This is a genomic window from Streptomyces sp. NPDC087901, from assembly GCF_044742205.1.
Lineage (GTDB): Bacteria > Actinomycetota > Actinomycetes > Streptomycetales > Streptomycetaceae > Streptomyces.
The window spans coordinates 1-57,671 of record NZ_JBIUUC010000025.1 but is presented as its reverse complement, the minus strand read 5'-3'; the positions used below and the strand labels follow the sequence as shown (position 1 = coordinate 57,671).

The following is a 57,671-nucleotide window of genomic DNA, read 5'->3' as shown; positions in this document are numbered from 1 at the left end:
CGGTCGGGGGGCGGGCCGGGCCACATCTGTGCGGCCGTGGGCGCGCTCGACACCTTCTGAGGACCGTGGCGTGAGGGGGGCTGTGCGGGTTGGATGTTGATGTGACGCAATACCTTGGTCGCACGGCCATGTCCCATCCTGTCTTCACCGGCCTTCAGCCCCGTCGACTCGGTGCGCTGGTCGGCGAGTTGGCTCATGCGTGGATGGCCTCTGAGGAGGGCCGACTACACAACCGCAGGGGTCGCGGCCGTCTGCGGGCAGCCGGGGCCGGCCCGAACCATCAGTTGGTGTTCACCGACCGGATCATCGTCACCCTGGTCGTCCTGCGGTTACAGCTTCCTCATGCAGCTCTGGCTGTGCTCTACGGCGTGGACCGCTCCACGATCACCCGCGCCGTCCATGAGATCCGTCCGCTGTTGGCTGCCCGGGGCTTCGCTGTGCCGGGACGCCTCGACCTGCGGCTTCGCACGTTGGAGGACGTCTTCGCCTACGCGGCGGCCGAAGGCGTGGAACTGAGGTTGGACGGTACCGAGGTCCGGGTGCGCCGCCCCGGGGCGAACAGACCAGGACGGCGAGCGTTCGTCTCGGGGAAGATGCGGCAGAACACCAAGAAGGCCACCGTCGTCACCGACGAGCAGGGCCGCACCCTTTGGGCTGGCGCGTTCCGGCCCGGCCGCGTGCACGACCAGACAGCAGTGAAGACCGCGGGCATCTGCGACCTGTTCGAGCGATACCTGGCGGTCAGGGCTAAAGTCGATGCCGGCTACCAGGGACTGGCCAAGCAGTTCCCCGACCAGGTCCAGGCCCCGCCCCTGAAGCCGAAGAAGCACGCCCCGCCGGGGCCCTCGCGGCGTGGGATGCCGCCCGCCGCCAGCAGTCATCAGAACGAATCTGCGTCGAGCACGCCAACGCCGAGCACAAGCAGTGGCGGACACTCCAGCGGCACCTCGGACGCCGCGAGTTCTTCGACGAAAGCTACTTGGCGGTGGCCGGCCTGGTCTCCGATCGCACCGCCAAGAGGTGATCACCCACCCGACACCTGCCAGGCCAACATGCCCCGACCTCAATCGCGCACAGCGCCGTTAGGACGCCGCAGATGGGTCATCGAGCGGACCATGTCCTGGCTGACGGGCTACCGCCAACTCGACCACCGATACGAACGCCAACCCCGCAACTACCTGGCCTTTCTCGGCCTCGCAGCCGCCCTCTGCTGCTACAAACGACTCCACCGACTCACCACATAGGACACCGTCTTAGAAGTCATCTCATTTGGGCGCCCCGGTAATCTGTGAGTCATGGTGGGGATCGTTGAGCGGCTGGTGCCGGATGAGTTGTGGGAGTTGTTCCAGCGGGTGGTGCCGGAGGCGCCGTCGCGGCCTCAGGGCGGTGGTCGGCGTCGGCACGGCGACCGGGAAGTTCTGGCCGCGATCGTGTTCGTGGCCACGTCAGGTTGTACCTGGCAGCAGTTGCCTTCAGCGTCGTTCGGCCCGTCCGGAGCGACCGCCCACCGGCGGTTCTCGGAGTGGTCGAAGGCCAGGGTGTGGGCCAAGCTCCACCGCCTGGTCCTCGACGAACTCGGTGCCCGCGGCGAACTGGACTGGACGCGGTGCGCGATCGACTCGGTGAACATGCGGGCCCTGAAAAGGGGGACCTAACAGGTCCGAATCCTATCGATCGGGGCAAGTACGGGTCGAAGATCCATTTGATCACCGAGCGAACCGGTCTGCCCCTGTCCGTCGGAATCTCGGGGGCGAACCTGCACGACAGCCAGGCCCTGATCCCGCTCGTGCAGGGGATACCGCCGCAAGCCAGCAAAGCTCCACGCGGACAAGGGCTACGACTACTCCCACCTGCGGCAATGGTTACGCCAGCGTGGCATCCAGCAACGCATCGCACGCAAGGGAATCGAGTCATCGCAGCGAGTGGGACGCCACCGGTGGACCGTCGAACGCACCATGTCGTGGCTCGCCGGCTGCCGCCGCCTCCACCGTCGCTACGAACGCAAAGCCGAGCACTTCCTCGCCTTCACTAGCATCGCCTGCACCCTCATCTGCTACCGCAGACTCGCCAAATGAGATGACTTCTTAGCTGGGCGTTTCGTCCGCGGTCGAACGTGGCGTCGAACTTGGTGACGCTGTCCGCTGAGAGCCTGACGTGAGAGCGGCCTTCGCCTGATCCTGTGCTCCGTCACAGAGGCACTTGACCAGCACGAAGGCCGGAGCAATGAGTCTGCTGCAGCGGGATGCATGGTGCGTTGTACGGCGGGCTGAACCGCGGGCTTCTGGGTGGGGCACGGCTGCGCCGGGCGCTGGCGGGTCTGCCGCTTCCCCGGACGGCGGAGGGGCGGTTGGTCCTGGCGGTCGATGTCAGCGACTGGTTGCGGCCTGATGCGAATACCAGCCCGGATCGGCTGTTCTGCCACACGTACGGTCGGGGCAGGGGCTCGGCCCAGATGATTCCCGGGTGGCCCTATTCCTTCGTTGCTGCTCTGGAGCAGGGGCGGACTTCGTGGACTGCCATGTTGGACGTGGTCCGGCTGTGTCCGTGGGACGACGCAATCGCCGTCACCGCCGCCCAGGTCCGGGACGTGTTCCAGCGGCTGTATGTGACAGGCCAGTGGCAGATCGGTGACCTGCCCGTCCTGGTCGTCGTCGATGCCGGCTATGACGTGACCCGTCTGGCTTTCCTGCTCGCGGACCTCCCCGTGGAACAGCTGGGCCGGATGCGTTCGGACCGCGTCCTGTACTTCCCGCCCCCACCGCAGCTGGCGGGCAAACACGGGCGCAAGCCCAAGCGCGGGGCGGAGTTCGCGTTCGAGGTTGCGGCCTCGAAACCCAGCACCGCAGGCCCCGGCCGGCCAATCGGGATGAAGAACAAGCAACGCGCACGCGAGCACCCCGTCGGGAAACAGGAAAACCAAACCCTGCGGAAGCCATCGCAAGCACCAAAGCTACAAAAAACGCCAAGCTTAAGCACGTCTCCGTCCAGGCAGCACCAGCATTTGCCCATCACCGTCAGCTTGTCATCGTCGGCCTCTCGATCATGCATCTTCATCGCCGCCATAGAAATCGATTTTTCCGTTCGAATGCAGCAGCGCTATCCGGATGCCCAGTTCTCGGGCTGCCACGGCGGCCAGGACTCGGACCATCCAATCCCTGACGGTCTCCGCTTTGTCGTCTGCGTACGTTGGGTCGATGAGCAGGAGCCGGAACCGGTGGACGAGACCCAGGTCGACGTCCGTGATTGACAACTCGTGTCCGGACAGGGCGGCCTGCACCTGCTGCCCTGGCGAGAGCGGCACACCAGCATCGAGCAGCAAGTTCAGCGGCACCACGGCCCCACCATCCACGGACGGAAGCGTGTGGGCGAAAATATCAGCCTCTGTGACGCGCAAGGAGAGCCAAAGGGACAGCGCTTCGACTGTATCGGCCTCAGCCGCCACGAGGACCTCAAGCGCCGCCGGCGCCACGTGAGAAAGGGCGGACAGCAACGAGCCGGTGAACTCCCTGCCTGTCTGCGGGTGCTCGTTCAAAGCCAGCGTCAGTACCGCGCCGTCTAGTTCGGCCGTGTATGGCTCGGAGCGGTGGTAGACGTGGGGTGGCGACGAGACTGTGGCGAAATGCGACTCAGATTCCACCTGGTCGATGTTGGCGTACTGCCCGGCAGGCCGGGTGAAGCGTAGGGCTGATGCGGTGGGCGCGGCTCCGAAGGGCATAGTGTCGCCCCTTCCAGGGAGGGAGGGGGGTGGGAGGAAGTGTGGGCGGTACGGAAGCACGGGCTTCCACAACTTGAGCAGAGCCTGTCCGGGGGCGGCGGTCGCGTGCACATGAGAGATACCGGCTTCGTCGGCGTCGGTCACGGTAAGACCATCGGGGCTGTCGTAGTGGATTACGCGTCGGCCGGTTCGGTCCGCGATTGCGTGGGCCAGGGCCACCCGTCCACCAGGATCGCCTGAGACCAGAAGCACGGCGGTCGCCGGCAGGTCGGGGAGATCGGGGTCCGCTGCCACAAGCTCGGCGACTTGGTCGAACGTCGCCCGGTGCGGGGCCCCGTTCGGCACGGCCATGTCGACATAGCCTGGACCGACCTCGGCAATCACAAAATAGCGGCCTTCTGTCCCCGTGTCTGACGGCAGTTGCAGTTCATTGATCGGCCTGCCGGTGAAGTTGCGGCCCCAGGCGTTGTCGGAAGTGCCTACGGTAGCGGTGGCGAAGGTGAGAAGTTGGGTGGTGGATTCCAGATGGTGGGCGGCCCAGGCGGCGGGTCCAGTTCCGGTGCGGCCGGCTGCGATCGCGTGTGCCACCAGAACCCGGACGGTGTCTTGTCGTTCCTGGGTGACTGGTTGGGTTTGGTCCAGGTGGAGCACCTGTCGCACGAGGTCCTCCGTGAGCCCGCCCCAGGCGTCGATCACAACATGTGCCTCTACCAGTGACCAGAAGGCCAGGGCGCGCCGGTCTTCCTCGGCGACTGGTTCTATCACGGGGCCATTCACCGACTTGGCGGAGTTCACGTTGCGAAGAACGGCATCCGTCGCCGCGGCGCCGGAGCGAGTCCATATCTGACGGAGGCCTTGCACCGTGGGAAGGGGCAGGTGAGCGGTGAGCCCGAAGGTAGTGAAGTCGTGGGCGGATGCCTGGCCCCACTGCCAGGCATGTGCGAGCAATGCGCGGTGAGCGTTGGCGCCGGCGTACGCGTCGGCCGCGGGGGTGGGCTGGCCAGTGCTCAGATGGAGTTGCTGCGCGGCGTGCTTGAAGAAAGCGAGGGTGAAGGGGCCGGTTCCGTCAAAAGCAGGGTCGGCTTGGCGGAGTCGTTCCAGGGCACCAATACCGGCCACAAGGCGCGGGTCGTGCTCAGCAGTGGGGCCAAACACCTGCCGAAGGGCCCGTACCAGGCGGGCAGCCTGGCCGACAATGTGTTGCGGAATCGGGCCGGGCCCAGTTGTGAGGCCCATGGCGCGTGCCAACTGATCTAGCGCCGCGCCCTCCGGTTCTGGCCGGAACTCCTTCCACCTGCCGAACCCGCCCCGGCTGCTGGCGGGGAGGAGCAGCTTGGGGCTGGCCTTGGGGCCTATTAGGGCCGCCTCTACGGTGGGTGCGTAGACGGGTTGGCTGGCTACGGTGGCCAGCATCTGGGCGGATTCGCCTGTGGTCAGCGGGTTTACGGCTCCTTGCGGCACGGATGCCGCATAGCACCGTGAGACAAGGATGGGCACGGGGCGGCCTGCGGCTTGCTGGCGCAATCTAGCCAAGCTGGGGCGTCGTGTGAGATAGCCGCCTGCGGACCGCGCGGGCCCCCACAGCTCCCTGACCTCCCCGTCAATCCGCGCCCGCCACCAGAAGCGACCGTGGGCGTCGCTGTGACCGTCGAAGACGTACATCCGCAGGGCCGCGTCCGCGTCCGCCCACGGCACGGGCCTCGTCCCCACAGGGGCAAAAGTCGCAAAACTCGGATCCGTGTGATAAGTGAAGCGCGCAGAGCGCAGCAATGAATGGTAGTTGAGGCGCTCGGCATGACTCTGTTCAATGTCGCTGAGGGTGGAGCGGCCGATGGACTCATGAGTTTCGGAGTCGATGAGGGCATGGGTGATCAGGTTTCGGTCAGGTACCCAAAAACGTTCGTCGCCCGCGTCGTTGTAGAGCCACTGGCCGCTGGCCCCCAGTTCCATCTCTGGCGGGGGCAGCAAGTCGGGCGGGCTGACCACCCACTGCCCTACCGGCTCTATGCCCGGATGCTTGTCGATCCGGACTGGGAAGGTCGTACCGGTCTGGTTGTCGTTCCACGTCCCCACATGGCCGGTAGACGTCCACACGGCTTCGCCGATGGTGTTGGCCGCACTCCGTGCCAACTCTAGTGCCAGGTCCAATCGGTACCGAGTGAGCAGGAGGACTGGAGTGCCGGGCGGCCGGGCCGGGTCGTTAGCGATCAGCTCGGCAACCACGTCCTCGGTAACCGGTCGGACGCCTTGGGCGGTGCGGATTTGGAACCGACGCGCTTGCAGGTCAGTCGTCTCCCCACCTTCATCCCTGGCGAGTATGTAGAGAAAAGTATTGGCAGGCCACGGGGCGTCGACGAAACCGTCATCGACAAATACGACGCGACCGTCGTCCCCTACCTCCACTAGGCCGACCGTGCTCAGGTTCAGGTTTCCTGGTACCTCGGCGTTCCAGTCACGGCCCAGATTCCGACCCTCGGGGCTCGTGAGCAGCCATGGGTCGTTGTAGACCCCCTCGGCCTGGAGGTGGTGGGCTTCCAGGGCTGCCAGGCTGCGGGCCCGTCCCTCGCGCCGTGCCGCCAACACGGCTTCGACGGCCTGGCAGCGCCGGTCAGCCGGGTCAGGCACGTGCCGCAGGTGCAGCATCTTGACGGCGAACGTGTCCAGCTCCGCCAGTGTCAGGGGGACCAGGCCCAGGTTGCTGGGAAGAATCCCGGCCAGAGTCTCGAACGCCGCATGCAAGTCTTCATTGCTGAGACGACCGGTACCGACCAACAAGCGCCACAGCTCCGGAAGCGCAGGAGTGTCATCGCCGAAGATGACACTCTCATCGTCCGGGGTGAAGTCGGAGTCGTCGTCCATCACGTCGGGGTCTGCGTGGGCCTCCTCCTCGACGCGCGAGTTCTGCGGGTGCGGGGCAGCCCAGTCCGGACTTTGGACATTGTGCAAATGAGAGCTGAACCCTGGCGGTTCCCCGAGATCCGTTGCGTTCCAGTCTTGGGGTGCGGGGTGCTGCGCGGCGGGCACAGGGCCCGAGACCGGCGTGGGTTCGTGTTCCGGTACGGCGGCGGAGTTGCCGTCGGGGTGGTAAACGTGCCAGAGGGTGCGTTGTCCTTCAACGTCTTCTCTGAGATGGAGCAAGGGCGTCGAGTCGTCTGTGCCAAGGGTCAATGCGCTCTGCCCATGTGCCCTGTAGACGTCGAGCCCCGACTGTGCGGCGATCGCCCGGTCCTGCGCTTCGCGCCGGGCGGTCGAGGCTGCGCCGCCCTTAGACAGGTCGTAGGCACAGTCCAGCATCGTGATGCTTGTGAACCCCGCAGTCGCAAGAAGTCGCAGCGCATGGGCTGCTTCTCCAGGATTGGTTGCCTTGTCGGAACCGTCGACTGTGGCGAGGCGGAGCCCGTCTATAGATCCATGCCCGGCAAAGTAGAAAGTGCCGGTGGCTGAGGTGACAGGCAGGGCCCTGCGCGTTCCGACCAGGTTGCCCTGCTTGTCCCTGCTCCACCCGACGTACTCGCTGACCTGGTCCAGCTGCCGGTAGGCGTCATCACGGCGTCGCCAGTCGGCAGCGTCGAAGCTTGCCTGACCGATGAACCTGCCACCAGCCGCATGCACATCGCGCACGAGAACATCGGAAGGCCAGTGGGTGAAACGGCGGCCATCCAAGTAACCTCGCACATCGGTCACGGAGTTGGCATCTACCAAGCTCAGCGCGGAGGCCAGGGTCATCCGGACGGCCACCCGCCTGGGAAGCGTGAACTGTGCGTCGTTCCGGCTGGCCGGGAGGCCGATGCGCCGCCCGGTGCGATTGAGTGTCGAGATAAGCCGCAGGTTTACCTCGAAGGACACCAGGACGCTCAGGCTCTTCCGGGTGGCGTTTGAGCGTTGGGTGCTCACTGCCGACGCGCCGCTCTGCGTGTTTTCGCCGAGGCTCATGCTGGTGCCCCCGCCGTAGTCGTGGACGTCGTGTTCCCGGCCTCTTATCCAGCCGGTGTTCCCGGACCAGGCTGCGGTCTCGGAGTCACTCGATCCACTGCTGTGGCCCTGGGAGCCGAGCCGGGGCGGGCCAGAAGCGGTGTCGTCGTAGTCGAACACCAGGCGTTCGCTGGAGTAGTCAAGAATCTGGCCGTCCGTAAGCCTGGCGTACAGGGATGTATCAAGGTCCTGTCCACCGCGCGCACCGGATGCGTATATGCCGGGCAACGGAGCGCCAGTCTTCGCGAGCGCGGGCAGTGACGCTGTCAGCCACTCGGTGGTCACTGAATCGCCGCTGACATGGGACTGGGCGGTGCCGGCCGTTGTGAAGTCGCTGTAGGCGTGCATCTCGTTCGCCATGGCTGCAAGCGTGCGCCGGACCAGCGGTGCTCCTTCGACGCTGAGGACCTGGGCCTCCGGCGGGAGGTCGACGCCATGGCTGAGCCAGTCCTTCAGGGAATCCGACTGGAAGGATGTGTGGCGGACCGTGGTCGTGTGCTCTTGTTGGCGTACGAGAGCGGCCATGGCGCGGACGTCCGATTTCAGGACGCGGTAGAGGAGATAGCGGTCGTCCTCCCCGGTCTTTGGTGCGTTGAGCTCCACGGACAGCATGGGTTCGCCGGTGGCGTCGCTGCCTGGCGCGTAGAGGTCGAGCCTGCCGGTCGTTATGGGGATGCGTAGGCGAACGACGTCGGCGTCCGGCAGGGCGACGGTGTCGACGTTCGCCCCGCGGCTGCGGCTCATAGTGTCCTCTGCGGTGTTGGCGAGTCCCAGTGCGCCGGATGCCACGCCGGGAACTACGCCCTTCGTCTCGCTTATGGATCCCACGGGCATGGCGGTCGCGCTGAGGCGCAGATTGTTTGTCTTGGACTTCGTTTCCTCCTCGTCGAACGACGCGCTGGTACTGAACACCATGTGCCGGCGGTCCTTCGGGCGGTCCTCGAAGGTTCCCGTGCCTCGGCCGACGACGAACCGGACGACGTGGGCGTCCTGCGACCCGTTGCGGAACAGCTCGATAGGGACACCGCCATCGAGGGCGCTGCCGAGCAGCCCCGCCGCACCGATCGGATCGAGTACGGCTGCGAGACGCTGGGTGTTGCGCTTGGTGTCCCGCAAGAGTTGGTTGGGCAGAAGTTGCTCCGCGAGTTCCGGAAGATGCATCTCCAGTGCCGTGCGGAGGCCAGGCAGGAGACGGCCGAAGTCTGGCACTTTGTCGAAGTTACCTGGGCCGAGCGGGCCAGTACCAGGCAGTTCGAGGTGGGCGTCCTGGCCGATGAACCGGTGTGTGTCCGATGTGGTCTTCTGCGACTCACCGACGGGGGCGACGGTCGCGTGTGCAGACGAGATGCCCGTACTACGGGATTGCTTCGCCAATTGTGTGTCGATCTGTGGGCCGAGCCCAAGGTCAAGTGCCTGGCGCTCGGTAAGCCAGGCCATAACAGAACCGTCCAGCGCCAACCCTTCCGATTCCACTCGCGGGTCTCCGTCGCGCGTGGAGGCCTCGGCAACCATCAGCACCTCAAGGTTGGCCTGGACCAGCACGATCCGGTCGCCGATGTGACTCATCGACGTCCGGATGATTGAGCCGGAGTTACTCATCCGCTGTGCGGATGCCCAGCTCGTACTGTACGAGGCTGCGACTCCGGAGAGCATCCAGAGTTTTGGAGCGGCGTCTCCGGCTCCGGAAACGCCGAAACTGATGTCCGCGGCCACCGCGCTCTGTTTGCTTCCGCCAGCCGTGTACCCACCACCGGTCGAGCTATTGACTCTTGGTCCTACCGCTACGTGAACCACGGTCGGGTTGATCGCATTCAGTCGTGCGCCGACGGCTGCCGCGACGCCGTTCCACCGCCGGTTGTAGCGCAATCCGTCCACGATCCAGGCGCCCTTGAGGGCGCGCGGGAACCCGGCCTCAATGGACTCGGCGCTCATGCGCTCCTCGATGGCCAGCGCCGGGCCGAGACCGGGCGTGGATAGGGCCTTGTCGTCTCCCGTGGCCTTCGCTATCAATCGGTGGGCGAGTGCCTGGATCGGCTCGGGGTCTCCTACCGCCTCCAACAAGAGCCATTCGCTCAATCGGCGCTGTCCCTCCATTGGAGGAGCCCACTCGGGGTCGAGGAGCGTGCCGATGCCGAGGACCTGTGGCACAGAGATCGAACGCGGTGGGAGAGCGGCGTGGTGGGCCTTCGGCAGTGGTGCGCGCAGTGTCATGGCGGTGTCAGCAGTGAGTTGTACTGGCAGTTGCGGTACCTGCAGCAGCTCGATGTCACGACTGGCTGGCTGGGTGCTGACAAGCGTGTGTATTTCGGGCGCGTGCCGGCCCGGAAGCCCTGGTGTCACCGAGCGCCGCCATGCCCGTTGCACGTGTACAGAGGTGACAGTCACTTCGAGGACGAGCTTCCCCCTGAACGCGCTCGCCTCGTCCGTGCCTTCGCTGAGGACGGTCTTCGAGGTTTTCGGGCCGGCCTGGGCGCTGTGAGTGGTGCCTATACCGACGTTCCCTGAACCGGTCAGGTATAGATGTCCGGGTATGACCTTGGCCGAGAATCCGAGGCGCACCATCGCGCCCTGTTCTGCCTCGGCCCCGCTCTGGCTGCCGGAGCTGAGCCCGCGGGCGGTCTCGATGCCCCAGCTGGGGACGTCCCCCTGGTACTCGGCCTCGTCGTCGATCAGCGTGGCCTTGACGCGGACGAGTACGGATTCATCGACGTGCCAGTGCTTGCGCCGCAGCCGGATGGGGATGCCTGTGGTGAGCAGCATGCCCTTGCGCGTGCGGAATCCGCTCGGGGAGAGCGCCTGGGTCAGCGTGCGGTGGTTGTTCCGTTGCCTGGCCCTATCGGCCTCGGTCTCGAAGCGGCCCGGCTCCGCAGCTTTTGGCCCGAACTTCGGCAGGAACCCAGCCAGTCGCTCGTCGGTCTCGAATAGCTCCTCGATTCGCTTAACCAGCGGGTCGGTGTCTACTGCGCCAAAGCTGACTCCGGCTCCCCTGGCACCGAGCGGCAGGTACCGATGGAAGCCGGGGTGGCGGAAGAGCGGGTGCTGAGTTGGCCGGGGCACGGCAAGTGCACCAAACGCATACCCGGCGGGGGCGAGCATCCGGTCGGGTTCTGCGCTGGGCGGGAGGGGCAGGTCCAGGGCCTTCGCCTGGTCGAGCCGCAGGGTCAGCCACACGGTGAGATCGTTTTTATGAGGCCGCGCCCCGAACGCGCGAGCCTTCGGCGACAGCGGGACTGTGCCCTCTACTGTGAGCCTCACGCGGGCCTTGTAGAGCACCTTGATGCCCTTGATCTTTGTGCTCTGTTTCGCTTCTACCCCGGTGGATTGCGAGACTGTCCGGCTGCGGCTCAGCCCCAGACCGGGCTGGAAGTAGAACCGAACATTCGGGCCGCCTGGCGCCGGCTCCACCGAAACGATGGGTCCGACCACTACCTGACCGCCGTATGAGTTGCCGACCTGTGTAGCGCTCGTCTGGCTGTATTTGTGGTGCGTCGGTGCTTCGGTGGCCTCGACCAAAGACACTGGGGCGAGTGTGGTGATCCGCGCGTTCATCCGATAGGCGCCCTGAACACCGTCGCGACTGGTGAGGTCGGGCGAATTCGTCCATCCCTCGAGGGCTGTTGGAAGGTCTTTCAGAACGCCGTCGACTGAGGTCTTCGCCATGGCGGTGGAGCGACCAGGAGATCCGGGGGCCGTAAGCGATGGGTGCAGGGCCGAGCTGACGGCGCGGAAGTAGCCGTTCTCGTGCCCGCCCTCGTGCATCGGGGGGTATGCGGCAACGAGAGACAGCGACTCGGCCAGGGCGATCGCGCGGGCCTTCGCGGAATCGATGCTTTCGGGTCCGCCCGCAGTCGGCCACTCCTCTTCTTTCACTAGGGGCTGGACGCTTTTGACAAGGTGCTCGATAGGCACCCGGACCGTTGTGGCGCCCTCACCTCTGAACGCCCGGCCTCGGGCGACGCCGCCCTTCTGGGCGGTAACTACCCACTGCACCTTCCGGGCGATCTCAACCGTGCCGGACTCGTACGTGTCGATGCGGGTGTCGGTGAGGCCCTGGCTGATTGTCGTGCTGACCGTCTGCTGACCGAATGCGACGTTCACCGTGCCCACGACTCCCGCCAGCACACCTGGGGTGGGGGTCGGAGCCAGCACCATGCCGCCGCCCCTGACGGCATAACCCGTGGTGAACGCGGCTGACTGGGAGGTGGCGACGCTCGATTCGTTGGCTGCCCTCAAATTCGGGGCCTCTTCAGAGACGCCGATGGAAGTGATAAGCGGCCGCTTCTCGTTCGGATGATGGACCATTGCGACGCTCACGTCGTACCAGCCGTCGCTGCCGCGCATATGGAACGCTTTGCCCGCGCCGACGAAGCGTCCGGGCCACTCGCGCAGTTCCCGGACGATCGATTCGTTGTGGCTGCCGGTTAGCGTGTGGATCGTCTCTGCGACCCACGGGATGCCTTCCAGGCTGTGGAACGTGGCCGGACCCGCTGCCCACATCCGCTCCAGGTAGGTGGGCAGCCGCCAGCGCCCTTCCGGCGCCGAGGCTGCCCTACCGCTGCCGAAGACGCTGCCAGAAGCAGCATTGATGCCCCGGGTCACGGGGGCCTGTCCGGAATCACCGTCGCTCGGACCACGCGTTCCGGGGCTGCCCGTGCCGGAGCTGTCGGCACCGGAAGGGGCCGAGCCGGAGGGGGCTACGCCGTTCGGGCCAACCCCGCCGCTTCCAGGGGTGTTGCTACCAGGGCCGTCCTTGCCGGGCCCCTCGTGGCCAGGGCGGCCTGCCTCACGAATCAGGAGGTGTTCGTAGCGCAGTCCGGTCAGCTCGTCCTGACGTACCTCACGGCGCAGGACCTCCAGGACCAGGTCATCCGCGTAACGCGCTTGCCCCGTGCTTGGGGCGTCAGAGAAGGCGGAGATGTCCCTGGCCGAAGAGTCGATCACTTCGACGAGCACGGGGTGGCGAGTGTCGGGCTGCTCACCTAGTAGGGCGGCCATCGTGTCCAGCACCGCGCGCGGGTCGAGCGACGTGGGATGGAAACGGGGGACGCTGATCGCGTCCGGGGCGGTCGCTTCGGTGTCCAGTGGGCCGGGTGCCCAGGTGCTCCACCAGACACGGGCAGCCACCGGCCGAAGTCTGCGCAGCGCCGTGGCCGCCACCGCCAAGTCTGTGGGCAGCCGGTCGAGGAGAGTGTCCACGAGTTCCCCGGCCCTCTCCAGGAGTTCCAGGAGGAGGGTGATGCCGGCTTCCGTCTCTGCGGAAGCGCCGCCCTCGGCGGATAGAGCCGCCGCGAGCCGCTGAGTTAGGTCCTGGAATCTTGGATCTCGCGTCAGGAGCGAGGGGAACGGCCTGCCGCCCGGGGCGGTAGCGCTCAGGACGGCGGCGCGGACCTCGTCGGCCAGCAGCTTCTTACCCCGCGCGCCGTTCGTGAATCTCGCGTCGAGCAGCTGGGCGTCCGTACCGGCAAGCAGACGTAGGGCGGACGCCTCGCGGGCCGGTAGCCCGTGGCTGTGGGTGACGTCCATTGCCCACCGGTCAGCGATCTCCAGGTGAGGCGGTGTCAGCCGGTCGAGCAGGTCCCCCGCGTTCAGCTTGCGGGGGGTGTAGACCCGGTCCGCCCACTCGTACAGGTGCGCCGCGTCGGCGGTGAGAGCTGCCGACGCCCCGGTTACGTGGTCGCCGTCGAACACGTTGCCGGCGGCGTCCATCACCGCGAACAGCGATTCGCTATTACCCGGCAGCAGCCATGCGATGACCGTGCGCACGAAAGCCGCCCTACCGCTGACGGGGGCGTGCTGAAGGCGCTGCTCGTAGGCAGCAAAGAGGGAGCGGGAGAGCCGGTTCGCTTCGAATATCAGCGTGAAGCCGCGCTCGTCCTGGAGTTCTTTGGCGACGTCGGGCTTCAGTGGTTTGGGATCGCTGCGCAGGACCGGGGTCTTCCCAAGAAGTCCGTGGGACAACGCGGTCATCAGCTCGTGCAGCGTCGCACCCGAGTTCTCGTCCAGCAGGCGGTCGAAAGCGGCCGGATAGTCGAACGTGTCCGATTGGTCGGGGGCGAAGAACTTCCTACTGGTCTCGTGTCGGCTCAACGTGTTCCGGTGGGCGTCAAAGGTCCAGCGGATTACCTTCCTGGCGTCTTCAAGCGTGCGCGGGTCGGCGGCGAGCACTCGGCCGAACGCGTCCTCGTACCGCTGAGCAAGGTCCGGCCAGGCCGTGGTGGTGTACACCCCGGCCCACGCCGACTGGTCTGCTGGGCCTGTGGGCGTCTGATGGGCGGTCGCGACCTGCTCTCCAGGGCGGCGGGCCTGCCATGTCGGTTTGGGCTCATACGGGCTGTGGCGCAGCCCCACACGGAGGCGCCCATGCACGCTGGGCATTTCCAGTCCGCCGGGTGATCCAAAGGTTACGTGGCCAGTGCGGTCGGCTATCGCCTGGATGCCCTGTCCGCTGCCCACATCGCACGACTGAAGCACCAGCTCCGTCCCAGGCGGCACCTGCTGATCGCGTAGCACGTTGCCGAGGTAGGAGCCCACCTGGTCGGCGGTGGCGTTTCGCCGACCCGTGGGCGAGACGGTGACGAGGTGCGTGCGGTAGCCGTGGGCGGCGAAGTAGCGGACGTCCTTGCCCCACGGAACCGTCTCGGCCGGGTCGCTGCTGTAGTCAGATCCACCGCCGGGCCGGGGCGAAAAGGTGGTGTAGGTCCGAGTGCTGGGGAGACTCGGGAGCAGAGGACCGAAGTAATGCCATTCCCGTTCGGTGAAGCTGGCCTCACCGATGCGCCGGCCGTCGCTGACGATGGGCCGGGTGATGATTTCCCGCTGCCACAGCTGCCGGCGGAGCGGGGCGGCGACCTCACGGACCTTTACGTAGGTATACGGCTGCCCGCTCGCATCCAGACGCTCCTCCCGCGCCAGGATCTCGAAGGTCACCGGCTCGGCATAGCGGACGGTGCCCTCGCCTGGAATGCGGGAGAATGGGGAGATGTCGCGGCCTGTGGCACGCTCCGCCTCCCACACCACCAGGTGGCCGTCCGCGCCCTGCCCCAGCGACTGGGCGCGCGCGGTCTGGAAACGGGTCGTCGCCCAGTGAAAGCGCGGTAGCGGCAGGTGTGCGCCCTTGGCCGGGATATCCGACTCTTGGCTGGTCCAGTAGACGGTAGCCGCGACAGGCGGCAGCATGCCGAGCGCCTCGGCCGCCATCTCCCGATGCTCGTCCGACTCTTCCGAAAGAGTTTCCGCCAGCTGCTCGGCGCGTTCCGTCAGAGCCCGCCGGAGCTCTGACAGCGGCGTCCGCGTCGGGGCTGGCGTCGCCTGATCAAGAAGGTCCTGGACCTCCCGGGCCAATGCCCGGAACGGCTCGTCGCGCAGAAATAGCAGCGGCAGCGAGGCCCAGAAGTCTGTCTCAGATGGTCGATCAGCCGCTGAGAAGGCATCCTCGACCGCCTCGCGCGCCCGCTCCCGCAACAGCCTGGCGCTCTCCTCGGCGTCGCCGAACCGCTCGTCGAGCAGTCGCGCGTCGGAGCCGCTGACCAAGTACAACGCGGGGACGTGGGCCGCTTTGGTGTTTTCCAGAAGCTGGTAACCGTCGTGGCGGAGCATCCAGTCGTGCAGCGCCTCGCGTCTTTTGCGCCAGACAGGGTGGAACCGCGGCGACACCGGCCCGCGGGAATCGTTGGCACCGGGCTTGCGGATCGTCCGGTCAATGGCGTCCGTCCCCATGCCTTCCCCGGTGACCTCTGCGGACAACCACGCCGCCCTGTTCCAATACATCCGCTGGTGCGGGGGGGTAAGCAACTCCTCCTGAAGAGAACCCATTTCATCAACCGTGATCCGCTTCCGGACGTCTGCGTTGCGCAGCAGTACGCGTGGGTCTAGGTTCCCGTCCGCCCAGCCGTGCAGGCCCGGGGCGTCCATCCGGGAGAGGTCCGGTTCGGACGTATCTTGCATCCCCGACTGGTGCGACGCCTCGAGGATGTCGAACAGGGAGTGTTGCCCCAAAGGCAGCAGCCAGCCCATCAGCGCCTGACGAAACAGCCGCTGATCGCTGCCTGGCGCGCTCAACCACTGGTTCACTTGGAGCAGCCACGCAGCTCGCTCCGCCGTGGTCTGTCCAACTAGCAGGCCGCGTCCCTCTCGCATTTCCGCGAGCCAGTCGGCGGCTCGAGGCCGCTCAGGCGATGGGCGGGGCGGGAGTGTAGACCGGCTGGCAGACCATCCGCGGGTGAGCGGGTGCATTGAGGACCACCATCGGTGCATGGTTGACGGCAGCGCCGTGACGTACCTGATCATCCGCCGCCATCGCGACCGCGGCTGACTCTCGCGTGCGCTCAGCAGACTGCTCAGCGTGTAGTCACCTGACGGGTTGGCGTACGCAGCGTTGGCGAACGCTGTCATGAGCTCAGACAACTTCGTGTCTGAGTCCCTGCGTAGATTCCACATCGCCCTCCAGGTGTGGGACGCGCCCTGAAGCTCAGGGAAGAACGCCTGGCGGGCCTTGGTGTGCCCGTGGTGCGAGGCCAAATAACCATACAGGCGGGTGACGGCAGCACGGGCGTGCTCGATGACCAACGGGTCCTCGGCCAGGACCTGGCCGATCGCCTTCTCGTACTCCAGGCTGGACTGCTGCCATTGCGGCATACCGTAATACGCGACGAATCGCGGGACGAACTCTTGCTCCGCGAGGCTCGTGCGCTTTGGTCCGGCATCGGACGGGCTCGGGGGTGCTGGGGCAGTCCCCGGTGCTGTGCCGTTCTCAACTGATGGTGGCTGGTGCGCAGCCGGCTCCTCGCGCAGGCTCAGCGGCCTGCCGAGCATCCTATTGTCGGCAGGCCGACCCTCGAACATATCCGACCATCCCGATACATCTTCTCCTTCCAATACCCTGGAGCCGATTTCGGATTGCTGGGGCTGCTTGTTCTGCTCTGAGGGGACGGCCTGGGCGCTGGAGAACACGACGCGCAGGGCCTGAAGCACTTGGTCATTGCGCGGGTCCTGCGCCTGCGCAGCGAGTCCTTGGAAGTAGGTATTGAGTGCCGTCCCCTCGGTCCTCGACTCCCTGACCGCAGACGCGATCATCTCTGTTTGCTCCGGCTGCGGAGCGACCGAGTAGCTGCCCATCGCCTCCTTTACGACAGCCTCCTGCTCGGCGCGGTAGGAGGCGACCGCGTCCTGCAAAAGGGTCACCTGTTCGGTGGTGACGATGGCTTCCGCGGGGTCTCGCATTTGGCGCTTCATTTGCCGCATGTCATTGGGGTCGTAATCCACCATCCGCTGGATGGTTTCGTCGTCGTCGAGAATGTCAGTGATCTGTTCCTTCGGCAGGACGTCGGTCAGCCGTGACATCTCGTCCTGCGTCAGGAGTCGGCCGCCATTCTGGGCGGGGAGCGAGTTCATCACCGACTGAGCGGTCTCGGCCGCCTGGAGTTCCTCCCAACCCGGGGCGTCCTGCAACTGGGCGCCCCACTCGCTCTCGCGGACGATGGCGTCGGTGACGTCCTGAAGCCGGTCGGCTGCGTCGGGGTCAAGGCGGTCGTAGGGCGTGTGGTGGGTGAGCACGGAGAAGAAGGGCCGGCCTATGAGCTGTGCCAGGTTGCTGGTGTTGGCACCCTCCAGTACGGCCGGGAGGGTGCCGAGCTGGTACACCTGCCGGAAAACGTCCTGCGGCAGTCGTCCACCGTTCACGACCAGCACCTGATCCTGGCGGAGAACAGCGATCCGCTCGGCAAGATCTCCGTCTGCGAGGTCGGCGTGGGCCAGCCAGTCCGCGGTGTGGCTGGGAGCAAAGGACACGGTGGCGTTGCCGAGAGTCAGCACCACCGATGGCTTGCTCAGCTTTGCCGAGTGCACCCCGCTGGCCAGGACGCCCACGGCGGAGGCACGGCCGGGAACGGCAACATTGTGCAACCCGTAGACCGGCATCAGATCAACCCTGCCGCCGCGTATCGCGCCAGCCAGGACCCGCAGACCATCGCCTCGGACACCGCCGACCTGCGTGGTGATCAGGGTGTCCAGTTCGGATCCGGACAGGTCCGGCACGCGGAAGCGGTACAGGGCGTTGCTGGGTATCGGCGGGCTGTCCGTGCCGTCGTTCTCCAAGTCCTGCACTGTTACCGGGGTTTCCGGTCCGGAACGGGTGTACAGCAGGCGGTGGGACTCGCCCCAGGCATACGGCTTGAGTACGACTGCCCGGTCGGCCCCGAGGAGGTCGAGGAAGTCCTTGGCCGTGTCCGGGTCGGAGTCGAGGCGGTCGCTCGCGGCCACCAGGACCAGAGAGTTCGGCTTGTGCGCGGCGTCATCCGCGGTTCCACTCTGTGTCTCCCCCTCGCCGAACGTGCCAGTCCGCCAGTCGATCCGCGCTCTCATGGCAGCCGATACAAGTAGCTGCAGCCGATCGAGCACGCTTTCCGGAGCAATGAGGGTGAAACGTCCTGTGTAGCCCAGCTCGTTAAGTGAGTCCATCAGCATGGTGGCCGCTGCTTGGTGACCAAAATTCGCGGCGTCATCCACGACGACCGTCACCCCAGGCAGTGAGGAGAGCTGAACGCGCACCATCCGCCGCACCTCGGTCTCCGGTGGCGACGCAGCCCCGACAAGGTGCCTCGCGCTCTCGTCGAGCAGCGCGTTGTGATCCTTGGGCGAGTCGGCCGGTGCGCCGAACGGCAGCCGCGGCAATTCGTGCTCGACGTTCTGCGTGTCCTTGGTGGTGTGCGGGACAGCGTGCATCGTGCGATCGGCGGTCTGACTGTTCACGCCGCCGACAGGGGACTCCTCGGGGTCAGGCGTCTCACCGAGGAGCACGCTAGCGACCGCGTCAGCGATGGTAGGCGGCTTCGATGTGGCGGACGGGTTCGGGGCGTCAGAGTGAGGGTCATACGGGGCCGGCACAGTGCCTGTGACGACCGACTGACTCTCGCTTGCCTGCACCAACCGCGTCTTCGGTGCCCGCCGGTCAGGGGCCGATCCTGGGTTGGGCTCCTGGTCCAACGACTTCGTGTGGTTCTCGGACCAGACTTCCAGGGCGTGCTCGTCGGGGAACTTGCCGTCGCGCGCGACGCGCTCCCGCAGTTCGTCCTCGTTCAGCGGGTGGATGTTCCGGTACCGGTACAGGTCATCGACATAGTCGAGGGCCGGATCATGGTCAGGCAGTTCATCCAGGGCGAGCTGCGCACCCATCATCATCTCGTGGAGGGTGTGGTCCCCACCTCGGGCCACCTCGGTCTCGTGCCGGAAGGGCGCGGGCAGCATGCTGCTCAGCGCCCCAAGCCTTACCAGCCCGAGATCCAGATTCAACCCCCATTGCTCATTCATCAGAGCAGCGATGCGCATCCACCGGTAGGTGGTGCCCGATATCCCCGTCGCGATCAAACCACCCGTGTCCTCGGATGCCAGGTGCAGTGGAGCCCAGAGCGGCATGTTGATGTGGCTGGTCCCATAGACCCACGGCAAGATCTGCTCGTCGCCAATGTGCTCCCGCTCCGCATCACTCAGCGGAGGCAGCACGTCGTCCACCGGAATCCCAGTGCCCAACCCTTCGGCAGCCTGCAAATAAGCCGCTTCCAACGCCGGCGGGATCTGATCCGACCGACCACTTTCCACGGCACGCATTGCCGCCAGGTACCGCCCTTCTACCTCCAGAAAGCGGACCCTAACTTCAGGCTTTCCGTTCCTGGGGTCTCCCCGAAGCTGATTCTGATCCGCGATCTCCCGCGGATCTACGAGCGGGTCCCCGAGAAGTCCGGGGATCAGTCCGGCAGCGACACCCTGGTAAATAAAGGAAGTTCGCTCGCGCAGACTCCCGGACTCGGCCACACGTCGGAGCTTGTCCCGGTCGGCGCCGACCGCACCGGGGCCTGTCTCGGCATTGCCGAACAGGGTCGCGTCCGCGCCAGAGCTCGCCGCGTGCTGCCACAAGGCACGCGTCATCTTGCCGAACTCCTCATTGACCTCCCCCATCCGGATCAGATGAGCGGCCAGATTGTCCTCGAAGAACTCCGCCTCCTCCAGATAGCGGCTTCGGGAGAGAATCCAGCCCGGAGCATCAACGGCCACGCCCAACGGCGACACCACAGCCGAGGAACCATGACGCAAGACGCTAGCGGAATCGTCAGCCATACCCGCGGACTCGTCCCCGTCCTGTGCCGGGGCAGAGTTCCACCCCACCGTGGGGAACCGAGCCACGGTCTCCTGTACGGCAGTGGAACCGATCACCCTTCCCGTCTTTGGCTCTTCGTTCAAGGCCTCCGTGTCACTCTCGGGCCACGCCGCTAGGGCGTGTTCATCGGGAAACTCACCCCCGCGTGCGACGTTCACCCGCAGTTCGGTCTCGCTCAGGGGGTGGATGTTCCGGTACCGGTACAGGTCATCGATATAGTCCAGCGCCTGGTTGTGACCAGGCAGCTCGTCCAGGGCGAGCTGCGCGCCCTTCATCACCTCGTGGAAGGTGTGATGTCCCCCTCGGGCCACCTCTCGCTCGTGAACAAAGGGGGAGGGGAGCATCCCACTGAGCACCCCAAGCCTGACCAGGCCGAGATCCAGATTTAGCCCCCATTGCTTATTCATCCGGATCGCGTGGTGCATAAACCGATAGCTGGAGCCCGAAATTCCGGTTTTGACCAAGCCGCCAGTGCTCTGGGATGCCAGGTGCAGTGGAGCCCAGAGCGGCATGCTGATGTCGCTGGTCGCGTAAACCCACGGCAGGGTTTCGCTATCGCCGATGTACTCCCGCTCCGCATCGCTCAGCGAAGGCAACACATCGCCCGTCGGGATCCCGGTTCCCATCCCCTCGGCAGCCCGCATGTACGCCGCTTCCAGCGCGGACAGATTCGGGATGAGATCCTGTCGACCACCTTGCACGGCCCGCCATGCCGCTCTGTACCGCGCTTCGGCCTTCAGAAAGCTCACCATAACGTCAGGCTTTCTGGTTCTCGGGTGCTGCCGGATCTCATACTGCTCCACAAGCTTCTGTGGCGTCCGTTCCGGGCCACCAAGAAGCTCTGGGATCAGCTGGGTGCTCAGGCCGTTGAACATGAAAGCCATCCGCTCGCGCAGGTTTCCCTCCTCGGCCACATGAGCAAGCCTGTACGGGTCTATGCCGACGGCGCCAGGCTGTTGCACGCTCTCAGTTCCAAACAGCGTCAGGTCCTCGCCCGCGTCCACTGCGTGCCGCCATGCGGCACGCGTCATCTTGCCGAACTCCTCATTGACCTCCCCCATCCGGATCAGGTGAGCGGCCAGCTTTTCCTCGAAGAACTCCGCCTCTTCCAGATAGCGGATCCTGGAGAGAATCCAGCCGGGAGCATCAACGGCCATGCCCAACGGCGACACCACAGCCGAGGAATCATGACTCAGTACGCCAGCGGAATCGTCCGCCATACCCGCAGACGCATCCCCGCCCCCGGCGGAGGCAGGGATCCACCCCTCCTTGGAAAACAAGGGCGCGGGCGACGCGTCCTGGCCCTCCACCGCTTCCGTCCCGCCGGTCTCGGCCATGCGGACGTGCTCGTACCACTGCCCTGTCTCGCGGTCGTACCGCACCTGACGGTCCAGCACCTGGAACTCCGTAGGACGCGGGAACCTCACTGTTCCCGCGTCTGGGTCCGGCTGGAAGAGGGAGACGTCCCGGGCGGAGGAGCCCACCGCCTCGAACAGCACCAGGTGGCCGGCGTCGCGGCCCCGCATGAGCTCGGACCACATGGCCCCCCGTGCGGCATCGGGGTACAGGGTGGCACGATGGAATTCGGAGACAGTGGTCCCGTCGAACCCGTCCTCCGGTGACCTCCCGGCGGCCCGCGGCAGCACGCCCGGCACCCACATGTGCCAGAACACCGGGGACTTCACGGGCGGCAGCGCTCGCAGTGCGGCGGCCGCCATGCCGCGGCTGGCAGCGATGTGCCCTGGCAGCTGGTCGGCGAGTTCTGTTCCCCGCTTGATCAGTTGTCGACGGATGTCGCGCAGGAGGGGGTCGTTCACCTGACTACTGGCCTGCACCGCTCTGGCGTGTCCCACCAGGGCATGGAAGTGCGGGTCGGCCAGCAGAGCCAGCGGGAACGCGCTGTTGAGTTCTCCTGACCGGAACGCGTCCCGTACCAGAGACCTGACCTGATCGCTCAGTGGCGCTGCGGAGGCACCGGTAACCGTCGCGCCGGGGTCGAGTAGCGGGGCGTCGGGGCCGCCGAACAGGTAGAGGGCCGTGATCTGCTCCGCCGTGACCCGATCGAGCGGGGAGCCGCCGTGGCGGACCATCCAGCTGTGCAGGGCGCGCTGCCTGGCGGACCAGGACAGTGCACGCCCCGGTGCGTCCGAGTTATGGGGGGCGGGCGGAAGAGCGCGACCGGCACTGATCGAGTCCACTCCGGTGGCGAGCGCCTCGACGACGCTCGTCGGAATGGCTCCGTCGCCGGTCAACGCCGGAGTCAGCCAGCGTGTGCTCTCGGCGTACATGACCTGATGCACGGCGACCAGCCGGTCACGCAGCTCGGCCGGGGCCTGGTCATTCGGTCTGAAGCGCTGGTCGGCCCACTCGTACAGCTGGGCCGCGTCGCCCTGAAACAGGGCTCTCTCGACCTCAGAGCCAATCCCTGTCGCGTCCAGCACCTCCACTATTTCGAACAGAGTGGTGTGGTTGCCGGGCAGCAGCCAGGCGAGAACCGGTGAGACGACCTCACGTGCGTCTGCCTCCGTCACACCCGGCACCCGCTTGTAGCGGGACAGGACCGCAGCGGCGAGCGCGGCTCTGTCGTTGACGAGCAGGAAACCCCGGCCGTGCAGCACCTTGTACCGCTCGCTGCCCCTGTCCACCGGGCTCGATGTGATGGGCGGGCCGCCGCGCAGGATCCCTTCGCCGAAGGCGGTCATCAGCTCCCGCAGTCCGGCGCCGGAGCGGTCGTCGAGGAGCCGGTCCATGGCCGCATCGGCGTCGACTACGCCCGGGTCGTCCTTCCGGAAGAACCGCTGGTTGACAGTGGCCGGGTGAGCATTGACAAGGAAGTCGCGTAGTTTGCCGACGGCACGCCTGGCTGAGTCCACCACCTTGCGGTCGACGGCGAGCGCCTGCCCGAAGGCGTCCTCGTAACTTTGGGTCAGCTCCTCCCACCGCGGTTCGCCGTAGAAGCCCTCGAATCGGCTGGTGTACGCGAAGAAGTCCCGGAGGGCCTCTCGGGACGCCGCCCTGCCGGCAGCGTCGCCGGGCTCGACGGTTACCCAGGCGACATCATCGCCGCCCCCTTCGTCGAAAACCGCCGGGTCGGGCTGAGACAGACCGGGCAGCGACCAGTCGCCGCTCATGACCGTGGGGGCGTACCTCACCATCGTGGCGTGCTCGGCAACCCGCTGGGCCAGTGGCGCGGTGCCGGCGAAGCTCTTGCCCGTGTAGCAGGAGTGCAGCACGATTCGGGTGTTGTGTGGCAGGTGCAAGTCGTCGAGTAGCTGCGGCAGGTGGCGGCCGAGGTGCTCGCCGCTGATGGCCTTGACTCCATAGCGGGACGGCACGCGGACGAGCTTGCCGTCACTGTGGGCGCCGAAGTAGAAGACGCTGCTGCCACTCCACGGCAGAGAGTGCGGACCTCGTACGTAGCGTTCCGTTGCTTTTTCGACGACGAAGAAGCGCTGCTTGTCGGAGAGGGCGGAGTACATCACTGTCCGACTCGCCATGTCGCGGGCGCTGTACGCTCCGGCACCGATCTGCTCACCGGTGGTCTGGTGGACAATCCGGCGGGTGATGATCTCGCGGTCCCACGCCTCCGGGGAGAGCTGTCGGACCTCCTCTGCCGTGATGTGGGTGTACACCTGCCCGGTGGCGTCCAGGAGGATCGCGCGGCGTGTGACGCGCAGGCGGACAGCGACGTCCGGATAGCGGGCGGGGAGCTGATCGGGACGCCTCGCGAACACGGAGACGTCGCGCGCAGTGGAGTTGACGATCTCCCACAGGACGGGGTGCCCGGAGGTGTCGCGCGGCAGCGATTCCAGGGCCCGGTCCCGGTCCAGCGTCATCAGGTGGTAGGGCTGCAGGTCGATTACCTGGCCCGGCTCCGGCTCCTGTGCGTCCTGGTCGCGGGTGGTGAACCAAACGCTTCGCAGGTCCGGCGGCAGTACGTCGAGGGCCTCGGCGGCGACTGCGCGGTGCTCGCGCAGCTCGTCCGCGAAGCTGTCGACGAGTTCGGCCGCATGGTCCCCCAGCTGTTGCCGTATCTCGGCCAGCCGGGCAGCCCGGTCCGGCGCTTCGGCGGAAATATCCCGGGCCAGGTCCGCGAGACGGCGGAAGGTCGCGTCTCTGAGTAGCAGCAGCGGTAGCCCGAACCGCAGATCGCCGGATCTGAAAGTTTCACGTACAAGGGAGCGGGCCGCTTCAGGCAAGCGGCGCGGATCTGTCGCTGCGACGCCGAGCAGCACGGCATCCGTTCCGCTCATCAGGTAGAGCGAGGTGAGCCGGTCGGTGCCGACCTGCCGCAGCAGTCGGGGGTCACGATGGCGCAGGAGCCAGCCCTGGAGCGCCCGGCGCCGCTCGACGATAGTGGTGTCCTCGGGTGCGGGCCGGCCGGTCTCGGACTGTGAGGGCGCGAGCAGCCTTTCTTTCGCCCTCATCATCCGCACGATGGACGTCGGCACAGAGGCATCCTGAGCGAGGCCCGGGGTGAGCCACCGCGTGCGTGCTGCGTAGGCCCGGCGGTGGGGCAGGCGCAGGTCCTCACGCGCCCCGTCGCCCGCCAGCCGGAACCTCGGCCCGAGGGCGCCGTCAGCCCAGCCGTACAACAGGCGCGCCTCGACGGCCCGCAGCTCCGGTTCGGTCTCGTCCCGCAGGCCAGCCCGGTGCGATGCCTCAAGGATCTCGAACAGCGAGTGGGTGTTGGCCGGCAGCAGCCAGCCGAGGACGGATTCCCGGAAGACCAACGGTTTTGCATTGTGGGGGGCCAGGGCCCGGTGGGCGCGCAATAGCCGCTCGGCAAGCACGGCTGGCTGAGTGGTCAGTCGGTATCCGCGCCGGTCGTGCATGTCGCGGAACCAGTGGCTGCTGCGGTCGTATTGCGCCGCCTCCCACGATCCGGTGACTGCCTTGCGCAGGGCGGAGAAGGGGGTGCCTGGGGTATGGCCGTCGGTAGGCTCCGGCCACGTGGCGAGGGTCCGTACGGCGTCGCCGAAAGCGCGCATGAGGTGACTCAGCGTCACATCCGCGTCTCTCTCGTCGAGCAGGCGTGCCAGGTACCGCTGGGGGTCATCGGTGGCGATGCTGGCGGAGAAGGCGGTGACGGCGGCAGTGTCGAGCTCGGGCAGCAACGTCCGATAGAGCGCGGTGACGGCCTTGCGCGCCTCGCTGATCACGTCGGGGTCCTCGGCCAGGACCTGGCCGATCGCCTTCTCGTAGTCGGCGCTCAGCCCTTCCCAGGATGGGTCCTGGTAAATGTGGGCCAGCCACGGGCGGTCGGCGTCCTCCCCCCGCGGCGGGGGGTTCCAGCCATCCCCCGGGCCAGAGGTGCGGGCGGCGGCGGCGTCTGCCGTGGCCGCGGACGCCATAGTGTCCTCGGCCGGCGCGGAGTTCCAGCCACCCGTCGGGAACTTAACGGGTTGGACAGTGTCCTGACTGCCCATCGGTTCGGCTTCGGTGACGAGGATGCGCTCGTACTGCTGCCGGTTCTCAGGATCGTAGGCGACCGCACGGTGCAGGATCTTAAACTCCATGGCCTTCGGGTACATCACTGTGCCCGCGGCCGGGTCCTGCTGGAAGGGGGAGATGTCCCGGGCGGAGGAGTCCACCACCTCGACCAGCACCGGGTGTCTGTCGTCGCGGTCCCGCATCAGCTCGGACCACATGGCCCTCCGTGCGACATCGGCGTGCAGGGTCGCACGGTGGAGTTCAGGCACGGTGATCCCGTCGAACCTGTCACTCGGCTCGGTTGCATCCGCTTGCGACAGTTTGCCCGGCGCCCACGTGTACCAGCTCACCGCGGTCCGCACAGGCGGCAGGACCTGCAGCACGGAGGCGGCCGCGCTGTGGTGGGCGGCGAGCTGCCCATGCATCCTGTCGGCGAGTTCGACACCCCGGCTCGTCAGCCGCTGTCGTATGTCGCTCAGTACGGACTCGTTCTCAGGCCCGTCCGCCTGTACGGCTCTGGCGCGTTGCACCAAACCGTGGAAGGTCGGATCGGCCAGCAGGGCCAAGGGGAAGGCGCTGTCCAACTCGCCCGAGTGAAACGCGTCCCTGACCAACAACCTGACCTCACGGCGCAGTCCTGCGGAGTTGCGGTCGGTCGTTGCGTAAGTGTCAATTAGCAGGGCATCGGGGCCGCCGAACAGGTAGAGAGCAGTGATTTGCTCCGCCGTGATCCGATCGAGGGGGGAGCCGCCATGACGGGTGATCCAGCTGTGCAGGGCGCGCTGTCTGGCGGTCCAGAACAGTTCATGCTCGATGCCGGCCGTATGTTGGGGAGCTGGCGGCAGACCACGTCCGGCGGCGATCCACTCCACTCCGGTGACGAGTGCCTCGAGGACGCTCGCCGGGTCCGTGCCGTCGCCGGTCAGCTGCGGCGTCACCCAGTGCGTGCTCTCGGCGTACATGGCCCGGTGCGGGGCGACTAGCCGGTCGCGCAGTTCGGCGGGGGCGTAGTCGCGCGGCCTGAAGCGTCGGTCAGCCCACTCGTACAGCTGGGCAGCGTCGCCCCATAGGAGGGCCTCTTCGACGACGGAGCCGGTACCGGTCTCGACCAGCACCTCGACCATCTCGAACAGGGTGGTGTGGTTGCGGAGCAGGAGCCAGGCGAGAACTGGCGGAACGATCTCACGTGCGTCTGCTTCCGTCACGCCCGGCATCCGCTTGTAGAAGGCCAGGAGCGTGGCGGCGCCCGCCGCCTTGTCATTGACGACCAGCAAACCCCGGCCGTGCAGGTCTTGGTACCGCTCGCTGCCCTTGTCCGCCGGCCCCGATGTGAGGGGCGGGCCGCCGTGGAAGACGGCTGCGCTGAAGGCGGTCATGAGGTGAGGGAGTCCGGCGTCGGAGCGGTCGTCGAGCAGTCGGGCCATGGCCGCTTCGGCACTGTCGGCGTCCATGCCGGCCCCGACGAAGCGCTGGTCGACGGTGTCAGGGGACTCGATGGAGAGGAATTCGCGCAGTTTTCTGATGCCTCGGCGGGCTGCGGCCGTCACTTCGGGGTTCGCGGCGAGCGCCTGCCCGAGGGCGTCCTCGTAGCGCCTGGTGAGCTGCTCCCATTGCTGAGTGCCGTAGAACCCGGGAAATTCGCCGGATTTCGCGAAAAAGTGCCGAACGGCCTCGTGGGACGCCGTGGCGTCGTCGATGCCGCGGGGCTCGACCTGCACCCACTCGGCGGCTGAACCTGCAGCGGCGCCGACAAGGACCATTTGGTTTTGACCGAAGGCGAATCCCGATCCGGCCATGACCGTGGGGGCGTACATCGCCATCGTGCCCCAATCCGAAGCTCGCTGGACCAGCGGCGCGGTGTCGGAGAAGCTCCTGCCTGAGTGGCAGGCCACCAGCACGATTCGCGTGCCTTGCGGCAAGTGCGGTTCGACGTACAACCGCCGCAGGTAGAGGCCGAGCTGCTCGCCACTGATCTTCTTGATGCCGTAGCGGGACGCCACGCGGACAGTTCTTCCGTCGCTGTGAGCACCGAAGAATTGCGGGCTCTGGCCTTGCCACGGCACTGAGTAGGGACCACTGGCGGGGTGCGTCGTGCTCTTGACAACGTAGAAGCGCTCGTTGTCGTGGAGGACGGAATACATCGCCATCGAATGCACGCCGAGGCGGGCGTCGGAGGCGAGATAGCCGAGATGTTGTCCGGTGGACTGGTGGACGATCCGGCGGGTAATGATCTCGCGGTCCCACACTTCCGCAGACAGCTGTACAACCTCTTCGGCCGTGACGTGGGTAAAGGGCTGTCCCGTGGCCGTGTCTAGTAGCCTCCTACGGCTTGTGACCCGCAGTTGGACGTCACTCGGATAGCGCGCAGGGCGCTGCTCGGGACGCCTAGCGAACCCAGAGACGTCACGTGCGGTGGAGTTGGTGATCTCCCAAAGCACGGGGGCCCCGGAGCCTTCGCGCGCCAGCGACTCCAGTGCCCTGTCCCGGTCCAGCGTCATCGGGTGGTAGGGCGGCACGTGAATGACCTGGCCCGGCTCCGCCGTCACCGCCGTATCCTGCGGTGCGTCCTGTCCGAGCATGGCGAACCAGACGCTTCGGAGAGCCGGCGGCAGTACGTCGAGAGCCTCGCTAGCAGCACCACGGTGCTCGCGTAGTTCATCCGCGAGGCCGAGGGCGACCACGGCGGCTCGGTCCATGAGCCGTTGACGTACCTCGACGAGCCGGTCCGCCCTGTCCGGGGCCTCCTCAGCAGAAATGTCCCTGGCCCGGTCCGCCACTCGGGCGAAGGTGACGTCCTTGAGCAGGAGCAAGGGCAACCCGAATCGCAGATCGCCGGAGTCGAACGCATCCCGCACCAGGGAGCGGGCCACCGCCGGCAGGTTGCGCGAATCGGTAGACGTGGTTCCGAGCAGCACCGCGTCGGCTCCGCTCACCAGATAGAGCGCGGGCAACTGGGCTGTGTCTACCTGCTGCAGCAGACTGATCCAGCGGTGGCGCAGCAGCCAGTCCTGAAGGGCCCGCGTGCGTTCGGCGAGAGTGGTCTCTTCGGGTATGGGACGGGCGTTCACGGTCTGCTCGGTCGGGGGCAGCTCGCCTTGCGTTTGGGTCATCCGCGCGATGGACACCGGCACCGAGGCATCCTGGGTGAGGTCCGGGGTGAGCCACCGCATGTGGTCCGCGTAGGCCCGGCGGTGTGGGAGCCGGAGGTTTCCACTCAGGGCTGCGTCCGGTTGGAAGGCAGGGCGAAGACCGTGGGCCTTCCCCCCAGGATCGAGCGCGCCATCGGCCCACCCGTAAAGCCGGTATGCCTCGACGGCTCGCAGGTCCGGTTCGGTCTCATCCCGCATTCCGACCCGATGGGACGCCTCGATGACCTCGACCATCGAGTATTTGTCGGCTAGCAGCAGCCAGCCAAGCAGAGCCTCCCGAAATACCAGCGGCCGTGGGTTCCTGAGCGTTTTGTAGCCAAAAGCCAATGCATGGTACGCGCCAAACAGTCGCTCGACCATCGCGGCGGGGCTGCTGGTCAGCCGGTACCCGCGCCGCTGCATGTCGCGGTACCAGTCGCCGGCCCGGTCGTACTCGGGTGCCCTCCAGGGGCCGGCGGTTGCTGTACGCATGGCCGAGAGCTCAGGCCATGTGGCGGCGCTTTTCACGGCTGTGCTGAAGGCGTACATGAGCTGGAGCAGCGGCACCTGGTCATCGCGCTCGTCGAGCAAGCTCGACACGAACCGCTGTGGGTCGGCGATTGGGGTGCCGGCGGTGAACGCGGTGACGGCCGCGGCGGGCCCCCGCGCGCGCAGCAGCACTTGGTAGAGCGCGGTGACAGCACGGCGGGATTCGCTGATCACTTCGGGGTACTCGGACAGGACTTGACCGATCGCCCTCTCGTGATCGGCGCTCAGCTTCTCCCAGGACGGGTCTTGGTAAATGCGGGTCAACAGCGGGCGGTCGTCCTCGCGGTCCGCGCCCTGCGTCGGGGAGGAGTTCCAGCCGACCTCCGGGAACGTAACGGGGTCGGGCCGGTGAGTCTGGGTGGATGTGGCATCTAGGCGGACGGGTATTTGCCACTCGCCCAGCCAGTGGGCTTGCGAGTCGGGGAGGCCGAAGTCCAGTAGGCGCTGGGCTGCGTGCGGGAGTTCAACCTGGTGCTGCTGCCCGTCCATCTCCTGCCTCTTGAGCGTGATCGTGGAAACCCGCCCGGCCAGTTCCGGCCGCTGAGCGAGGAAGGTGAGCCCTGCTTCCCAGATGAGGTCCCGGTGCGGGTGCCCCTTCAGGGCCGCCTCCACCTGGGTGATGTGCAGGTCGCCGTCACGGTTGAACAGGTCGCGCACGAGCGTCTGTACCGCCATCTGGGCGGCGCGAAGCGTATCGGCCCGCGGAACGAGCGATTCTCGCTCCCGGGGCGCGGAAGGCAGAAACCAACTCGCCGCGCTTCGGCTAACTGCACCCTTAATGGAGGGCCATTCACCGTAAGGGAGTCGCATCTTTCTGAAGACGGCTGCCAGAATTTCTGGCCCCGTTCGATACATGACGGAGTTGCGGCGTACTGCAACTAGGGGGATCTGGAAGAGGTGCAGCGGCAGATCGATGAGCTCCGCCATCAGCGAGTTCTGCCGCTGGGCATATCTTTGCTGGATCTCACTCAGATAGATGCGAGCAATCGGGTGCCCCTTGGGCGCAGCCCACACATCATTGCCGACGCGGTTTTTCGAAACGTGCATAGCGAACCCGGGCAGGGTGTTTGCCGACTTGATTGCTTGCTCCGGATTGTGGAGCCTGACGTCGCCATCGAGATAGACGCCACCGAACCGGTGGATGATTTCCATTCGGAGGATATCGCTTGCTGCCGCGTAGCCGGGGCCTATTTGTTTGAACGTTTCGTTCAGATACAACTCGTGCTGAAGCATGGGAGATTCGGCGTGGAACACCTCGTCGACGTTCACGAGTGCGATGTTGTTCATCTGTGCCCACCAGAGCATGTCCCAGATCTCGGCGAGCTCGGCGGTGTGCGCGCTGAGCTCGGTTGTCTCGGCCTGCTCGATTTTGGCGCGTGGCACATCGGTCCACAGAACCGAGCGCGCCTCTGCCCCGTGGGCTTCGGAACGCTCCGCCAGTTCCTCGCGGAAGGCCTGTTCGGTACCGGTGTTCCGCAAAGATCCGCCCAGCCAGATCGAGTGAATCAATCGTGGCATCTGGGCACTTGCAGGAAGCTGCGGCAAATCCGGCATCGCGCGCCACCACTGCCTTGTGTCCTGCTTCCACTCTGTCTCTGTTTCGAGGTGTTCAGCCGGCGGCAGGGCGTCCGCCGCCATCTCGCCGTGCGAAGGGGCGGCCTCCGGCCTTGCCATGTCGAGGAGACCGATGAAGGAAAGAGACCGGCCCTGGGTCAGAGCGGTGTGGTCATGCCCAACCAGGAAGGGCGGGGGCGGCGTCGGCCGGCGCAGGCCGAACAGGTCCGGTCCCAACAGCTCCATGCCAGATGACGGCTGGCCTGTGACCCCGGACCCAATAGCGGAAGCCTTGAGATCCTCCAGCAGATCCGCCGCCTGGGTGTATGCGTGGTCCTGGGCAACCTGGCTTGGATAGAGCGGCTGGGATGCCGTGCCAGAGGGGCGGGCTACGTCGTCCGCCGCGGCCGCGGATGCTAGACGGGTGGCCAGATCGTTTTCGAAGAACTCCGCCTCCTCCAGATGGTGATGCCGGGAGGGAATCCAGCCTGGAAGATCAGCCGCCACACTCGACGGCGTTAGCAGGGCTGACGATCCACGGCTCAAAATGCCGGCGTCGCCGTCAACCCTGTCCGCTGATGCTTCCGCACCTCGGGCCGGGGCGGAGTTCCAGCCGCCGCTCGGGAACGTGACAGGGCGGGCGCCAGCCTGGTCGGAGGAGGCGGTCTCGCCGGCGGTCCCTGCAGTGGATTCGTGGGGTGCCAAGTTCCAGTCTTCCGCTCCCGGGTAGACCGGATGCGAGGCCGTGCCCGAGGGGCGGACCATCCTCCAGGACGTGGGCCGTCCCTCGTTGTCCTCCAGCAGGTGGACGACGAGGGGTTCTGTCCCATCGGTTGTGACTGCGACGCGGCCCGTCGTGTCGTACACCGGCAAGCCTGAAGCGCTGGCCATCCGGTGCAGTCGGATACCCGAAGCAAAGGGCACACCGCTACCCGACGTCAGCGCTTCGTTGCAGGCGAGCACCATGATGCTGGTGAAGCCAAACTCGGCGATTTTGCCGATGAGTTCGCTGACAAAAGTGCTGTCGTCAACCTTCGTTCCGCCGCTGCCCAATGCCAGCTCAAAACCTTGCGGAGCTCCATGCGAGGCGAAGAAGAAGGTCCGCGCCGGGTCGGTGGGGAGCGGCAGATCGATCGAGGACTGTTTGCCGCTCCTCGGGTTCCTGCTCCACTGGCGGTAGCGGGTCGCGGTGGGCAGCTGCTGGTAGGCGGCCTCGCGCCGGCGCCAGTCCCGGGTGTTGAACGATGCCTTGCCCACGACCTTGCCATCCCAGACGATGTCGTGGAGCTGAACGTCGGCGTGCCAGGAGGGTGTGGTGGACCGACGCGAGGCCATGCGCCGTGCGGGCATCGGGCCGGTGTCCGGGGCCTGCGGGACCGCTTCGACTTCCTCAACCGTGATGCGTTCGTATCGTAGCCGGGTCTCCGGCTCGTGCCCCACCGTCCGATTCAGGACTCGGAAGACGGCTTCTTCGGGGTAGCGGGCCTCCCGTCGTGCGGGATTGCGGGAGAAGGGTGAGACGTCGCGGGCCGACGACTTGACCACCTCGACCAGCACTGGATGGCTCCCGGCTGGGGCCTGGTGCATCTCCGCGCGCATGGCCGCGAGCGCGCCGCTTTCGGTGAACCTCACCATTTGGAACTCGGGTGCCGTGATCTCGTTGAGTTCGCCGGAAGACTGGTCGGCCAGCGTGCCGGAGGCCGTCATGTGCCACCACATGGGGGCCTCAACCGGCGGCAGGAGCCCGAGCGCCTCGGCGACCATGCCGCGGTGCTCCGGGATCTGCCGGTACAACAAGTTCACCAGGTCGTCGGCGCGGGCCAGCAGCACCGGCCGGAGAGCTGCCGTCCGCTGCACCAGGTCGGAGACCGTCCCGGGGGTGGTCTGCAGGGTGTGCACCAACGCGCGGTAGGACTCATCACCCAGCAGAAGCAGGGGGAAGGCGACCGCGCCGTCCACAGCGGCGTTGACGGCGGCGTGGACTTCCCGCCGGAGCTCAGCGGTGACCTGGGCCGGCGACCGGTTGACGGTGAACCGCTGGTCGAGCAGGCGTGCGTCCTGGCCACCAAACAGGTAAAGCGCTAGGACATGTGGGGGGGTCAGCCGGTCCAGCGGAGAGCCCTTATGACGCCGCTTCCACTGGGCCAAGGCGTTTTGCCGCGCGTCCCACGTGGCCAGCGGCAGGCGCCGATCGGCAGTCCGAGGAACGGTGAGCAGCTCACCGGTCCGGGCGATGTGGGCATCGCCGCTGTGGAGCGCGGTCCAGATGCCGTAGGGGACCGCGCCGTCACCGCTGACCTCGGAGGTGAGTCGGAGCCAGTGGTCGTGGTAGCGCACATGGTGTGGTAGCTGCAGTGCCATCCGCAAGGACTCTGGGGCGTCCTCGCGCGGCGAAAGGGCGGCGTCGGCCCACTCATACAGATGGGTGGCGCCGCCGGACATCATGGTGCGCTCGACGACGTCGCCCATCCCGGCCTCGTGTGAGGCCTGCAGGACTTCGAAGAGCGTGCTGAAGTTGTCAGGGAGTACCGACGCGATGACCGCCTGGCGGAATTCGGGCATGTCTGCGTCCACGACACCCGGGATGGAGCGGTATCGCTGCAACATCTCCTTGGCCAAGTATGCCTGGCCCGTGACGAGGAGGATGCCCTGCGAGCGACGCTCACGGACGGCCGGGATCGAGTCGTCTATGGGACGGGGTTGTTGAGCAGGGTTCGGCACGAGGGGGTAAACAAGCGCCGACATCAACTCTGTCAGGGTGGCACCAGAGTTCGGGTCCAGCAGCCGGTCGACCGCTGACTGGAAGCCGTAATCCGGGGGGTAGTTGGGCGAGAGGAACCGCCTAGCGCTGCCGGCGCGGCCGTGCTGGGAGACTTGGTGGTCGTAGACACGGGTCACAGCCTGCCGAGCCGCGGCGATCACCGAGGGTTTCTCGGCCAGCGCCAGGCCGAGCGCGTCTTCGTACGAGCGGGATAGCTCTTCCCACCGCTCAGTGCCATAGAGGGAGGTGAACTTGGCTGCCTGCCCGTAAAAGTCTTCTTGGGCAGAGCGGGCGGCTGCGTCGAGCGCCGTCCATTTGCGCGGTTCGAACGGAACCCAGGCGGGGGTGGGGCTGTCGGCGGGACTCCACAGACACAACTCCACATGCCCGTCCCGATGGTTCGTATATCCCGAAACGGCTGACGGGGCGAAGACGCCGTAGCCGCTACGGTCTGCAACCGCCTGGCCCACGCGCTCGGCTCGCACAACGGCCACCCCTGTTGAGCAGGAATTCAGCACAATCCGTGTCGTCTCGGGCATGCGAAGGCTCTCGAGTACCCGCGCGAGGTAGTAGCCGACCTGCTCCGGAGTGGCGACCTTCGGGCCGTAGCGCGACATTACGGAGATGCTGCGCCGCGACCCGTGCGCAGTCCACAAGAACGCGCTCTCCCCGTTCCAGGGCACGGGGTACGGGCCCGACATCAGTGCTTCTGTGTCTGCATCTCGCACCATATAGGTGCTTTTCTCGAAGATCCGAGAATATGCCCGGTAACGGCCGTCAGTCCACCAGTCCCGGCTCCCATGGCTGTCCAATCCGACCAGCCGGCCATCTCCGTTGATGACGGGCCGGGTGATAATTTCGCGGTTCCACGCATTGCGCGACAGTGCGGCCTTGCGCTCCCGCAGGCGGATATGCACGTACCGGCGACCGGTCGCACCGTCCAGCCGGATCTTCCGTTCCTTAACGCGGAAGGTGCTCTTCTCTGGGTAGAGCACCTGCCTGTCTCCGGGATCACGGGCGAACATGGAGATGTCTCGAGCAGTCGACTCCTGCACCTCCCACAGCACTGGATAGCCGGGCGCCATAGTCAAGGCGAGCGCGGCGTCCAGTGCCGAACGGAGGTTCAGCGTTGCCTGGTGAAGCGGTGCTCGGTCGATGGTTTGGCCCGGCTGGCCCACCGCTGTGTCGCCCTCCATCGTGCCTGCCTCGACACTTGCCCACCATATGCGGGCAAGCACCGGGGGAAGTTGCTCGACCGCCTCCATCGCCATGTCTCGGTGCTCGTGCAACTCCTGAGCGAACCCTTCGACCAGTTCGCTTGCTCGGTGAACAAGTCTGGCGCGCATGTCGCTGAGTTGGGTGTCCCGGTCGAACGCGAGGACGGGAACGGCTCTAGCTCGGTCCGCGAGCAGACGGAAGGTCGAGTCCCGCAGGAACAGCAGCGGCATGGAAAAGCGGAGGTCACCCAAGTCGAATGCTTGATCAACTAGGGATCGGGCGAGCCGCCGTCGCCACTGCACACTGTCCGGATCACCCGCGATCGGTGCGTGGAACAGACGTACGTCGGATCCGCTGGCCAGGTATAGCGCGGGGACGAGCTCGAGCTTGACGTTGAGAATCAAGTTTTCGTCTCGGTGGCGCAGCAGCCAGGCACGCCATGCTTGTCTGCGCTGAACACCTGTTACTTCGGCGGGAGCGTCTGGCGATGCCTCGTCAAACTGCGGGTAGGACCCGACAGCCTCTCGCAGACCATACAGGGTCCTGATAGTCCTCAGCACTGAGCCATCATGGGTGACCTGTGCGGTAAGCCATGTCGTCCGCTCACCGTAGAGACGCTGGTGCGGTTGCCACAGGTGCTCCCAAAGGTGGCTGGAGTCCCCTTCTGCACGCGGTTGGAAGAACGCGGCGGCCCAGCCGTAGAGGCGAGAGGCATCGATGACCGCCGGATCGGGCTCCGTCTCGTCGCGCACACCTACACGCTGGGAGGCCTGCAGGACCTCCACGAGTGAGGAGGTGTGGGCTGGCAGCATCCAACCGAGCAGCGCATCGCGGAACTGCACCGGGTGCTGATTGTGAACAGCGAGGCTCTGGTACACCTGCAGCAGCCACTCGGTCAACGGCGAAGTGCCATGGATGATCCGGTAGCCACGATGGCGCGTCATAACCCAGTAAGAGTCACTGTTTCTGTCAAGATCTGCGACTCGCCTCGGCGCCAGCGGCAAACCCATAACGTTCAGGCGCGGGTTGGAGGCCCACAATTGGCTGAGCGTGTTTGGAGAGGTCGTGTTGCCATAGGCGGCGTTATGGAACGCGCTCATCAGCTCTGCGAGATGTGCTCCACCGTCCTCGTCCAGCAGCCGTGCCAGAGAGGCCGACGGGTCGGGGACGTTCCGGAAGAACGCACTCGCCGCGCTCGGGCCCACCAGGCGACCGAGATACTCGTGCAGAGCCCCGACCGCGCCCCGGGCCGTGTTGATGACTCTGGGGTCGATGGCCAGCACCAGGCCCAGGGCTGTTTCGTGCCGGCGGCTCAGGGCTTCCCAACGAGGGTCTCCGTACATACCTGTAAGCCGTGTCGGACTCAGTACAAGGGAGTGGCTCCCGGCTGTCGGCTCACTGGTGCCTCGGTCCGCATTCCAGTCCTCACGGGCTGGGTACGACTGAGCTCTTGGAGTATCGCGGTCGTTGTCGACAGCGCTCACCTGTACAAGGCTCTGCTCGCCGGGGACAACAGCCGTCACCGCCTCGCCCTGTTCGGGGAGCTGTTGCGACTGCTGGCGAACCAGAGCAGACACGGTGGAGGTCGTGTCCTCGTCCTGGGCCTGAGCAGAGTTCCACCCTGTGGCAGGGAACCGGGTCCTGGCGTCCTGATCGGCAGAGGGACCACTCACCGTCCCCGTGCTGGGCTCTTGATTCGACGACTTCGCATGGTTCCCGAACCATGCTTCCAGGGCGTGTTCGTCGGGGAACTTGCCGTCGCGTGCGACGCTCTCTCGCAGTTCGCCTTCGCTCAGCGGATAGATGTCTCGGTACCGGTACAGGTCATCGACATAGTCGAGGGCCGGATCGTGGCCGGGCAGTTCATCCAGGGCGTGCTGTGCGCCCTTCATCACTTCGTGGAAGGTGTGATGCCCCCCTCGGGCCCCCTCCGTCTCGTGGACGAAGGGGGAGGGCAGCATACTGCTGAGCGCTGCAAGTCTGACCAGCCCGAGATCCAGGTTTAGCCCCCATTGCTCATTCATCTGAGCCGCGATGCGCATATACCGGAAGGTGGTGCCCGATATCCCCGACTTGATCAAACCACCAGTGTCCTCGGATGCCGGGTGCAGATCGGCCCAGAGCGGAATAGTCATCTTGCTGGTCGCGTAGACCCATGGCAGGGTCTCGCTGTCGCCGATGTGCTCCCACTCCGCATCGCTCAGCGAAGGCAGCACATCGCCCACCGGGATCCCGGTACCCATCCCCTCGGCAGCCCGCAAGTACTCCGCTTCCAGTACGGACAGATCAGCGATCAGGTCCTGTCGACCACCTTGCGCGGCCTGCCATGCCGCTCTGTACCGCGCTTCGGCCTCTTGGAAGCGCACCAATACGTCAGGCCTTTTGGTTCTAGGGTCCCGCCGGACCTGATATTGGTCCTCGATCCACTGCGGCCTCTCTAGGCGACCGAGAAGGCCGGGGATCAGGCCGTTCATCACACCGCCGTTGAACATGAAGGCCATCCGCTCACGCAGGCTGCCCTCCATGGCCACACGCGCAAGCCGGTACGGGTCGGTGCCGACCGCGCCGGGCTGTTGCACGTTCTCGGTCCCGAACAGCGTCAGGTCCATGCCCGCGTCCACTGCGTGCCGCCATGCGGCACGCGTCATCTTGCCAAGCTCCTCGTTGACCTCCCCCATGCGGATCAGATGAGCGGCCAGACTATCCTCGAAGAACTCCGCCTCCTGCAGATAGCGGATCCGGGAGAGAATCCAGCCCGGAGCATCAACAGCCATGTCCAACGGCGACACCACAGCTGAAGAACCATCGCCCAGGACGCCGACTGAGTCGCCCGCCCTACCCGCAGACCCATCCTCGTTCCCAGGCGGGGCAGAGTTGAACCCCTTCGTGGGGAACCGGGCCGCGATCTTCAGCTCGGCATGGGCGACGCGCAGGTATACGTACGAGTGCCCGGATTCGTCGGTGTGCCGTTCCCGGGCGACGACCCGGAATTCGATGTCCTGCGGAAACATGCCGCTGCGAGGCCCATCCTGTCCCTCGGCCAGGACGTCGGTGATATCCCGGGCAGACGAGGAGTCCAGCTGGACAAGAATCCTCTGACCTGTGTGCGGTGCACGCTGCTCGAAGAGAGCGTCCAAAGCCGCACTCTGGCTAGCCTCCACCTGGTGGAAGCGAGGGATGGTGATGGCGTCCAGCGCCGCCGGCAGACTGGAGTCTGCTGGCATGACCCACCACACCGGCCCCTCCAGCAGCGGCAACGTCAGCAGGGCCTCGGCCGCCGCACTCAGGTGGGCCGTAATTTTCTTTCTCAGACCGGGGGCGAGCTCGCGGGCGCGGGCGGTAACGTCCGCGCGGATTTCCGCAACCCACTGATTGCCGTGGGGCTCGTGTGCAGGAACCGTTTCGGCCTCCTGCAGGAGCGCGCGGATTTCCGGATCACCAAGCAAGAGTTGCGGGTAGTCAGAGCTGCGCCTGTCGAACAAAGTAACGGCCAGCTTCTCAGCCTGGTCGCGCAGTTGTGCAAACCCTTGCCCGCCCACGGTGAACCGGTCGCTGAGCAGTGGGCGGTCCGGGCCGGTGAGCAGGCGCAACGCGGCAACGTGCGTCGGGCCGGGAGTGCGCTCTACTGCGAGCTCGAGGACAGGGCCAGATTCGGCCCGAGCACTCTTCGGCGTGGCCGAGTGGCCCGTGTGGGCCTCGGTCCCGGGCTGATACGCGACAGTGCCGGTGACGCGGTCGGTGCGGACGACGCGCAGGTCCTCTGACCGGTCGACGAGTAGCGCACCGATGCGACGGGTTGAGGGTGGCGTCGACGCTAGGTTCGCATCCCAGGCACGTGCGTTGCTGCCGGCAATGTACGGGGTGGTTGGCGGTTCTGTCCGGGCGGCGGCGGCCGGCGCGTCGGCGCCGGTGACACCAATTCGGGTGTCGTTGCCGTGGGCGGAGTGCAGAACTCGGGTGGCGACGGGGTGGTTCCACACCGGCTCGGCCCGGAAAGGGATCTCTTCGGCTGTGACATGGGCGTAAGCCAGCCCGGTCCGGGCGTCGTGCACGAGTCTGCTGTCCAGTATCCGCAGCCGAGTGCGCTCCGGGAATATCACCGGTCGGGACTCCGGGTCGCGGGAGAACGGCGCAAGGGAGCGCCCGCTTGACCTGCGCACCTCCCACAGCACTGGATGGCCGGTGTCCGACGCGTCGACGCGCGCCCGTGCTGTGTTGAGCGCCGCAGTCCGGTCGATGGTGGCGGCGTGCAGTCCCGGAAGATCCGGGGAACGCTGGGAGAGCGTGCCGACGCCACCTTCCAACGGTCCTGATTCGTGGGTCGACCACCACACGGGTTCCATCTCCCGCGGCAGGGCAAGTACCGCAGCGACGGCGCGGTTTCGGTGCTCACGAAGTTCCTCGCGCATCCCCGGGACCATCTGCGCAGCCAGGTCTGCGAGCATCGCCCGGAGTTCCTCAGCGCGACGCCCAGAATCGGGCTGTCCCATAACCTGAGCAGCCTCGGACGCCAACTGGGCGAAGGCCGGGTCACGCAGGAACAGCAGCGGCAGGTGGTCGGTCATGCCACCGCTGGCGAAGGCGTGGTCGACGGCGAGGCGGGCCCGGCGTCGCAGGCTGTCAGAGGCCGCGTCTTCGCCTTCGACGGCCAACTCGCCCAGGAGACGTCCGTCGGCTCCACTCACCAAGTACAGGGTCGCCAGATCCTTGAGGTCCAGGGTCTTCAGGATGGCGGGAGACTGGCGATGCGTCAGCCAGTCCCCCAGGGCGTCCCGCCACGGTGCGCTCCCGTGCACGCTCGCTTCGCTGCCAGCCCGGCCCTGGACGGCAGAATCGATCAGCTCCGCAATGGAGTGGACGATGGTGGCGTGCCGGTCGGTGCCGGAGGTGAGCCAGGCAATACCGGCAGCCTGGCCGGTCCCGGGGCGCGGCGAAGCTGGCAGCGGAGGCGGAGCTTGAGTTCGAGGCTGGGCTTGAGTCTGTGTCCGAGATGGGGCGTCTGCAGATGTGGGCGGCTGGCCGGATAGGGGTGTGGCCTCGGAGAGGGTGACTTCTGCGAAGGTCCTGCCGCTGCGGTTGGCAACTAGCCGGGTACTCACCACGCGAAACGCCATGCCCGGCGGGTAACTGACCTGGAGCTGAGTCGGGTGACTGGCGAAGAGAGTGGTGTCGCGGCCGGTGGATTCAGCCACACGGTAGACACGCAGTTGGCGAGGCCCGCCGCCCGGCACAGGGTCGGCGTTGATGGGACGTGCGAACGCCTGCTGTGCGTTCGGGCTGGCGGCGAGGAACCGCGTCGGATCCATGAGAATCTGCGAACCGACGGCGGGCAGACTGGGGACTGTTGCCTGGTCCTGAACGAGCTCTGTCCACCAAACTTCGCGGCCAAACGGGGGAAGCGCTTCCAGCGTCTGAACGGCAGTCCAGGCATGGGAGGGAAGGATGCGCACCATGCGCTCGGCGTACTCGTCGAGGCTCTGCCGCAGGCGCTGGCCGTCGGGCCCGGGGCCACCCGTGCCGCCGTATGCAGCTACTTCACCGAGCAGGTTCCGGAAGCCGGAGTCTCGGGACAGCAGCAGCGGGAAGAGCCGGGCGTCGCCGCCGTAGACACCGTCCGTGCCCGAGGCGGCTCGAGTCCGTGCCTGGTGCATCCACCACTGCGCCCACTGGGACAGCCATGCGGTTGTGCCTGCGTCCATGCCCGCTTCCGCGAACAACGTCGTCAAGGCGGCCAACGGCGTCTCGGCGGCGTCACTGTGCAGCCGCAGCGCCACAACGTGACCGACCGTCAATCGGCTAAGCGCGGTGCTATCCAGCAGGTCGCGTTGGCCGTAGTGCCGGTGCCAGCGCTTGATGCTGGCAAGTCGTTCTTGCAGGGGTGCGGGGAGAGCGGAAGTCGGGTAGTCGGCCGGGTCGAGAAGCATCCGCCTCAGCTCGTCCGGGGATGCGGCGTCGGTGGGTGCGGACACGCCGGCCACCAACTCGTCGTACGCTCGCGTGTAGGGCGGCACCAGCAGACCGCTTGCGAAATGGCGCTTCGGGAGCCGCCTCCTCGGGTCGAGGTTCCGGTCGGCCCATGCGTGGAGGACTCGGGCATCTGCTCCAAGCGCTTCGGCAAGTTCGGCTGAGGGACTGTCAGCGTTGACGGCATGCAGCACCTCGAAAAGGGTGTGCGTCCCCGAGGAAAGTGCGTGTGCCAGCACGGCCTGGCTGAAAAGGCTGATGGGCCCCGGCACGCTCAGCGCTCGGTGTACCTGCAGCAGCCAGTGCGCCTCACTCGCCGGGCGCTCGCCCACAATGAGACCGCGGCCGAGCAGCTCATGCCGGACCGCATAGGCGTGGTGGGGCGTGGCCTGCGGGCGTACGGGCACGCTCGACGGTCGCAAATAAGGCCTTGCCGCCCACAGTTGGCTAAGCGTGTAGGGCGCGTTGCTGTTGGCGTAGGCGGCTTGGACAAACGCGTCCATCAGCTCGGCGAGAGAAGCGCCCCCGAACTCGTCGAGGACTGGCCTCAGGGCGGCCTCGGGATCGTGTGCGTCGCCGGCCCCGGGGGCGAGGAAGGCGCGGGCCGCGTTGACCGGACCGTAGGCGTCGGCGAGCGTCTGGTGCAGCCGGGCCAGAGCCCGCCTGGCCTGCTTAATCACTTCGGTGTTGGCGGCAAGCGCGACGCCGAGGGCGTTCTCGTAGGCCTGATTCAGCTCCTCCCATCCCGGCTCGGCGAAAAGGGCCGCCAACCCCTTTGCGCCGGTGGCGGGGGAGATCACGCGGTCAATCTCCTGGAGCGTCGAGGTCATCGTGCGCGCCGCGCCGGTCAGCCTTTCCTGGTGCTGGTGCAGCAGGTGTTCGGCCAGGGACGCGCGATCCTCGTGCGCCGACCGCCGGAACTCCCCGTAGCCGTCGGCGGCCCGCTCCGCGGCCGCCTGGTGGCGGGCGAGGGCGCTGGCCGCCCGCTCGCGCAGCTCGCCAGCCCGTCCCCTGATCTCCTCGTACTTGCTAAGGGATAGAGGTCCCTGGTGTGCTGCGAGGTAGAGCTGGAATCGCGACCAGTCGTAGTCCAGCTCGGCCGCCAGCTTGTCGGCGCTCAAGGCGCTCTTGCTCGCGGCCATGCCGGCCGGGTCCACGGTGCCGTCGGGCAGGTATCGGCCGTCGCCGTCCGGGTTGACCACAGCGAGGAGGGCGAGCGTGTCCTGGGCGTCGCCCGTGAGGTCGACCGGAATCCCGGAGGCGAACTTGGCCTCGGGCCGGTACAGGCTCGACACCACCCTGCCGAGTTCATCGGCGTCCTTCACATCAAGCACCCAGCGCTGGAAGTCACCGCCGATCCGGTCCACTTCGCGCAGCACCGACAGGACGATGCCCTCCTGGACGTCCGCCCCGTGGAAGACCTCCTCCTCGAACGAGACGGTGACGGTGCGCCGCTCCACGGACGCTTCCGGATAGGTGTTGATCCATCGGACGCGTCCGCCATCTCCGTCGTCGACGTCCACAAGCGTGGACGTGCGGACGGGTCGTTCGCTGCCGGGCATCCGCAGCGCGCGCATGGTGGGTCGATTGAGCGGGTCGAGCTGGTCGTGCAGGGACACCCAGCCGCCGAGCCCCTCAAGCGAGTCAATGTCGAAGATGAGGGTGGTCGGCCCGTAGCGCGTCGCCATCGCTTGGTCGCCGGACTCGACGCGGAAGAATACGAAGTCCTGGTTACCGAGCAGGTCCGTGTCCCACTCGCTCCAGCCGGAGGCGAGGTGCCCGCCGTCTTCCCGGTCGAGGGCGGCCAGCGAGGAGAGGACTCCGCTGTTGGCGATTGCGTGGTACGCGGGTGTCGCGTGCTTGAGTCGCAGCGGCAGCGCCGCCAGCCGGTCGTACAGCTCCCGCCACTGCGGACGATCAAGCAAATCCGTCAGTTCGGTCCGCAACCGTGCAAGGTTTTTGTCCGACAGGTCGCGGATGAAGGCCGACCGCTCCTCGTGGGTGAGAGAGTCCACGTCCGGCCGCACCTGGTGCCACTGGGATCCAGCCGGCAGCAGCGCGTACGCCTTGCGTGTACGGAAGTCCCGGGCGTAGCCGGCCAACGCGCTCAGCGTCCGTGCGGACGCCGGGCGTAGAGCGCCGTCGGGCATGTCCCAAATGCGGCCCGAGTCCACCTCCGCCGCAAGTCCGCGGGCTGCGGCCACTACAGGCGTGTAGGCGTTGCGGAGTCGGTAGAGGCCTCCGACGCTAGCGGCGTCGCGAACGAAACCGGCCAGCGCGCCAGCCAGTACATCCGCCGACTCACGGATCTCGGCGGCGAGGTCGAGCGCCGCCTTCCGGGTGGGCGCGGACGGGTCAGAGTCCCCGAGCAGCTGCTCCAGGGTATTCAGTGTGGCTTCCAGCTCCCGGCCCCGGCCCTGAATCTCGTCGCCGGTCCAAATCAACCGGGCGGGGTCGGAGATGCCGGCCGCACGGACCGCGCCATCGAGCTGAGAAGTGTACGCGCGGACGTCGGTGGCCAGGGCGGCCTGTCCGCTGCTCGCCAGTCGATCGATCAGCATATGGAGGTCGCGCTGGGTTGCCGAGCGGCCGTCGACCAGGTAGGGGCTGCCGAGTTGCCGCCACCTCGGCAGAGCCCGCCACGCATCCCACCCCAGCGTGCCTTCGGGGGCAAGGTCGGCAGCGTTGATTCGCCGGGCTGCTCCCCGGTCGAGCAGCAGATACAAGGATTCCACCTGGACCGAGAGGCCCAGAGGGCGGAGCGCGCCCTGACGTATCCCGCCGGGGGCGCCTTCAGGTTGCGCGCCCACCCAGCGCGGTAGTTCGGACCCGCCCGAGAATCCATCTTCGGGATCGGCGAACTCCCGATCCGCGGTGTCCCCGAGGAAGGAGTCCGAGTCGTCCGACTCTCTGCTGGTCCCCCACTCGTCGGCGGGCGAGTCTTTCGACGTGTATGGGAATCTCCGCTGGTTGTCCGGGAGAACGGAGGGGGCCACCGTCGTCTTCGCCAGCAACTCGCCAGGCGGCACGCCTTCGACGAGGGGGGCGGCCTCGGTCTCGTGCAGGTTCAGCGGGCCCTCTTCACCCGTCGGTTCGTGCGCGGGCACGCTGTTGCGGGAGTTCCAGCCCTCGGTCAGGAACTGCGGTGACGCGGCATTCTCTTCGCTATAGGCGCTAACGGGACCCCGCGTGGCCACCGTCTGGGGAATGGGGGCGGTTTCGGTGAGCCGGACATGCTGGTATGCACGCCCCTCCTCGTCCTTCCGCCAGATCCGTTCCACCACCTCCAAATCAGTCCGCTGCGGGAACAACGCCACGTCCGGTCCCGGTTCAGCTGACAGGACCGACACATCGCGGGCCGAGGCGTCCATCACTTCGAACACCACCGGATGGCCATCCGACGCGCCCGAGAACGGCATGTTTTCCAATGCCGCCGACTCGTTTAGCGACCCGGCGTGGAACCGCTCAAGACCCACCGTGCCAAATGCCACCGAGTCCTCGGCAACCCAACCGGACCACCACACCGAAGCCAGCACCGGCCGCAGGCGAGCCAATGCTTCCGCCGCCGTCGCCACATGGTCCGGGGCCTCGACCGACAGCCCGTCGAGCAAACCCTCGCGCAACCGCGCCAGGAGCTCGCCGCGAACCAGTTCGAGAAGGGCCTCATGATCCGGTGTGTACCGCAGTACGTTTTGGGCGCCTCCGGCCAGGGCACGGAAGCGCTCATCGCGCAAAAGGGTGCGCGGGAACTCCGCCGGATGGCCTGCCCGTACGCGGTCCATCGCCTCACTGACAACGGCATGGGCCTCGCGCCGTAGTGCGTCCCGGGCGCGCGCCCCTGGCCCGCTGGCGACCGCCGTGGTCAGCAGTCTCCGGTCCGCCGGGCCACTCATCAGACGCAGCGCGGCGATGTGCCCCGGGGTCAGCGGAGCAGTAAGCGACGTTTTCGGATCGGTGTCGTCCGGGGCGATCCAGCGGTTTCGCTCGGCGTACAGCGCCTGGTACGGGGTGCGCGGGCCGTGCCCAGCCGTCAGCTCGGCGTCAGCCCAGGCGTACAGGTCGGCCGCGTCCCCGTGCAGAACAGCGCGCTCGGCGGCGGAGGATGCCGTCGTGTTATGGGTCTCCCTCAGGAGTTCATAGAGGGAGTCGTCCCCCTGGGCCAGTCGCCAGGCGAAGACGGCCGTGCGGGCCGCCGTCACCCGGTCGGCGGGAGCGTGCTCCGCGTACCGGGCGAGGATCCGCCCGGCGATGCCGGTCCGGCTGTCGGCCAGGTGGAAGCCGCGGGCATCGCGCAGGTCTCGATAGCGGCTGCTGCTGGCATCCGCGAGTTGCGGGGGGAGGGTCTCGCCGCGGGTGGCCTCGACGGCGCTCGCGCGCAAGAGGTCACCAAAATCCGCATCCTGCGGGAAGCCCTCCGGGAGCGGGGCGGCCACCGATTCCGGTCGCCCGCGCAGCACGTGGAGGATGTCGCGGGCGGCGTCGATCGCTTCGGGGCGAGAGGCCAGGCTGCGGCCGAGTTCGGACTCGTACCGTCGGCTCAGCTCGTGCCAGCGCGGGTCGGCGTAGTAGGAGCGGAAGGAACCTGTGTCGGGGCCCGGGGAACGGCGGGCGGCGACCAGGTCGGTCGTGCCGACCGGGGTCGCAGACGGGCGCGGGGCCGGGAGGTCCTGTCTCGCCCATCCGACTGCTCTGGCGGGCGTGGTGTGGTGTTCGGTGAAGGCGGCGAAGCCGATCATTCGCTGTGCGGCGGCCACTATCCGGACCGTGGTCGTCTGCTCCCACGGCTCACGGTTCGGCTGCGGGGTGACCTCGGTGAGGGTGATGTGCTCGTACGAGGTGCGCGTGGCCGCGTCATGGTGGACGGTTGAGGACTCGATCTGGAACGCGGTGCTGCGGGGGTAGAGGAACGCACGCTCCCCAGGGTGCTGGGACAGCGGAGTGATATCTCGGGCTGAGGAGTGCTGCACGCTCCACACCACTGGGTGGCCGTCGTCCGCCTTGGCCTCTCGGGCGCCTGCAGTGCGCTGGGCGTCGAGCGCGTCTAGCGCAGTGGTGGGGCTCGCCACCACGCGGTGGAAGCGTGGCAGCCGGAAGACGCTCGGGGGGGAGCCGGCGACCGGCTCGCCAGCCTTGCCCGGCTCCCAGGTCGCCCAGTGCACTGCGGTGCCCACGGCAGGTAGGGACTCTAGGGCCTCTTGGGCCATCGAGGCGTGCCCTGGCAGCTCATCGCGGAGTTCGTACAGCAGTCGCCTGGCGCGCTCAGTCAGTTCGGCGCGCCGGATGGCCTGCCAATCCCCGGCAGCCCTGCGCTCTTCGGCCGTGGCATTCGGTGTCTCCAGGACCGCAGATTCGAGGGCGAAGGCACGGAAGTTGTCATCCCTCAGGAACAGCAGGGGGAAGCGCGGATGCTCGGCATCCGCCTCCCGGCGGACCAGCGACAGCGCCGTGTTGCGCAGCCAGGTGACGTCGATGGCGCGGTCCCGGTTCGGTACCCGCGAGAGTAGTTCCCCGTCCGGACCGCTGACCAGGTACAGCCCGGCGAGATGACCTGGCTTCAGGCTGTCGGCGAGTGTGGCAGCCGCTTCGTGGCGCAGCGACCAGTGGGCCAGTGCCTCGCGTCGCTCGCGCGCTTCTTCGGCCGTCTGGTGCGGCAGCGGGTGCGGTCCCGCGGGCGTCCCGTTGAATGCGATCAGCTGGGCGATGTCGTCGAGGGGTTGACCGGAGCCTGTGATCTGTGGGGTGAGCCACTGTGCGGCCGCCGCGTACATCCGCTGGTGGGGCAGGGGCTGTCGGTTGCGCCCTGGCGCGAGGGCCTGCTCTGCCCAGGTGTACAGCTGCGCGGCGTCGGCGTCGCTATGGGTGAGATCGGGCTCGGTGTCATCGCGGACACCCTGCCGCTGGGCTGTCTCGAGGATCTCTGCCAGGGAGTGGATGCCGGTCGGCAGCAGCCAGCCCAAGAGTGCTTGCCGGAAGAGCGTTTCGCTCTTGTCGGGAAGGTCCAGCGCCTGGTAGAGGCGTAGCAGCCACGCAGCCGTGTCGGCGGGCCTCTCGGTCAGGCGGAGACCGCGTCTGTCGATGACGGAGTGAGTAGTGTCTGCGTCCAGCTGCTGGCCGGGACTGGTGCTCGGCGAAAGGGGCAGGCTGCGGGTGTTGAGTTCGGGGCGACTGCGCCACAGGGAGCTGAGAGTCATGCCGGCGGCGTCGCGGTAGGCGGCGTCGGCGAACACGTCCATCAGCGTCGCCAGCTCGGAGGCCGAGTCGATCCGCTTGGGAAGGTGGAGCACACCGTTGTCCGGACCGTAGTGATCTGCCCTGGCCAAAAGCCGGACGAGGCCCCGAGCTGCGTTTCGCGCCGTGTCGATGACGTGCGGTTCCGTTGCGATGGCCGCGCCGAGGGCGGTCTCGTACTCCTCGGTGAGCCGGTGCCACTCGTCCGAGCGGTAGAACGCTGGAAAGCGGGGGAGGTGCTCGACGGGGTACTCGGCACGCACCAGTTCATCGCGGGCCTGCTGGACGAGGCGTTCGACGAGGCCCCCGTCCTCCGCGTAAACCGAGGCGCTCAGTGCGGAGCGGGTGTGCCTGCGGACTTCGGCTTCGCCTGTTTCCTCGGAGGCAGCGGCATCACGGATGCCGCCGGCCAGCCAGGAATCGACGACCGTGGCCGCGTCGTTCGCCGCGTCCGCTCTTACCTGGTCGTCCGCGCCGGAGGGTTCGCGCGTCTCCAGCGCGTTCCAGCCCTCGGTGGGGAACTCCACCCCGACGCTGGGGCTCTGAGCCCTCTGTTCCATGGCGGTGATCGCACGGAAGATCACGTCTTGCATCTTGGACTCGAGTTCCTTCGCCCGGTCCAGGACGTCATAGCGGCCTTGGATCAGGCGGTCCGCGAGCTCGACACGTTGCCTGTCCGCGGAACTCCTGAGTCCCTCGTATGCGTTGAGGGCCGTGTCCGTCGCAGAGGTGATATTCGCGAGATGTTCCGCGAGTTTTTCACCAATAGTCAACGCAATGCTTTCTGCGTCAGACTTCGCAGCATCGGTGGTGGCTTCGTCGATGACGGCCAATAGCGGCCCGCTGACCAACTTCGCCGTCTTCTCCATCAGACGCAGCGACCTGTCGGCTGTCTGCGCTTGGCGAGCCGCTGTCATGCCGTACGGGTCGATGGTGCCGTCCGGTAGGTAGCGGCCGTCGCCGTCCGGATTGTGCACGATGGCGGGGCGCGGCCAGCCGTTCGCCAACTCGCTGCCGGCGAGATCCAGCGGGAGCCCCGGGGCGATCTTTGCTTCCGGCCAGTACAGACTCCTCACGAGGCTGCCCAGCTCTTTTTCATCCGTCAGGCTGAGCGCCCGCTCCATGAACTCTCCACCAATGCGGTGGACCTCACGCATCACCGACAGGATGAGGCCTTCAATGGCACTCTCGAAGTCGAAGACCTCGCTTTCGAATTGGACGACGGCTTCGGCACCACCCCGGTCGGGATAGGTGTGAACCCAAGCCGTCCGCTTCCCGTCCTCGTTGCTCGCCGAGGGCGCCAGCACGGTAGTACGCACTGGCATCTCCCGCCCCGGCAGCCGCAAATCCCCCAGGGTCTCCCCGTCGTTCGGCTTGAGCTGGTCGTGCAAGGAGACCCAGCCGCGGGTTTCCTTCAGCATCTCCGGGCCGAAAACGAGGGTGGTGGGACCATAGCCGCTATTCTCGGGTTCTTCGTCGAATACGGGCCGGAAGAATGCGAAGTCAGTATTCCCCAGGGCGCTTATGTCCGCGTCGAAGGTCAGACCACTCGCGAGGTGGGTATTTCCATCCCGGTGCATTTGCGCGGAGGAGATCATCACTCCGCTGTTCGCGATGGCATAATAAGCCGCCGTGGCATGCTGGAGCCGCAGCGGAAGGTCCGCCAACCGCCGGTAGAATTCTTGCCATTCCTGGCGTTCCCACACATCGGCGAGGTCGCTCTTCAGCGTTGCGATGTTTGTGTCGGAAAGCCGTTTGACGAACGTGTGACGTTCGCCTGCATCCAAGTTGGCCAGCCCGGGATCGGCCTCCTGCCACTGGGTTCCCTGGGTCATGCGGGCATAGCCACTACGGGTACGGAAGTCCCGCACGTGCCGAGTGAGTTCTCGCATCGACTCCGGAGAGACCGGCAGTAGAGCGTCAGCACTTAGATCGCGCACGTCGCCGGCCGCGACCGCCCGCTCCACCGCGTCCACCAGATTCCGGGCCGCGCCCACCAACGGCGCCAGCGCATTGCGCAAATGGTAGACACCGCCCAGAGCAGCCGCACCGTGAATGGGGCCGCGGAGGGCAGCGGCCACCACATCGGCGACCTTGCGTACTTCGGTGGCCCGCTGCAGCCAAACCGCATCCTCGACCCGCTCGCTGCCCCCGGCCAGCAGCTTCAACCCATTAACCACAGCCTCCAGCTCCGCGCCACGATCCCGGACCTCATCACCGGTCCAGCGGATACGGTCGCCAGTCCAGTCACCAGCCGCACGCGCAGCCCGGTCCACATCAGACGCGAACTGCATAACCCGCGCAGCCCAATCCGCGTCGCCAAGAGAAAGATCTGCGACCAAGCGTTCCAAGTCCGACTGGGAGTAGGCCTCTCCACGAACCGACACCCACGACGTCTGACCCTGCTGCTCCAGGGTCATGTTGAACCATTCCCGCCAGTCCACGAGCCCATCGGAAACATCGCCAGCCGACGGGTACTCCGCGATTTCGCCGCCGCCAATGACGAGGAAAAGTGACGGCATGATCGGATCCGAGCCAGTCAGCTCGTCATCGATGACGTCCAACTGCCCAGGTGACGAATTCCAGCCCTCGGTAGGCAACTTCACCCCGGGGCTGGGACTTTGAACCCCCTGCACCATGGCGGTGATAGCTCTCGAGGCCACGTCTTGCATCTCGGTCTCGAGTTCCTTCGCCCGGGACAGGAGATCCCAGCGGCCCTGGATCAGGCGGTCCGCGAGTTCGGCACGTTCCCCGTCCGCGGAACTCCGGAGCTCCTCGTAAGCTGCAACGGCCGCGTCCGTCGCAAAGGTGGTATCCGCGAGATATTCCGCGAGTTCCGCACGTATGGCGATCGCCAGGTTTCGTGCGTTGGATTTCTCAGCATCGGTGGTGGCTTGGTCGATGGCGGCCACCAGCGGCCCCTTGTAGTACTTCGCGATCATCTCGATTTTGGACAGCCCGAGGACGGCTTTTCGCGCAAGGTTACCCGCTTTTATTCCGTACGGGTCGATGGTGCCGTCCGGTAGGTAGCGGCCGTCGCCGTCCGGATTGTGCACGATGGCGGGGCGCGGCCAGCCGTTCGCCAACTCGCTGCCGGCGAGATCCAGCGGGAGCCCCGGGGCGATCTTTGCTTCCGGCCAGTACAGACTCCTCACGAGGCTGCCCAGCTCTTTTTCATCTGTCAGGCTGAGCGCCCGCTCCATGAACTCTCCACCAATGCGGTGGACCTCACGCATCACCGACAGAATGAGGCCTTCAAAGGAACTCTCGAAGTCGAAGACCTCACTTTCGACACGGACGACGGCCTCGGCACCACCCCGGTCGGGATAGGTGTGAACCCAAGCCGTTCGCTTCCCGTCCTCGTCGCTCGCCGAGGGCGCCAGCACGGTAGTACGCACTGGTACCTCTCGCCCCGGCAGCCGCAAATCCCCCAGGGTCTCCCCTTCCGTCGGGTCGAGCTGGTCGTGCAAGGAGACCCAGCCGCGGGTTTCCTTCAGCACCTCCGGGCCGAAAACGAGGGTGGTGGGACCATAGTTGCCATCCCCGGGTCCCTCGTCGAAGAGAGGCCGGAAAAACACGAAGTCTGTATTACCCAGAACATTTGCGTCCGCGTCGAAAGTCAGACCGGTCGCGAGGTGGGTATTTCCATCCCGGTGCATTTGCGCGAAGGAGATCATCACTCCGCTGTTCGCGATGGCATAATAAGCCGCTGTGGCATGCTGGAGCCGCAGCGGAAGGTCCGCCAACCGCCGGTAGAATTCTTGCCATTCCTGACGTTCCCACACATCGGCGAGGTCACTCCTCAGCGTTGCGATGTTTGCGTCGGAAAGCCGTTTGACGAACGTGTGACGTTCGCCTGCATCCAAGTTGGCCAGCCCGGGATCGGCCTCCTGCCACTGGGTTCCCTCGGTCATGCGGGCATAGCCACTACGGGTGCGGAAGTCTCGGACGTATCGCGTGAGTTCCTGCATCGACTCCGGGGAGACGGGCAGTAGAGCGTCGACGCTCAGATCGCGTGCGTTGCCGGCCGAGACCGCGCGCTCCACCGCGTCCACCAAGTTTCGGGCGGCCGCCACCAACGGCACCAGCGCGTTGCGCAAATGGTAGACACCGCCCAGAGCAGCTGCTCCGCGAATGGGGCCGCGGAGGGCGGCTGCCACCACATCGGCGACCTCGCGCACCTCGGCGACTCGCTGCAGCCAGACCGCGTCCTCGATCCTCGCTACGCCTTCAACCAACTGCTTCAGCCCGTTAACAGCCGATTCCAGCTCCGCACCACGATCCCGGACCTCATCACCGGTCCAGCGGATACGGTCACCGGTCCAGTCACCGGCCGCCCGCGCAACACGGTCCATATCTGACGCGAACCGCATGACCCGCGCGCCCCAGACCGGGTCGACAACAGAAATATTGGCGGCCAATTGGTCCAAGTCCGACTGGGAGTAGGACTCTCCATCAACCGAGAACAGCGACGTCTTACGGGTGAGGTTGAGCGATTCCCGCCAGTCCACCAGCCCACCGGGTACCTCGGGAAAGTCGTCAGCCGACGAATACTCCGTTATTCTGCCGCCGCGAATGATGAGAAAAAGTGACGGCTCAACCGGATCCGGGTCCGCCAGCTCATCGCCCGCAACGTCCAACTGCCCTGGCGCCGAATTCCAGCCCTCAGTGGGAAGCTCCGCCCCTACGTCAGCGTTGTCGTCATCACTGCTTTCCCAATCACTGCCGTCGTGATCACCGCTGTCGCCATCACTGCTGAAGTCATCACTGCTGATGTCATCACCGAAAATTTCGGCATCGACCATGTCCTCATCGCCGCTTAGGGTCGACGATGAGGTCCAGCCATCGCGTTGCTCGGAGAGCAGCAGTTCATAATACCTGCGACCCGTTGCAGAGTGCTTTATACCAATTTTATCTAGGGTAAAGCGCGTGCCCGGCGGATAGAGCACCAGGCTCTGATCCGGACGGTCTGAGAAGGGGGTCACATCCCGGCCCGTGGAATTCTGCACCCGCATAACCAGAAAATTGCGCCTGGGCTGATATTCAGGAAGCGCAGACGGAAGGGTGAGCGCCTCCTCCACATCTGTCGCACCTCTGGGGAACTGCGTCGTGGCGACCAGCTCCATGTCCAACTCAAATTGGTTCAGGTCCATTTCCGTGAACCCGAACGCCCAAATCGGAAGGAAGACATCCTTTCCAGCAGGCGGCAGTGCTGCCAGCGCCTCCACCGCGATGTGTGAGTGGACGGGGAGAAGCCGCAGGGTGGCTTCCGCGAGATCGTCGAGACGCCGGGTCACGGCACGGATCAGATGTCCAGGCCAGGCGTCGGCATTCGAGTTGATGGCCTGGGCGAGCTCAGCAACGAGCTCATGGAACCGTCGGCTCTGGATGAGGGGTCGCGTCAGCACCTCGGAGTCAAGGTCGAGTTTCACGGAATATACCGACTCCCGTGCTTTTGCGAAATGGCTCCACTGACTCAGCCAGGTGGTGAGCAGGTTGGAGGTCCGCTCGTCCAGACGGGATGTGAACATCGGCCAGGACGCGCCATCATGCACTTCGGTACGGGCGTACAGGCGCAGGGCCGCGATATATGCCTTTGGTAGCTCAAGGGAGCCTGACGGGTGGTAGGCGGTCTTCCACCGTGCAACGGCGTCGCGCACCTCTCTGCTCCGGTCTGCCAACGCCCCCGGCCACTGACTGTCGGGAGACGCGAATACCATTTGCAGATCGTCGGGCGTCACCGGATCAGCAAGTAGCCGGTCCAGCGAATTCAGATGGCTGTAGAAACCAAGATGCGGCGGGAGCAGTGCATCATGGAGCCGCGGTTCTGCGAGCGCGGGCGCAATCAACTCGGCGTTGACCCACTTGTACATACCCAGTGCGTCGCCGGCCAGCGCTTCGGCGCGGGCCTCCGAGGGCTTTAGCTCCAGCAGCTCGGCCATCGACGCTGTGCCGTTCTGCAGCGAGTGGCTCATCATCGCCATGTAAAAGAACTCGGTGTTCCCGGGGACGCGCAAGTGCTTGTAGGCGGCGAACAGCCACCGCTCGTGGCTGGCCGGGCTGTTCGTCAGTCGGAATCCGCTCTTACGCAGTTCATACTTTCGCTCGGCCGAATAGGCCGGCACGGACGGCGGTCGCGCGGGCACACCGTCCGGCCTCAGCTCGGGCTTCTCCTGCCAAAGGTCGACGAGGCTATTCGACTGTTCGCCCGAATTCGCGTATGCGGCGCGACCGAATGCGTCCATAAGGTTGGGAAGAGACGCCTCCTCTGCGGGGTCGAGCAGCCGGTTCAATGCACGTGTGGCCTCGACTGAGTTCCGCGGCTCCGGTTCGAGGAACATTTGGGTTGCCGCCGCGCCGTAGTGCGTCGCCAGCAGCGAGTGCAGCGCAGAAACTGCCTGCCTGGCCTGCCCAACCACACCGGGGAGACGACCGAGCCAACGCCCGACCGCCTCTTCGTAAAGCACGCACTGCATCTCCCAGGCGCTATCGACGTACATCGCGTCGAAAGGCGACGTCTCCTCCCACGCCTGGACCTGCCTGGTGTGAAATCGGTCGAGTTCGTTAAGCCACTCGCTGACGCGCGCGAGGGTGTCAGCACGCTTGTCCGTTCGCTGCTCGATCAGTTGGCTGGCGAGTTCCTTCCGGCTGCCCGTGGCGTCGTTTTCGAACGCTGTGAGGCTTCTTTTTGCGCTGTCCTCGGCATTCTCGTAGGCGTCGAGGAGATCTCTGACTTGCAACCTAATTTTGGCGATTTTCGCCCGCAAATGATCGTTACTGTCCGGCAACGGACTCGCCAGGGTCTTCACCAAACTCGCCTGATTGCTGGTCCAAAAGCGATCCAGCTCGATCGCTTGCATGTCCGCATTCCGTGTTTGAGATGCCGCCGCCATGGCCAGCACATCGATGCTGCCATCGGGCAGATAGCGCCCGTCGCCGTCGGGGTTGATCACGGACAGTGGGCGCGGCCAACCAGTCGACTGCCCTGTCGTGCCCAGGTCAATTGGTAGCCCTGATGCAAACTTGGCCTCGGGTCGGTAAAGGCGCGATATTAGCTTGCCCAAATCCGCGTCGTCTAGCCCGAACACATGCCGGGGGAAGTCCCCTTCGATCCTTGCCACCTCGCGCAGCACTGACAAAGCGAGGCCCTCGCGCACGTCCGCGCCGAGGAAGACCTCCTCTTCGAAGGAGACCGTTGCAGACTGCCTACCAGCGGCTGCATCCGGGTAGGCATACACCCATCGCACACGCTCCCCGCCATTGTCCAAGCCGTCCAAGAGCGTGGCTGTACGCAGGGGCAGTGCGCGGCCCGGAGTCCTCAGCTCGCGCATAGCTGCCCGCTGCAGGGGGGCATATTGGTCGTGCAAAGTCACCCAGCCGCCGAGCCGCTCTAGCTCATCCAGTTCGAAAATAAGCGTGGTGGGCCCATAACGCGTGAGCACCGGGGCGTCACCAGACTCCACCCGGAGGAACACGAAGTCGCCGTTGCCCAGCGGCCCGATGTCGGAATTGCTCCAACCGGAGGCGAGGTGGGCGCGCCCCTCTCTGTCCAAGGCTGACGTGGAAAACAGCGCTCCGCTGTTGGCGATGGCGTGGAAGGCCGGCGTGGCGTGCTTGAGTCTGAGCGGGAGATGCATGAGCCGTGTGCGCAAGTCCCGCCATTCCTTGTCGCCCATCAAGGGGTCGACGTCCGCGCGCAGGGACACGATGTTGTTGTGTGACAGCTCCCGGACAAAGTCGGCGCGCTCAGCACGGGTCATCTGGTCGATGTCCGGTATGACGATGCCCCACTGATGCCCCTCTGGGACGCCGGCGTAGGCCCTGCGTCGGCGGTACGTCCGCACGTGTCCGGCGAGGTCCTCCAGCGAATGCGGGGCCACCGGCCGCCGGCCGTCACGAACCAGGTCGCGGGGGTCGCCGGACGCGACCGCGTGCTCCACCGCGTCCACCAGGTTGCGCGCCGCCGCCACGGTCGGCGCATAGGTGTCCCTCAAGTGGAACTGACCACCGAAGCGCGCCGCTTCTCGCATGACGCCGTGGAGAGCTGCCGCCACCACATCGGCGGAACGCCGCACCTCCGCCGCGCCTTCGAGTACGACCTGGTCGATCTGTCCCGCATCGCCCAGCAGCCGCTCCAGGCTGCTCAGCGACTCCTGAAGCTCCTGGAAGCGGGACGCGGCATCAGCACCCGTCCACTGAATGCGGTTATCCGTCCAATCGCCGACCGCACGGGCGGCTCGGTCCTGGCGTAGGGCGAAGTCGCGCATTCGACGAGCCCATTCCGTCTCACCCAACGTGAGGAGACGAAGCACCCAATCGTGCAATTCTCGCTGGGACAGAGTGCCGATTTCGATCAGCGCCTTCGTCCTGCGCTGCGTGCTCTTATCAAGGGCCAGCCATTCGCGCCAGGGCAGAGCGCCCTCCGCAGCAGCGTCGTTCAGCGAGTTCAGGGGCACGATCATGTCTGTGAGCAAGAGGTAGGGTGCCTCCGGCTCTTCGGGCCCTTCAGCCGACGCGTTCCAGCCCTTGGAGGGGAACTGGGGCACCGTGGCCGGGAAGTTCACGCTCGCTGCGTTCTTGACCCGCCCGGCGGTTGGCGCGTTGGGGGATATTCGAGGGTGGAACGTGCGCCAGGTGGTGGCCTTCCCTTCGGCATCGAATGCCAGGTCGACACGCGGGGCGCCTTGGGAATGCGTGAACGCTACTTGTCCAGTTGGGGCGTGAACCGTCCAGCCAGTGATATCTGCCACGATTTGAGCGTCACTCTGGGTGCGGTGCGCGGCACTGGAATCCGCTCCAGCAGTGCAGGACAGCAACGTGATGTGCTTGAACCCTGACAGCTCCTTCTTGCGCGCTCGCAGATCTCGTCCGAGTTCCTCCGCGCTTATCGCCACGGAGCTCCCGTCCGGCTGAACGACGTGAAAGCCCTCCTCGGTATGGTGGAGCGCCACAAAGAAGGACTCCCCGAACCCTTCGGGAAGGGCCCGCAACTTAGGGGTCAAGCCTTTCTGGGCGTCCCGTTTCCACTGCATATAGGTCGTCTGCTCGGCGAGCTTGCCGTAGACGTGCTTGCGCTGCGCAAGGTCCGTGGCGTTGAAGGACATCTGGCCAATGCGCCTGCCACGGGAGTCGGTGATTTCCTGTAGTACCGAATCGGAGGCGCTCCACTTAGACTTCGGCTGCGCGCTGTTGGCCGGCTGCCGGCGACGGGCAGACGCGAAACCACCGAGTGGAGGCTGGTTCGTGGATTGGGCCGCGGTCTGGTACTGCGGGGGGCGCGGGCCGGGCGTGTGGCCTCCCGTGCCACTCAGTGGCGCGAGGGGCAGTGTGCCGCCCGGTGTGGGGCTCCCAACGGGTGCCAGGACGATGCGGGGGGCTGAGCTTTCGACGCGCGGCCGGGCTGGGCTGAAGGCGCTCTGCTGGACAGTCGGTCGTCTGCGGTCCGTGCCGATGGCAGCTGCAGCTGCGCCTGTGGTGCTTGTCGTACTGGGCGGGGCGACCGTGTTCCTCGTGTCGCTGGTGGTCGTGAATGCCCGGGTGCCGGACCGGTTGTCCAGCGTTTGCGCACCGGTGGTTGGGGTCGAGGAAGGTGCAACCGTGGCGGACGGTGTCGGTGTCGAAGTCGTGGCTATGGACGGGGCGCCAGGCCTGCTGAAGTCCGGAGTGGCGGGGCCGCTCGGGGACAAAGTGGACTCGGAATCGGCCTTGCGAGACTCCAGCTCTTCCCGCGTCGTGGCCGCGTCCAGGGGCTGGCTGCCCTCCTGGCCAGTCTCCGATTCCGCTCTCCCTTGCGGGCTGAGGAGTTGCCGGCCGTTGCCCGGGTCGGTCAGAGGGATTGCGGCATTGGGGCGAGACAGCTGAGGGGAATTGGCACCGGCGGTGGCGGAGGGCGTGGGTGTCCCCAGACCGCTGGTGTCAAGTCGGCTGTCCTGGCCCGTTTCCTGGGTGCCATTCTGCACGGCTTCGGTCTCGGCCCGCGGCTGGACGTGCTCTCCCGTGCTGTCCTCTCGCCGAGCCGCGCCCGGCGCCTGACCAGGAACCTCGGAATCAGCCCCGGCGAGGTTACCCGAAGACGCTTTGCCCCTGGCGAGCTGTGGGTCGTGGTTCAGATCCGCAGCCGCGGTCAGGCCGGACTTGTTGGACATTCCGGAGCCGCTCACAGTCCGGTCGGCACCGGTCGTCGGCGTTCCCAAACCCTTCCCGAGCCCCAGGTCGGTGTCCGCAGCGAGCGTGCGGGAGCCCTCGACATCGGAGAACGGGGACGCATCGCTGAGGTCTCTGAAGTCCGACGACGTATCACTGAAGTCGCTCAGGTCGCTAACGTCGCTGAAGACCGACGACGTATCACTGAAGTCGCTCAGGTCGCTAACGTCGCTGAAGACCGACGACGTATCGCTCCGGTCGCTCGCATCGTCGTTGCTCGAAGAAGCGTCCGTCTGGCCGGGGATACCCGTTGCATGCAGGGGTTCGGGCGTCACAACCGCGCCGAGTCCAACTTCGGCACCCACCGGGCCAGGAGTCTGGGAACGGAACGATCCAGTCGGCAGCTGCGAAGGAGTCGGACTTGAGAGCGTGTTCGTCAATCGCCCCGGAGCTGGGAAATTGAGGCCGCCGTTCTGGATGACGCCAAGCTCTCCGGGCGTCGCCGTAAGGCTTGCGCCGTCCAGATTCCCGCTAGTCAGCAGATGGTTTTCGTTGTCCCGTATCGCATCGGGCGCGTCACTGACACCTGGCGTGTCGCGGAAGAACTTGTCCTTCATCGAGGTCTTCTGGGAGAACTGCTCGTACAGCCCAAGGCCGGCCGCACCCACTACGATCTCCGCACCGCCGGTCAACGCGCCGCTCACACCTGACATCCAGAATTCCTGCCAGCTGAGCGCGAACCTCCCCTCGAACGTCAGCTTGGCCAGGCCCGAGGCAAACATCTCGGCCTGACCCTCGTTCACAAAAGCGAACGGAACTTCCGAGCCTTCCTTCAGCCAGTGATTGTCCTTGAAATGC

The 57,671-nt window shown here is 66.3% G+C and carries 3 protein-coding genes and 2 pseudogenes (1 of these 5 running past the window's edge); 4 read left to right on the top strand and 1 reads right to left on the bottom strand.

Going from position 1 to position 57,671, the window contains the following annotated elements; all coding sequences use genetic code 11:
- From ACIOEW_RS39250 to ACIOEW_RS39235, 4 genes and pseudogenes are all read left to right on the top strand, one after another.
- Window positions 1–60, top strand: partial view of a hypothetical protein gene (locus ACIOEW_RS39250; protein WP_401970189.1) — the final stretch only. The gene continues 288 nt to the left of window position 1, outside the view; only the last 60 of its 348 coding nucleotides appear in the window; its start codon lies off the left edge, out of view; its stop codon occupies window positions 58–60.
- Between the two features lie 68 nt (window positions 61–128).
- Window positions 129–1,244 carry a transposase gene (locus tag ACIOEW_RS39245; protein WP_401970192.1) on the top strand — a complete coding sequence of 372 codons (1,116 nt, stop codon included), beginning with the start codon at window positions 129–131 and terminating at the stop codon, window positions 1,242–1,244.
- Window positions 1,245–1,295: 51 nt separating this feature from the next.
- A pseudogene (locus ACIOEW_RS39240) lies at window positions 1,296–2,075 on the top strand (IS5 family transposase).
- 170 nt (window positions 2,076–2,245) lie between these two features.
- A pseudogene (locus tag ACIOEW_RS39235) lies at window positions 2,246–2,842 on the top strand (transposase); the annotation flags it as partial.
- Window positions 2,843–3,040: 198 nt separating this feature from the next.
- Here the strand turns inward: ACIOEW_RS39235 and ACIOEW_RS39230 are convergent.
- A complete protein-coding gene (locus ACIOEW_RS39230) occupies window positions 3,041–57,616 on the bottom strand; it encodes a lonely Cys domain-containing protein (protein ID WP_401970187.1) in 54,576 nt (18,191 codons plus the stop codon).
- Window positions 57,617–57,671: the final 55 nt, after the last annotated feature.

Excerpts from the sequence above, each read along its gene's own strand:
- ACIOEW_RS39245 (WP_401970192.1), top strand. The coding sequence starts at position 129 with ATGTCCCATCCTGTCTTCACCGGCCTTCAGCCCCGTCGACTCGGTGCG.